The 55,831-nt window shown below is 70.6% G+C and carries 51 protein-coding genes and 3 tRNA genes (2 of these 54 running past the window's edge); 32 read left to right on the forward strand and 22 right to left on the reverse strand.

The window, feature by feature from the left end:
* Positions 1–233, reverse strand: partial view of an asparagine synthase (glutamine-hydrolyzing) gene (gene asnB, locus BM145_RS07400; RefSeq protein ID WP_245739161.1) — the start only. It extends 1,684 nt beyond the left edge of the window; 233 of the gene's 1,917 nt are visible here — the first part of the coding sequence; the start codon lies at positions 231–233; its stop codon lies beyond the left edge, outside the window.
* Positions 234–332: 99 nt separating this feature from the next.
* Here asnB and BM145_RS07405 point away from each other — a divergent pair, with 99 nt between their 5' ends.
* Genes BM145_RS07405 through BM145_RS07430 form a run of 6 tightly spaced genes read left to right on the forward strand, consistent with a single transcriptional unit; the run spans position 333 to position 8,274 of the window.
* Positions 333–1,649: a lipopolysaccharide biosynthesis protein gene (locus BM145_RS07405; RefSeq protein WP_093332947.1), complete on the forward strand. Its 1,317-nt coding sequence runs from the start codon at positions 333–335 to the stop codon at positions 1,647–1,649.
* Between the two features lie 54 nt (positions 1,650–1,703).
* Complete coding sequence (locus tag BM145_RS07410; RefSeq protein WP_093332948.1) at positions 1,704–2,159, forward strand: DUF2141 domain-containing protein; 456 nt, start codon at positions 1,704–1,706, stop codon at positions 2,157–2,159.
* A 55-nt stretch (positions 2,160–2,214) separates the two neighbouring features.
* A complete protein-coding gene (locus BM145_RS07415; protein ID WP_093332950.1) occupies positions 2,215–3,231 on the forward strand; it encodes a diacylglycerol/lipid kinase family protein in 1,017 nt (338 codons plus the stop codon).
* A 5-nt stretch (positions 3,232–3,236) separates the two neighbouring features.
* Entirely contained in the window at positions 3,237–4,127 is an 891-nt protein-coding gene (locus BM145_RS07420) for a hypothetical protein (protein ID WP_342741801.1), read from the forward strand.
* Positions 4,124–4,882: a nucleotidyltransferase family protein gene (locus tag BM145_RS07425; protein ID WP_093333186.1), complete on the forward strand. Its 759-nt coding sequence runs from the start codon at positions 4,124–4,126 to the stop codon at positions 4,880–4,882. The genes BM145_RS07420 and BM145_RS07425 overlap by 4 nt, the downstream gene beginning before the upstream one ends.
* A gap of 59 nt (positions 4,883–4,941) precedes the next feature.
* Positions 4,942–8,274: an amidohydrolase family protein gene (locus BM145_RS07430; RefSeq protein ID WP_093333188.1), complete on the forward strand. Its 3,333-nt coding sequence runs from the start codon at positions 4,942–4,944 to the stop codon at positions 8,272–8,274.
* Between the two features lie 184 nt (positions 8,275–8,458).
* Here the strand turns inward: BM145_RS07430 and BM145_RS07435 are convergent, their stop codons facing one another.
* Complete coding sequence (locus BM145_RS07435; RefSeq protein ID WP_093332952.1) at positions 8,459–8,737, reverse strand: hypothetical protein; 279 nt, start codon at positions 8,735–8,737, stop codon at positions 8,459–8,461.
* A 216-nt stretch (positions 8,738–8,953) separates the two neighbouring features.
* Between BM145_RS07435 and BM145_RS07440 the strand changes: the two genes are divergently transcribed.
* Positions 8,954–9,334, forward strand: coding sequence for a hypothetical protein (locus tag BM145_RS07440; protein ID WP_245739165.1), 381 nt, complete (start codon positions 8,954–8,956; stop codon positions 9,332–9,334).
* Positions 9,335–9,449: 115 nt separating this feature from the next.
* A complete protein-coding gene (locus BM145_RS07445) occupies positions 9,450–10,436 on the forward strand; it encodes an aldo/keto reductase (RefSeq protein ID WP_093332953.1) in 987 nt (328 codons plus the stop codon).
* 36 nt (positions 10,437–10,472) lie between these two features.
* Here BM145_RS07445 and BM145_RS07450 read toward each other — a convergent pair whose 3' ends face one another.
* Positions 10,473–10,832: a thiol-disulfide oxidoreductase DCC family protein gene (locus tag BM145_RS07450; RefSeq protein ID WP_093332955.1), complete on the reverse strand. Its 360-nt coding sequence runs from the start codon at positions 10,830–10,832 to the stop codon at positions 10,473–10,475.
* On the reverse strand, positions 10,829–12,565 hold the full coding sequence (locus BM145_RS07455; RefSeq protein WP_093332957.1) for a tryptophan-rich sensory protein: 1,737 nt from the start codon (positions 12,563–12,565) through the stop codon (positions 10,829–10,831). Before BM145_RS07455 ends, BM145_RS07450 begins: the two co-directional genes overlap by 4 nt.
* An 85-nt stretch (positions 12,566–12,650) precedes the next feature.
* Here BM145_RS07455 and BM145_RS07460 point away from each other — a divergent pair, with 85 nt between their 5' ends.
* Complete coding sequence (locus BM145_RS07460) at positions 12,651–13,748, forward strand: serine hydrolase domain-containing protein (RefSeq protein WP_093332959.1); 1,098 nt, start codon at positions 12,651–12,653, stop codon at positions 13,746–13,748.
* Here BM145_RS07460 and BM145_RS07465 read toward each other — a convergent pair.
* The gene (locus tag BM145_RS07465) at positions 13,745–14,479 is read right to left on the reverse strand and encodes a haloacid dehalogenase type II (RefSeq protein WP_093332960.1); all 735 of its coding nucleotides are present in this window, start codon (positions 14,477–14,479) and stop codon (positions 13,745–13,747) included. The two genes, BM145_RS07460 and BM145_RS07465, sit on opposite strands and share 4 nt — an antisense overlap.
* Positions 14,480–14,646: 167 nt before the next feature.
* Positions 14,647–14,723: transfer RNA gene (locus tag BM145_RS07470), tRNA-Pro, on the reverse strand.
* 167 nt (positions 14,724–14,890) lie between these two features.
* Between BM145_RS07470 and yajC the strand changes: the two genes are divergently transcribed.
* The 4 genes from yajC (at position 14,891) to BM145_RS07490 (ending at position 18,366) form a co-directional block, all read left to right on the forward strand.
* Complete coding sequence (gene yajC / locus BM145_RS07475; RefSeq protein WP_093332962.1) at positions 14,891–15,226, forward strand: preprotein translocase subunit YajC; 336 nt, start codon at positions 14,891–14,893, stop codon at positions 15,224–15,226.
* Positions 15,226–16,827 carry a protein translocase subunit SecD gene (secD, locus tag BM145_RS07480; protein WP_093332964.1) on the forward strand — a complete coding sequence of 534 codons (1,602 nt, stop codon included), beginning with the start codon at positions 15,226–15,228 and terminating at the stop codon, positions 16,825–16,827. Before yajC ends, secD begins: the two co-directional genes overlap by 1 nt.
* A gap of 165 nt (positions 16,828–16,992) precedes the next feature.
* The gene (gene secF, locus BM145_RS07485) at positions 16,993–17,976 is read left to right on the forward strand and encodes a protein translocase subunit SecF (RefSeq protein ID WP_093332966.1); all 984 of its coding nucleotides are present in this window, start codon (positions 16,993–16,995) and stop codon (positions 17,974–17,976) included.
* Between the two features lie 15 nt (positions 17,977–17,991).
* Positions 17,992–18,366, forward strand: a complete 375-nt coding sequence (locus tag BM145_RS07490) for an Mth938-like domain-containing protein (protein WP_093332967.1) — start codon at positions 17,992–17,994, stop codon at positions 18,364–18,366.
* A 288-nt stretch (positions 18,367–18,654) separates the two neighbouring features.
* On the opposite strand, the gene BM145_RS07495 is transcribed toward BM145_RS07490, so the two are convergent.
* The gene (locus BM145_RS07495) at positions 18,655–19,479 is read right to left on the reverse strand and encodes a class I mannose-6-phosphate isomerase (RefSeq protein WP_093332969.1); all 825 of its coding nucleotides are present in this window, start codon (positions 19,477–19,479) and stop codon (positions 18,655–18,657) included.
* A gap of 126 nt (positions 19,480–19,605) precedes the next feature.
* Here BM145_RS07495 and bamD point away from each other — a divergent pair, with 126 nt between their 5' ends.
* The 3 genes from bamD to ligA all read left to right on the forward strand — a co-directional run bounded on the left by bamD (position 19,606) and on the right by ligA (position 24,707).
* Positions 19,606–20,598: an outer membrane protein assembly factor BamD gene (gene bamD / locus BM145_RS07500; RefSeq protein ID WP_093332971.1), complete on the forward strand. Its 993-nt coding sequence runs from the start codon at positions 19,606–19,608 to the stop codon at positions 20,596–20,598.
* 183 nt (positions 20,599–20,781) lie between these two features.
* Positions 20,782–22,440, forward strand: a complete 1,659-nt coding sequence (gene recN / locus BM145_RS07505) for a DNA repair protein RecN (RefSeq protein ID WP_093332973.1) — start codon at positions 20,782–20,784, stop codon at positions 22,438–22,440.
* A 146-nt stretch (positions 22,441–22,586) separates the two neighbouring features.
* A complete protein-coding gene (gene ligA / locus BM145_RS07510) occupies positions 22,587–24,707 on the forward strand; it encodes an NAD-dependent DNA ligase LigA (protein ID WP_177200128.1) in 2,121 nt (706 codons plus the stop codon).
* Between the two features lie 63 nt (positions 24,708–24,770).
* Here the strand turns inward: ligA and BM145_RS16005 are convergent, their stop codons facing one another.
* From BM145_RS16005 to BM145_RS07520, 3 genes are all read right to left on the reverse strand, one after another.
* Positions 24,771–24,944: a hypothetical protein gene (locus tag BM145_RS16005; RefSeq protein WP_177200121.1), complete on the reverse strand. Its 174-nt coding sequence runs from the start codon at positions 24,942–24,944 to the stop codon at positions 24,771–24,773.
* A 108-nt stretch (positions 24,945–25,052) separates the two neighbouring features.
* The gene (gene typA, locus BM145_RS07515) at positions 25,053–26,894 is read right to left on the reverse strand and encodes a translational GTPase TypA (protein ID WP_093332976.1); all 1,842 of its coding nucleotides are present in this window, start codon (positions 26,892–26,894) and stop codon (positions 25,053–25,055) included.
* Positions 26,895–26,945: 51 nt separating this feature from the next.
* Positions 26,946–29,213 carry a TonB-dependent receptor gene (locus BM145_RS07520; RefSeq protein ID WP_093332978.1) on the reverse strand — a complete coding sequence of 756 codons (2,268 nt, stop codon included), beginning with the start codon at positions 29,211–29,213 and terminating at the stop codon, positions 26,946–26,948.
* Between the two features lie 152 nt (positions 29,214–29,365).
* Between BM145_RS07520 and BM145_RS07525 the strand changes: the two genes are divergently transcribed.
* A complete protein-coding gene (locus BM145_RS07525; RefSeq protein WP_093332979.1) occupies positions 29,366–30,571 on the forward strand; it encodes a toxic anion resistance protein in 1,206 nt (401 codons plus the stop codon).
* A 4-nt stretch (positions 30,572–30,575) separates the two neighbouring features.
* A complete protein-coding gene (locus tag BM145_RS07530) occupies positions 30,576–31,286 on the forward strand; it encodes a hypothetical protein (RefSeq protein ID WP_093332981.1) in 711 nt (236 codons plus the stop codon).
* Positions 31,287–31,303: 17 nt separating this feature from the next.
* On the opposite strand, the gene BM145_RS07535 is transcribed toward BM145_RS07530, so the two are convergent.
* From BM145_RS07535 to BM145_RS07555, 5 genes are all read right to left on the reverse strand, one after another.
* A complete protein-coding gene (locus BM145_RS07535) occupies positions 31,304–31,684 on the reverse strand; it encodes a response regulator (RefSeq protein WP_093333190.1) in 381 nt (126 codons plus the stop codon).
* Positions 31,685–31,707: 23 nt separating this feature from the next.
* Positions 31,708–33,708, reverse strand: coding sequence for a GAF domain-containing protein (locus BM145_RS07540; protein ID WP_177200122.1), 2,001 nt, complete (start codon positions 33,706–33,708; stop codon positions 31,708–31,710).
* A 103-nt stretch (positions 33,709–33,811) separates the two neighbouring features.
* On the reverse strand, positions 33,812–34,645 hold the full coding sequence (locus tag BM145_RS07545) for an oxygenase MpaB family protein (protein WP_093332984.1): 834 nt from the start codon (positions 34,643–34,645) through the stop codon (positions 33,812–33,814).
* A gap of 26 nt (positions 34,646–34,671) precedes the next feature.
* Entirely contained in the window at positions 34,672–35,637 is a 966-nt protein-coding gene (gene dapF, locus BM145_RS07550; protein ID WP_093332986.1) for a diaminopimelate epimerase, read from the reverse strand.
* 244 nt (positions 35,638–35,881) lie between these two features.
* On the reverse strand, positions 35,882–36,322 hold the full coding sequence (locus tag BM145_RS07555; protein WP_093332987.1) for a DUF6456 domain-containing protein: 441 nt from the start codon (positions 36,320–36,322) through the stop codon (positions 35,882–35,884).
* 86 nt (positions 36,323–36,408) lie between these two features.
* Here BM145_RS07555 and BM145_RS07560 point away from each other — a divergent pair, with 86 nt between their 5' ends.
* Positions 36,409–36,966, forward strand: a complete 558-nt coding sequence (locus BM145_RS07560; protein WP_093332988.1) for a helix-turn-helix domain-containing protein — start codon at positions 36,409–36,411, stop codon at positions 36,964–36,966.
* Here BM145_RS07560 and BM145_RS07565 read toward each other — a convergent pair.
* Positions 36,963–37,181: a hypothetical protein gene (locus tag BM145_RS07565; RefSeq protein WP_093332990.1), complete on the reverse strand. Its 219-nt coding sequence runs from the start codon at positions 37,179–37,181 to the stop codon at positions 36,963–36,965. The two genes, BM145_RS07560 and BM145_RS07565, sit on opposite strands and share 4 nt — an antisense overlap.
* A gap of 117 nt (positions 37,182–37,298) precedes the next feature.
* Between BM145_RS07565 and BM145_RS07570 the strand changes: the two genes are divergently transcribed.
* From BM145_RS07570 to BM145_RS07590, 5 genes are all read left to right on the forward strand, one after another.
* Positions 37,299–37,685: a hypothetical protein gene (locus tag BM145_RS07570; RefSeq protein WP_093332991.1), complete on the forward strand. Its 387-nt coding sequence runs from the start codon at positions 37,299–37,301 to the stop codon at positions 37,683–37,685.
* A 197-nt stretch (positions 37,686–37,882) separates the two neighbouring features.
* Positions 37,883–41,278, forward strand: a complete 3,396-nt coding sequence (locus BM145_RS07575; protein WP_093332993.1) for a TonB-dependent receptor — start codon at positions 37,883–37,885, stop codon at positions 41,276–41,278.
* Positions 41,279–41,386: 108 nt separating this feature from the next.
* Positions 41,387–42,499 carry a sensor histidine kinase gene (locus BM145_RS07580; RefSeq protein ID WP_093332994.1) on the forward strand — a complete coding sequence of 371 codons (1,113 nt, stop codon included), beginning with the start codon at positions 41,387–41,389 and terminating at the stop codon, positions 42,497–42,499.
* On the forward strand, positions 42,496–43,305 hold the full coding sequence (locus BM145_RS07585) for a LytR/AlgR family response regulator transcription factor (protein WP_093332996.1): 810 nt from the start codon (positions 42,496–42,498) through the stop codon (positions 43,303–43,305). Before BM145_RS07580 ends, BM145_RS07585 begins: the two co-directional genes overlap by 4 nt.
* 170 nt (positions 43,306–43,475) lie before the next feature.
* Entirely contained in the window at positions 43,476–45,470 is a 1,995-nt protein-coding gene (locus tag BM145_RS07590; protein ID WP_093332997.1) for a S9 family peptidase, read from the forward strand.
* A gap of 58 nt (positions 45,471–45,528) precedes the next feature.
* On the opposite strand, the gene BM145_RS07595 is transcribed toward BM145_RS07590, so the two are convergent.
* A complete protein-coding gene (locus BM145_RS07595; protein WP_093332999.1) occupies positions 45,529–46,473 on the reverse strand; it encodes a DMT family transporter in 945 nt (314 codons plus the stop codon).
* Between the two features lie 169 nt (positions 46,474–46,642).
* On the opposite strand from BM145_RS07595, the gene BM145_RS16520 reads away from it, so the two are divergent.
* On the forward strand, positions 46,643–47,395 hold the full coding sequence (locus BM145_RS16520; protein WP_093333000.1) for a methyl-accepting chemotaxis protein: 753 nt from the start codon (positions 46,643–46,645) through the stop codon (positions 47,393–47,395).
* Between the two features lie 66 nt (positions 47,396–47,461).
* Here the strand turns inward: BM145_RS16520 and BM145_RS07605 are convergent, their stop codons facing one another.
* Positions 47,462–48,208 carry a 16S rRNA (uracil(1498)-N(3))-methyltransferase gene (locus BM145_RS07605; protein WP_093333002.1) on the reverse strand — a complete coding sequence of 249 codons (747 nt, stop codon included), beginning with the start codon at positions 48,206–48,208 and terminating at the stop codon, positions 47,462–47,464.
* Complete coding sequence (locus BM145_RS16010) at positions 48,208–48,369, reverse strand: hypothetical protein (protein WP_177200123.1); 162 nt, start codon at positions 48,367–48,369, stop codon at positions 48,208–48,210. Before BM145_RS16010 ends, BM145_RS07605 begins: the two co-directional genes overlap by 1 nt.
* 98 nt (positions 48,370–48,467) lie before the next feature.
* Between BM145_RS16010 and ubiA the strand changes: the two genes are divergently transcribed.
* The 5 genes from ubiA to BM145_RS07630 all read left to right on the forward strand — a co-directional run bounded on the left by ubiA (position 48,468) and on the right by BM145_RS07630 (position 53,333).
* Positions 48,468–49,370, forward strand: coding sequence for a 4-hydroxybenzoate octaprenyltransferase (ubiA, locus tag BM145_RS07610; protein WP_093333004.1), 903 nt, complete (start codon positions 48,468–48,470; stop codon positions 49,368–49,370).
* A gap of 184 nt (positions 49,371–49,554) precedes the next feature.
* Positions 49,555–50,901, forward strand: coding sequence for a TldD/PmbA family protein (locus BM145_RS07615; RefSeq protein WP_093333006.1), 1,347 nt, complete (start codon positions 49,555–49,557; stop codon positions 50,899–50,901).
* Positions 50,894–51,670 carry a 3'(2'),5'-bisphosphate nucleotidase CysQ gene (locus tag BM145_RS07620; RefSeq protein ID WP_281244354.1) on the forward strand — a complete coding sequence of 259 codons (777 nt, stop codon included), beginning with the start codon at positions 50,894–50,896 and terminating at the stop codon, positions 51,668–51,670. The genes BM145_RS07615 and BM145_RS07620 overlap by 8 nt, the downstream gene beginning before the upstream one ends.
* A gap of 152 nt (positions 51,671–51,822) precedes the next feature.
* Entirely contained in the window at positions 51,823–53,208 is a 1,386-nt protein-coding gene (locus BM145_RS07625) for a glutamate--cysteine ligase (protein WP_093333007.1), read from the forward strand.
* Between the two features lie 51 nt (positions 53,209–53,259).
* A tRNA-Gly gene (locus tag BM145_RS07630) sits at positions 53,260–53,333 on the forward strand.
* Between the two features lie 102 nt (positions 53,334–53,435).
* On the opposite strand, the gene BM145_RS07635 is transcribed toward BM145_RS07630, so the two are convergent.
* Positions 53,436–53,834, reverse strand: coding sequence for an HIRAN domain-containing protein (locus BM145_RS07635; RefSeq protein WP_093333008.1), 399 nt, complete (start codon positions 53,832–53,834; stop codon positions 53,436–53,438).
* Positions 53,835–53,884: 50 nt separating this feature from the next.
* A tRNA-Tyr gene (locus BM145_RS07640) sits at positions 53,885–53,970 on the reverse strand.
* A 149-nt stretch (positions 53,971–54,119) separates the two neighbouring features.
* Between BM145_RS07640 and rlmB the strand changes: the two genes are divergently transcribed.
* Positions 54,120–54,869, forward strand: coding sequence for a 23S rRNA (guanosine(2251)-2'-O)-methyltransferase RlmB (rlmB, locus tag BM145_RS07645; protein ID WP_093333010.1), 750 nt, complete (start codon positions 54,120–54,122; stop codon positions 54,867–54,869).
* Between the two features lie 272 nt (positions 54,870–55,141).
* Here the strand turns inward: rlmB and BM145_RS07650 are convergent, their stop codons facing one another.
* A complete protein-coding gene (locus tag BM145_RS07650; RefSeq protein WP_093333012.1) occupies positions 55,142–55,459 on the reverse strand; it encodes a 2Fe-2S iron-sulfur cluster-binding protein in 318 nt (105 codons plus the stop codon).
* 69 nt (positions 55,460–55,528) lie between these two features.
* Here BM145_RS07650 and BM145_RS07655 point away from each other — a divergent pair, with 69 nt between their 5' ends.
* A protein-coding gene (locus BM145_RS07655; RefSeq protein ID WP_093333014.1) for a DNA-3-methyladenine glycosylase family protein crosses the window boundary here: on the forward strand, positions 55,529–55,831 show its start. Its footprint extends 327 nt past the window's final position; the window shows 303 of its 630 coding nt (coding positions 1–303); the start codon lies at positions 55,529–55,531; the stop codon falls past the right edge of the window.

A 55,831-nucleotide genomic window follows, 5' to 3' on the forward strand; every position in this document is an offset into this window, starting at 1 on the left:
CGGCCGTCGGGCGAGTGGAACGGCTGGTGCCCGCCCGCCACGTCGACGATCGACAGGCGACGCATCCCCATGCCGAGCGCGCCGTCGACCACGATCCCCTCGTCGTCGGGGCCGCGATGGACCAGATGCCCGCACTGGCGGGCGACGAGCCGCTCGATCGAGGGGCCGCGCGTTCCGCGCGCGAAGAGGCCGGCGATGCCGCAGATGATGCCATACTCCCGCCCAAGAACCACGCCGGTCCTGCGCCGGGCGCGATCTATCCGCCGCGGCGGGGGCTGTCACGCTTGGGATTGCTCGCTGCCCCCGTGCCTTATAGGCACGACGACGCCCGCATGACGACGCCCGCCCCCTCCCCCTCGCCCGGCATCATGCGCGCCGCCGCCCGCAATCTGGGCTGGCTGCTGGCGAGCCGCAGCGTGCTGGCGGTGCTGTCGCTGTTCTACCTGGGGATCATCACCCGCTCGCTGGGCGTGACCGGCTTCGGCCGCTTCGCGCTCATCACCGGCGCGTCGCAGACGCTGGCGACGCTGGTCGCGTTCCAGAGCTGGCAGGTGATCGTCCAGTACGGGGTCGCCCCGCAGGAGCGCGGCGACGATGCGGCGCTCGGCCGGCTGTTCCGCGCCTCGGCGCTGGTCGATGCGGGCGGTGCCGCGGTCGGCGCGCTGCTCGCCTGGGCGATCCTGGAGATCTGGGGCGAGGCGCTGGGCATCGGCGAGACGCTGAAGCGGGCGACGCTGATCTTCTCGATCGTGCAACTGGTCACCATCCGCTCCACCCCGCTCGGCATCCTGCGGCTGCGCGACAAATTCTCGCTGTCCGCGATCGCCGACAGCGTCACGCCGGTCGCGCGCTTCGTGGGCGCGATCGGGGTATGGCTGGTCCACCCGACGGTGCAGGGCTTCCTGGTCGCCTGGGGCGCGGCGGAGGTGCTGACTGCGGCGACCTACTGGGTGATGCTGTGGCGGCGCGGCGACCTGCGCCTGCTGCGACAGGGCAAGGGGATGCGCCGGCTGATCGAGGAGAACCCCGGCATCGTCCGCTTCGCCCTGTCGACCAACGCGTCGTCGACGCTGGGCCTGTCGGGCAAGCAGCTGCCGCTGCTGATCGTCGGCGCGGGCGTGGGCCCGGCGGCGGCGGGCGTGTTCCGGCTGGCGTCGCAGATCGCGCAGGCGCTGGCCAAGCTGTCACAGCTGATCTCGCGCGCGGCCTTTCCCGAGGTCGTGAAGATGGTGAAGGCGGCGAGCACGGCGCAGCTCGGCCGGATGCTGTCGCGACTGTTCATGGGCAGCGGCGTGGCGGCGGTGGCGATCATGGCGCTGGTCGCGGTCGCCGGGCGGCCGGTGCTCTCGCTGGTCGGCGGCCGCGAGTTCCGCGACGCCTGGCCGGTGCTGCTGTGGCTGGCGATCGCGGGCTGCCTGGACCTCGCCACGGTGGGCGTCGACACGGTGCTGACCGCGTTGCAGCGCGCCGGCACCGTGTTCGCGCTGCGCCTGGTCGGCATCGTGATCCTGTTCGCGGCGGCCGCGGCGCTGATCCCGCCCTACGGCACCGTGGGCGTGGCGATGGCGGTGGCGGCGGGATCGGCGGTGGTGGCGCTGCTGATGGGCGTGGCGGCCCTGCGCCTCGCGCGGCACGGCCTGCCACAGTAAAGCCGCGGTTCACGCGCAAGGCGCTACTCCCTTGCGCGGTAACGAGGTTTTCCCATGATCCGCATGCTTCTCCTCGCCGGCCTGGCGCTGGCCCCGACCGCCGTGGCGGCTGAGAACTGCACCGGCACGCCGGGGGGCGGCGCGGTGCGGCTGCTGGTGCAGGCGACCGGCGTCCACAGCGCGGACGGCGAGGTCGCGTTCACCGTCTACCCGGACGACAAGCGCCGCTTCCTGGCCAAGGGCGGCAAGCTGCTGCGGGTGCGGGTGCCCGCGCGCGGCGGCACCACCGCCGCCTGTTTCTGGCTGCGCCCCGGCGGCTACGCGATCGCGCAGTATCACGACGAGAATGGCGACCACGATTTCAACCGGACGCTCTGGGCGCCCAAGGAAGGGTTCGGCTTCTCCAACGACGCGCCGACCTCGATCGGGCTGCCGTCGTTCGCGGCGGCGCGATTCGTGCTGCCGGCGGGCGGCGCGACGGTGCGGATGCAGATGCGATACCGGCGATGAGTGGCGGTCCGTCACAAAGTTGTAGCGAAGCGCGGCGTCGGCGATTACCCTCGACATGGTGACCCTGTCCCGTTCCGCCTCGCTGCCATCGCCGTTCCCGCGCGTCACGCGGCCCGTGCCGATCAAGGTCGCGCCGGGCGCCACCGCCGCGGCGGGGCTGACGATCGGCATCGTCTGCAATCCCAAGGCGCACCGTAATCACGGCGCCGCGTACGAAGCGGGCGTGCCCGGGGCGGAGAGCGTCACCGTCGCCGCGCCCAGCACGCGCGAGGCGTTGCCCGCGGTGATGGACGATTTCGCGCGCCGCGGCATCGACCTGCTGGTGATCGACGGCGGCGACGGCACCGTGCGCGACGTGCTGACCGCGGCCGCCGACCGGTTCGGCGCGCGCTGGCCGCGGGTGATCGTGATCCCGTCGGGCAAGACCAACGCGCTGGCGATCGACCTGGGCCTGCCCAAGGGCTGGACGCTGGACGACGCACTGGCGGCGGCCAAGCGCGGGCAGACGGTCGAGCGGCGGCCGGTGGAGATCGGCCGCGCCGGCGACGACGCCCGGCTGCGCGGCTTCCTGTTCGGCGCGGGCGCCTTCGTCGACGCCACCGAGCTGGCACAGCATACGCACCGGATGGGCGCGTTCAACGGCGTCGCGGTCGGCCTGGCGCTCGGCTGGGCGATTCTGCAGACGCTGTTCGGGCCGCGCACCGGCGGCTGGCGCGCGGGCACGCCGATGCGGCTGCGCCTGGCCGGGCAGCGGCCGGAGCAGCGCCGGCGCTATCTGCTGCTCGCCTCCACGCTCCGGCGGCTGCCGGCGGGATTGAAGCCGTTCGGCCCGGCGAAGCGAGGGCTGAAGCTGCTGTCGGTCGATGCGCCACCCAAGCGGCTGTGGGCGGGTGCCCCCGCCGTGGTGGCGGGGTCGGAGGCGGCGTGGCTCGACCGGGCGGGCTATCACCGGCTGGAGACGACGGGCTTCGACCTGGAACTGGACAAGGGCTTCATCCTGGACGGCGAGCTCTATCCGGGCGGCGACCTGTCGGTGCGCCAGGGGCCGAAGCTCTCCTTCATCGTTCCTTGACCCGCGTGCCGGTGACCGCGCTGGCCGACTATGTCGCGCGCGCGCTCGCCGCGCCGGTGCCGCCGGGCGTGCGCGCGGTGGCGGCGACGCTGGCGGAGCCGGGCGAGGTCGAGGCGGTGCTGTTCTACGGATCGAATCTGCGCACCGGCGCGCTCGACGGGGTGCTCGATTTCTACGTGCTGACCGCGGGCCCGCGCGAGCGGGGGATGTGGCCGACCGTCAGCTACCGCGAGGTGCCGGTCGGCGAGCACCTGCTGCGCGCCAAGATCGCGACGGTGCGGATCGACACCTTCGCCGAGGCCGCGCGCGGCACGCTGATCGACACCACGATCTGGACGCGCTTCGTGCAGCCGGCGGCGCTGGTGTTCGCGCGCGGCCCCGCGGCCGAGCAGGCGGTGGCGGGCGCCGTCGCCGCCGCCGCGATCACCGCGGGCCGGTTCGCGGCGGCGCTGGGGCCGGCGAGCGGCTCGGCGGCCGATTACTGGCGCGCGCTGTTCCGCCAGACCTACGCCGCCGAGCTGCGCGTGGAGAAGCCGGGGCGCGAGGAGCAGATCCTGGTCCACGGCGCCGGCCGGTACGAGGCGCTGCTGCCGCTCGCCTGGGACGCCGGCGGAATCGACCATGCGGCGGACGGCGCGCTGCTGACGCCGCGGCTCTCCCCGGCCGAGCGGCGCCGCGCGCTATCCGCCTGGGCGCGGCGGCGGCGCTGGGGCAAGCCGCTCAACGTCGCGCGGCTGGTGCGCGCGGCCTTCACCTTCGAGGGCGCGGGCGCCTACGGCGCGTGGAAGGTGGAGCGGCACACCGGCGTGAAGGTGCCGCTGACGCCGTTCCGGGAGAAGCATCCGGTGCTCGCGGCGCCGGGCGTGCTGTGGCGGGTGTGGCGGGAGCGGGGATGAACGCGCTGATCCTCGCCGGATCGCGGCCGGGGGCGCCCGATCCGCTCGCCGCCTATGCCGGGGTCGCGCACAAGGCGCTGATCCTACTGGCCGGCGAGACGCTGCTCGCCCGCGTCGCGGCGGCGGTGCGCGCGAGCGGGGCGACGCGGATCGCCGTGTCGGCGAACGACGCAGCCGTATGCGCGGAGGCGGCACGGCTGGGGCTGGAGGTGATCGCGCCCGCCGCCGGGCCGAGCGGCAGCGTCGCAGCCGGGCTCGCCGTGCTGGGCGCGCCGCTGCTCGTCACGACCGCCGATCATGCGCTGCTGACGCCCGAGTGGGTGCAACGGTTCGTGGCGGACACACCGGCGGACGCCGACGTGGCGGTGCTGCTGGCGCGATCGGACGTGGTCGAGGCGGCGGCGACGGGGACGAAGCGGACCTATCTGCGCTTCGCCGACGGCGCATGGTCGGGGTGCAACCTGTTCCTGCTGCGCACGCCCCGTGCCGCGGACGCGATCGGGCTGTGGGCCCGCGTCGAGGCGGATCGCAAGCGGCCCTGGCGGATCGTGCGGCGGCTGGGGCCGGGGCTGCTGGCGCGCTACCTGCTCGGGCGACTGCGGCTGGCGGACGCGGTGGCGCATCTCGGGCGCCGTGCAGGGATCGAGGCGGCGGCGGTGGCGAGCCCGTTCGGGCTGGCGGCCGTCGACGTCGACAAGCCGGCGGACCTGGACTTGGTAAGGGCGATCACCGGCTTCCCGACCGGACCATCGTAGCGGCGCTTGCGCACCCTTCCCGCGCCCGCGATAGTCGGGGCGACAGGGAGAGAATGGATATGCATCGCACTCGTCTGGCGTTCGCGTCGCTGATCGCGCTCGCCGCGCATCAGGCCTTCGCGCAGGTTCCGCCGCAGCAGCAGCCCGACCGCGTCGAGCCGACCCAGGCGCCCGAGGATCAGTCGATCCGGCCGATCGCCGTGGCCACACCGGTGGCGAGCACCATCGCCGCCCCGGCCCCCGCCGCGACGCCGACGCCGACCCCCGCCAAATGGGACGTCAACGCACCGCAGGGCGCCACCATCCGCCAAGTGCCGATCCGCACCAGCGAGGGCAGCTGGATGGACCTGGACGTGCATCCCGACGGTCGCCTGGTCGCCTTCGCGCTGCTCGGCGACCTCTACACCATGCCGATCACCGGCGGCACGCCGACGCGGATCGCCGAGGGGCTGGCCTGGGAGGTGCAGCCGCGCTTCTCGCCGGACGGGCGGCGGATCGCCTTCACGTCGGACCGCGGCGGCGGCGACAATATCTGGATCATGAACGTCGACGGCAGCGACAAGCGGCAGGTGACGACGGAGGAGTTCCGCCTGCTCAACCAGCCGTCGTGGAGCCCCGACGGCCGCTTCATCGTCGCCAAGAAGCATTTCACCACCGGCCGCAGCCTCGGCACGGGCGAGGTGTGGATGTACCATGTATCGGGCGGCGCGGGCGTGCAGCTGGTCAAGCGGCCGAACGAGCAGCACCAGAAGGAACTGGGCGAGCCGATCTACGCCGCCGACGGCAAGTCGGTATTCTTCACCCGCAACGTGACGCCCGGACCAGTGTTCGAGTACGCACAGGACTCGAATACCGAGCTGTTCGACATCGAACGCTACGACCTCGACACCGGCGAGACGACCAAGGCGGTGACGGGCGCGGGCGGATCGGTGCGGCCGACGCCGTCGCCCGACGGCCGGCACATCGCCTTCGTCCGGCGCGAGGCGACGCGGTCGAAGCTCTACGTGAAGGATCTGGCGAGCGGCGAGGAGCGCAAGGTCTACGACGACCTCGACCAGGACGTGCAGGAGACCTGGGCGGTGACCGGCGTCTATCCCAACATGGCGTGGACGCCGGACAACCGCTCGATCGTCTTCTGGGCGGGCGGCAAGATCCGGCGGGTGAACGCCGACGGGTCGGGCGCGGCGGAGATCCCGTTCGCGGTAAACGACACGCGCGGGGTGATCGACGCGCCGCACCCGACCGTCGAGGTCGCGCCCGCGCGCTTCACCACCGCGATGCCGCGCTTCGCCGCCGTCTCGCCCGACGGGCGCCAGGTCGTGTGGGAGAGCCTGGGCAAGCTGTGGATCAAGCCGATGGCGGGCGGTGCGCCGCGGCGGCTGACGCGAGGGGGCGACGGTCTGGAGCTGTTCCCGACCTGGTCGCGCGACGGGCGGACGATCGCCTTCGTCGGCTGGACCGATTCGGGGCTGGGCCACATCCGCACGGTCGCAGGCAGTGGCGGCACGGCCAAGGACGTGACGGCGCAGCCGGGCCATTACGCGCGCCCCCGCTTCTCGCCTGACGGTAAGACCATCGTGTTCGAGCGCGGGCGCGGCGGTGGCCTCACCAGCCCGCGCTGGGGTGAGAATGCCGGTGTGTACCGCGTCGCCACGGCGGGCGGCACGCCGGTGCTGATCGCGCGCGACCTCGCCGCGCCGCAGTTCGGCAGCGGCAACGACCGCGTGTTCATGATCGGCGAGGAGAAGGGCAAGCGCCAGCTCGTCTCCACCGACCTGTCGGGCAGCGCCAAGCGTGTCCACGCGTCGGGCGACCTAGTCAGCGATTACATCGTGTCGCCAACCGGCGAGTACGTCGCCTTCCGCCAGAATTACGAGGCGTTCGTGGTGCCGCTGATGCCGGGCGCGCAGGCCGTGGAGCTGGCGGGCGATGCCAAGGCGCTGCCGGTGACGCGCGTCAGCCGCAACGGCGCCGATTACATCAACTGGTCGAACGACGGGCAGCGGCTGCACTGGAGCCTGGGGCCGACCGTCTACACGGTGGAGACCGCCAACGCCTTCGCGGCCGGGCCGCGGCCCAAGGACGCGGCGAAGTTCGCTGCTCCCACGACCGGCGTGTCGCTCGCCACCGAACAGGTCGCGGCCAAGCCGACCGCCACCGTCGCGCTGACCGGCGCGCGCGTGGTGACGATGGCGGCGGCGGACGGCGGCGTCGTCGACGGCGCGACGATCCTGATCCGCGGCGACCGCATCGTCGCGGTCGGCCGCGACGTGGCGGTGCCCGCCGGTGCGACCGTGGTCGACATGGCCGGCAAGACGATCATCCCCGGCCTGGTCGACGCGCACGCGCACGGGCCGGCGGGCGAGGACGAGGTGGTGCCGCAGGCGAACTGGTCGATGATCCAGAACCTGGCGCTCGGCACCACCACCATCCACGATCCGTCCAACCGATCGGCGGAGATCTTCGCGGCCAAGGAGATGCAGGCCGCCGGTCTGATCCTCGCGCCGCGCATCTTCTCCACCGGCGAGATCGTCTACGGCGCCAAGAACGCCGACGTGTACGCGCAGATCGACTCGCTGGACGACGCGCTCCAGCACGTCCGCCGCCTGAAGGCGCAGGGTGCGCGCTCCGTGAAGAACTACAACCAGCCGCGCCGCGAGCAGCGCCAGCAGGTGGTGGAGGCCGCCCGGCGCGAGAACATGCAGGTGGTGGCGGAGGGCGGCTCGCTGTTCGGCCAGGACATGAACCTGATCGCCGACGGCAATTCGACGCTGGAGCACAATATCCCGCTGTCGCGCTTCTACGACGACGTGCTCCAGTTCGTGCCGCAGACCAGGACCAATTACACGCCGACGCTGATCGTCACCTTCGGCGGCCTCGCCGGCGATCCCTATTGGCGCGCGCATACCGACGTGTTCGCGCAACCGCTGCTCAAGGCGCACACGCCGCCGGCCAAGCTCCTCGCCGACAACGCCCGCCGCCAGATCGCGCCAGAAAGCGATTACGTCGACGACGACAACGCGCGCGAGGCGGCGAAGCTGGCCAAGCGCGGCGTGCTCGTCTCGATCGGCGCGCACGGCCAACAGGCGGGGATCGGCGCGCACTGGGAACTGTGGAGCTTCGTGCGCGGCGGCATGACGCCCGTGGAGGCGCTGGCGGCGGGAACGATCGTGCCGGCGCGGTCGCTTGGCATGGCCAAGGACATCGGCTCGATCGAGCCGGGCAAGCTCGCCGACCTGGTGGTGCTCGACGCCGATCCGACCGCCGACATCAGGAACAGCGAGAAGGTGAGCCAAGTGATGCAGGGCGGCCGACTGTACGACGCGCGAACGATGAACGAGGTGGCGACGGGCAACGCCGTGCGGCCGGCTTACTGGTGGGAGGGGAAATAGAGTCCGCGAACACGCAACGGCATCGATCCTCCCCTGCAAGGGGAGGTGGCATGCCACAGGCATGACGAAGGGGTGTCGCCGGCGGCGATGGAGCGCATCAACGCCAGCGGCGACACCCCTCCACCGCCCTTCAGGCGGTCCCCCTCCCCTTCCAGGGGAAGATCAGGTCGCCGTCCGCGTCCCCTTACCCCCGCCGGTGTTTGCCGCCGTAGCGCTGGCCGATATACGCGTTGATCGCGCTCATCTCGCTCGCCGCGGCCACCGCATCGCCGGCGCGGCACGGCATCGGATCGCGGGCGCAGTTGGCGGCGCGCGTGGCTACCTTCTCGCTCAGCTCCTCGATATCGGCGCGGGTCAGCAGGTTCTTCTCGCGCAACAGGCAGAGCAGGCTCTGGAGGATCACCAGGCTCTTGTCGCCATTGTCGACGCCGGGTTCCGCCGACAACGCGCCCGGGGGAGCCATGGGGGAACCGGTCGCGGGTGCCGTCGCCTGGGCCATCGTCTCTCTCCTGTTTGTTTGGGTGCAGGATATGCCGATGCGCCGCACGCGCAAGCGGCGAAGCGGGATCCACCGCCGCCACCCACTTGATCTATGATAATGCATGCAAAAACGCGGACATAACGGCCGCCCGCGTCGTTCTCGCCCCGCCGCACCCGCGGCAACCGGAGGACCCAGAACATGGCCGTCAAATTCGCAGGCACGATGAACGCGATCAACCGGGGGCTCGACGCCACCAAGCCCGCCAAGGGCGCCGACATGGTCGAGGATTGGGAAGCCGCGCTGGCCGACCTGGACGTGACCGGGGCCAAGGGCATCCTGCGCGACCTGGCGTCGCTCCGCAAGCAGCTGGAAAAGGACTCGCCCGACGCCGACCGCGTCCACGCGCTGCTCCACCGGCTCGGTGCCGCCACCACCAAGATCGCCGACAAGGCCGAGACGAATCAGGAGAAGCTGAAGGCGCTGGGCGAGGCGCTGACCGAGGCGGGTGAGGACCAGCCCGACGAGGAGGAGGACGCCGAGGCCGCCGCCGCGCCGAAGCGCGCGCGCAAGAAGGCGTAAAAGACCGGCCGCGGGGGCGGATCGCCGTCCCCGCGCCACCGCCCGACCGATCGCGGGGAACGCGACCTGCCGATCGTCCGCTATGCGCCCGGCAACAGTCACAGGAAGCATCGACATGGAAATGCGCAAGCTCGGCTCCCAGGGGCTCGAAGTCTCGGCCCTCGGCCTCGGCTGCATGGGCATGTCCGAATTCTACGAAGGGCGCGACGACGCCGAGTCGACGGCGACGATCAATCGCGCGCTCGACCTGGGCGTGACCTTTCTCGACACCGCCGACATGTACGGCGTGGGCCGCAACGAGGAACTGGTCGGCCGCGTCGTGCGGGAACGGCGCGAATGGGTGGTGGTGGCCACCAAGTTCGGCAACGTGCGGGGGCAGGACGGCAGCTTCCAGGGGATCAACGGCCGGCCCGACTATGTCCGCCAGGCCTGCGACGCGAGCCTGCGGCGCACGGGCCTCGACATGTTCGATCTCTACTACCAGCACCGCGTCGATCCCGACGTGCCGATCGAGGAGACGGTCGGCGCCATGGCGGAGCTGGTGACGGCGGGCAAGGTCCGGTATCTCGGCCTGTCGGAAGCCGCACCGGAGACGATCCGCCGCGCGCACGCGGTACACCCGATCACCGCGCTCCAGACCGAATATTCGCTGTGGAGCCGCGATCCGGAGGACGGGCTGCTGGCGACGGTACGCGAGCTCGGCATCGGCTTCGTGCCCTACAGCCCGCTCGGCCGCGGCTTCCTGACCGGGCAGTTCCGTACGCCCGACGACATCCCCGCCGACGATTACCGCCGCAACAACCCGCGCTTCCAGGGCGAGGCGTTCGCCAGGAACCTGGACCTGGTCAAGGAGATCGAGGCGATCGCGCGCGACAAGGGCTGCACGCCCGCGCAGCTCGCGCTCGCCTGGGTACTGGCGCAAGGGAGCGACATCGTGCCGATCCCCGGCACCAAGCGTCGCCGCTACCTGGAGGAGAATCTGGGCGCGCTGGACGTGACGCTGACGGACGAGGACCGCGCCCGGATCGACCGGATCATGCCCGCGGGCGCCGCGACGGGCACGCGCTACGCCGCGCCGCAGATGGCGGCGCTCGGCCGGTAAACGCGTTCGGCGGATCGAGGTCGCGGCGGTCGCCGACTAGCCGCGATCGAGCCATCGGGCGGCGCGTTGCAGCATCGGCCGCAGCCGCAGGAACCGGCCGTATCCCGCCTCCAGCACCGCCAGCACGACGCGGTTGCGCGCCGCCAGGCCAAGCGGGCGGAGCAGCGGGATTTCCCGCCACATCGCGGCGAAGGCGGCGGCACCGACCAGCATGCGGCCGTCCTCCCGCGCGTGAAACCGTGCCAGCAGGTCGCGCCGGTCGATCGGACAGGCGCCGCCGCCGGTGGTCGCGTCGACGAACGCGATCCGCCCGGCACGGTCCAGCCGCTGCATCAGGCCGATCTCGCGTCGGCACAGCGGGCAGGCGCCGTCGTGCCACACGGTCAGCCGGCTCACCGGCCGCCGTCCGGATTGTCGCGCCGGATGCGCTCGGCCAGCAGCGTCGCGAAGCCGAGCCAGGCGACGAGTGGGACGGCCGTCGCCGCCGCCGGCCGGTCCACCCGGGCGGCGGTGGCGACGTAGGCGGCGCTCGACGCGACCATCGCGCCCGACGCCGCCGCGCTCGCGCCCAGCTGCTTGCGGCGAAAGAACAGAGCGGTCCAGCCGCCGATCATCGCCGTGTTCGCCAGCCACAGGCCGACCGCGGTGTTGCGCGCCGCGCCAGAGGGCCGGCGCAGCAGCCGGTAGCCGCCGACCGCGAGCCCCGTCTCCAGCACCGGCCACACCGCGCCGAACACCGCGTCCGGCGGCGTGAAGCCGGGCTTGTCGAGCCGCCGGTACCAGCGGCGGATGCCCGGATGCGACGGATCGGGCGCGTTGCGCCGGCCGACCAGCGCGCTGACGCCCAGGACCAGCGCCACCACGCCGAGCGCCACCGGCCGCGACAGTGCGCCGGGCGCCCCGCTCGCCGGCCGGGGATCGGGCCGCGGATCGGGCCGCGCGGCCTCGTCGTAGCGCGACAGGTCGGGCTCCTTCGCCCCGCCCCCGAACAGCTTGGCCGATAGGCCGCGCACCGCCGGCCGGCTCGCGACGGCGAGCGCGCCGTGCAGCAGGCGGATGCCGGTGCGGCTATGCGGGTTCATCAACCGCGGCGCGATCTTGGGCACGCCCTGTGCGTCCTCCACCATCGGCCGCATCGCCCGGTCGTACGCGGCGAACGCCGCCGAAAGGTCGGCCGTGCGCGCCATCTCCGCCGCCAGGACATAGGCGCCGGTGACGGCCAGCGTCGTGCCCAGCCCCGCGACCGGCGTCGCGCACCAGGCCGCGTCGCCGGTCAGCACCACCCTGCCGTTCGACCAGCGGTCCATCCGAATTTGACGCAGCACGTCGAGGTAGAAGTCGTCGGTCGCGTCCATGCCGGCCAGCACACGCGCCGACTGCCAGCCCGCATCGGCGAACCGCTCGCGCAGCCACGCCTTCTGCCGGTCGACGTCCCAGTCCGGCTCGCCGCCGGGCGGCTGCTGAACCGAGAGCATCGCCCGCGTCGTGCCGTGCCGGTCCGGTCGCAGCGACACGCTGCGCCCGCCCGGCGCGTGGAACCAGCGCCATGTCCGGTCGTCGTCGGGCGCGCGCGGAATGGTGAAATAGGCCATCGTCAGGTCCATCCAGCGGTCCGCGTTCTCACCGGGAAAGACGAGCTGCCGCGTGGTCGAGCCGACACCCTCGGCCACGATCACCGCCGCGTACCGTTCGGTCGCACCGCCGGCGAAGGTCACCGACACGCCCTCCCCGTCCTGCTCCACCGCCGCGACATGGTCGCCGAAGCGATAGGTGGCGTGCTCGCGTGCGGGTTCGTAGAGCAGCCGCGCGAGGTCGCCGCGTAGGATCTCCATCTCGGCGGTGGGGCCGTCCGCTTGGCCCTCAGCGGTGAGGAAACTGGCCATCGCCCGGCCCTCGGCGTCGACCCACACCGTCCCCTCCTCCCCGGTGCCCCGGTCGAGCGCCGCGCGTTCCAGCCCCATGCGGCGCAGCACCTCGCGCCCCGCACCGCGCACGTCGATGTTCTGACCGCCGTCGCGGAACGCGGGCGCGCGCTCGACCACGGTGACGTCGAAGCCGGACTGGCCGAGCCACCAGGCGGCGGTGTTGCCGGCGACGCTGGCACCGGTGACGAGGATGCGGGGGCGCATGAACGATCTCCTTCGCGCGCCCAACGATCGAAACGGCGGAAATCGCCCATCTTGCAGGCCGCGCGCGAAGGACGACATCGGAGCCATGCGTCGCCTCCTCCCGCTGCTGCTCCTGCTCACCGCCTCGTGCGAGGTGCCCGCGTCCGCGCCGGATCGCTCCGTCGCCCGCGCCGCGACGCGCGGGCTGGACGCGGCGACGATGCGCGGCACGGTGGCGACCGCCGCCCGCCTGCCCCGGCTGCGCGCGCTGCTGGTGCTGCGCGACGGCGAGACGCTCGCCGGTCACGTCTTCAACGGCGGCGCGGCGCTCGACCGGCCGGTCAACATCAAGTCGGCGTCCAAGTCGGTGATGTCGGCCCTGATCGGCATCGCGATCGCGCGCGGCGTGTTCGCCAGCGTCGACCAGCCGATCCTGCCGCTGCTCCGCGCCGACGCGCCCGCCGACCCCGATCCACGCCTAGCGCGGGTGACGATCGGCAACCTCCTGTCGATGCAGGCGGGGCTGGAGCGCACCTCCGGCGAATATTACGGCCGCTGGGTGTCGACTCCCCATTGGGTCCGATACGCGCTGTCGCGGCCGTTCGTCGCCGATCCGGGCACGGCGATGCTCTACTCGACCGGGTCGACCCACCTGCTGTCGGCGGCGCTGACGCGGGCGAGCGGCCGCAGCACGCTGGCCAACGCGCGCGCCTGGCTGGGCGAGCCGCTCGGCATCGCGATCCCGTCCTGGCCCGCGGACCCGCAGGGCATCTTTTTCGGCGGCAACGAGATGCGCCTGTCGCCGCGCGCGCTCGCCCGGTTCGGCGAGCTGTACCGGCTGGACGGCGTGGTGGACGGTCGGCGGGTGCTACCCGCGGGATGGGTGGAGGCCAGCTGGACGCCGCGCGCGGTGTCGCCGTGGAGCGGCCAGCCCTACGGCTATGGCTGGTTCCTGACGGAGGTGCGCGGCCATCCCGTGCGCTTCGCCTGGGGATATGGCGGGCAGATGGTGTACGTCGTCCCCGACCTGCGGCTGACTGTGGTGATGACGTCCGACCCCAACGGTGCGCGCGACACCGGCCATATCGATGCGCTGCACCGCCTGCTCGCCGACGGCGTGATCCGCGCGGCGGAGATCGGCGCGCCGTCCGCGTCAGGTCATCCGCCGGCGCGTCGGTCGCCGGCATCGATCCGTCGGGGTTAGCCGTGAAGCTGCTCGGCCAGGTCGATCAGGCTCGTCACCTGCCACTCCCATGACTGGCGCAGGTGGCGGTCGGGCGCCGGGGCGCCGCCGCGCTCCATCGGCCGATCGACATAGGCGGTCAGCAAGCCCGCATCGCGCGCCGCGGCCAGGTCGCTGTGGTGCGCGGCGACCAGGCACAATTCGTGCGGCGCCACGCCCAGAATGGCGGCGGTCGCCGTATAGGCCTCGGGCAGCGGCTTGTAGCGTTGCGTGACCTCGGCGCCCAGGATCGCGTCCCACACCAGCCCGCCGCGCCGCGCGATCGCCAACATCAGCGCCACGTTGCCGTTCGACAGCGTCACCACCGGCACATGCGCCCGCAGACGCGCCAACCCCTCGACCGCGTCCGGCCACGGATCGAGCCGGTGCCACGCGCGCGCCCAATCGTCGAGCAACGCACCGTCGAGGCTGCCGGGATCGACGTCGTACGCGCGCAGAACGTCGACCAGCATCTCGCGGTGGAGGACGTCCAGGACGACGAAATCGCGCGCGCCGTCGCGCACCGCCGCCATTGCCGGCTGGTAGCGCGCGCGCCAATCGTCGGCGAAGACGGCGGCGTCCACCTCCGCCCGTCCGATCGCGCGGAGGAATTGCCCCGATTCGCGTGCCACACCCGCGCGCCAATCGACCACGGTCCCGAACACGTCGAAGGCGAGCGCGCGCGGCACGGCCACGCCGGGGCTATCGCGCATCGCCCCGCTCCGACGCACTCGTGACCAACACGATGATCCTCGACATGACGGCCTCCTCGACGAGGGTCCATCCGTGCCGCGGTCGGCGGCGGCGAGCAAGGTCGATTGAGTCGCAGCGGTCGCCGCGTGCGGGCTTCGCCCTTGGCCCAGGCCCCGATGTCGTGAATTGGTCGGGACGACAGGATTCGAACCTGCGACCCCCACACCCCCAGTGTGATGCGCTACCAGGCTGCGCTACGTCCCGACCGGGGAACCAGGCCGAGCGGCCCGGTTCCGAGCGCGGGCCTCTACGCGGGGTCGCCGCGCGATGCAACCCGGCATATCGGCGGCGCGATTGCCATGCGCGCCCACCGGTGATAGCGGGCAGCCCCACGTGCGGCGCCTCGGCCGCTACAGTCACGTCGGGACCACATGTTCATTTCATCCGCCTACGCCCAGACCGCGGGCGCCGCCGAGACGGGCGGGGCCGCGGGCTTTCTCAGCCTCGCGCCGCTGCTCCTCGTCTTCGTCGTCTTCTATTTCCTGATGATCCGGCCGCAGCAGCGTCGGATGAAGGCGCTCCAGGCCTCGATCGAGGCGGTGAAGAAGGGTGACCAGGTCGTCACCGCCGGCGGCATCGTCGGCCGCGTCACCAAGGTCGAGGACGCGTACGTGGAGGTCGAGATCGCGGCCAACACCCGCGTCCGCGTCGTCAAGGCGACGCTGACCGAGGTGGTCAACCCGACCGCCAAGCCGGCGAACGACTGATGCTCGACTTCCCTCGCTGGAAGGTCTGGTCGATCTGGGCGCTGCTCGCGGCGCTCGTCGCGCTGTCGGTGCCGAGCTTCGTTCCGGAGGGCCGGGGGCCTGCGTGGCTGCAACGCGCGCCCAAGATCAATTTCGGCCTCGACCTCGCCGGCGGCAGCTACCTGCTGCTGGAGGCGGACGTGAACGACCTCGCCGCGACCCGGCTGGAGGCGATGCGCGACCAGATCCAGGCGGAGATGCGCCGCGGCACGCCGCGCATCGGCATCGGCGACATCTCGACGCGCGGTGGTCAGATCAGCTTCCTGCTGCGCGATCCCAGCCAGGTCGACGCCGCGCGCGAGAAGCTGCTCAGCATCACCGGCGGCGGCGCCGGCATGTCGGGCCAGCGCGAGTGGGACATCCAGGTCGTCGATTCGAGCCGCTTCGTGCTCAAGCAGACGCAGGCCGGGCTCGCTCAGGCGATCGAGACCGCGATGGGTGACGCGACCGAGGTCGTGCGCCGCCGCATCGACGCGCTCGGCACGCGCGAGCCGACGATCATCCGGCAAGGGTCGAACCGCATCGTCGTGCAGGTGCCGGGTCTGAAGGACCCCGCCGGCCTCAAGGCGCTGATCGGCAAGACCGCCAAGCTCGATTTCAAGCTGGTCGACGACACCGCGACGATCCAGCAGCTCCAACAGCGCCAGGCGCCGGCCGGCAGCATCATCCTGCCCTACCCGACCAATCCGCAAGGCGTGCCGTTCATCGCGCTCAAGCGCCAGACGATCCTCACCGGTGACCAGATCACCGACGCGCAGCAGACCTTCGACCAGCAGACCAACGCGCCGCAGGTCGCGCTGACCTTCAACGGGCCCGGCGGCACCCGTTTCGCGCGGGTGACGCAGGAGAATGCGGGCAAGCAGTTCGCCATCATCCTCGACAACCAGGTGATCTCGGCCCCCTCGATCAACGAGCCGATCCTGGGTGGGCGCGCGTCGATCTTCGGCAACTTCACCGTCGAATCGGCCAACGAGCTCGCCATCGCGCTGCGCTCGGGCAAGCTGCCGGTCGACCTCAAGATCGTCGAGGAATCGACCGTCGGCCCCGATCTCGGCGCCGATTCGATCCGCGCCGGCATCCTCGCCTCGGCGGTCGCGGTCGTGCTGGTGGTCGCGTTCATGCTGGTGACCTACGGCCGCTTCGGCGCCTATGCGAACCTGGCGGTGGTCATCAACGTGTTCGTGATTGTCGGCGTGCTGGCGCTCATCAACGGCACGCTGACGCTGCCCGGCATCGCCGGCTTCGTGCTGACGATCGGCACCGCGGTCGACGCCAACGTCCTCATCAACGAACGTATCCGGGAGGAGCGACGCCGCGGGCGATCGGTCGTCCAGGCGGTCGAGCTCGGCTACAAGGAGGCGAGCCGCACGATCTTCGAGGCGAACGTCACCCACGCGATCTCGGGCATCATCATGTTCGTGCTGGGCTCCGGCCCGGTGAAGGGCTTCGCGGTCGTTCTGCTGATCGGCATCGCGACGTCGGTGTTCACCGCGGTCACCTTCACCCGGATGCTGGTCGCGCTGTGGGTTCGCCGCACCAAGCCCAAGACGATCAACATATGATCGGCAGCCGATCCACCCTCGCCGTTCGTCCTGAGGAGCCGCTGGGCGAAGTCGAAGCGGCGTCTCGAAGGACATCTGGCTCGAGACGGGCTTTCGCCTTGGCTCAATTCCTCCTCACCACGAACGGAGAAACGGCAAGTCGCTCCGGCGTGACGGATTTTTGATATGAAACTCCTGAAGCTCGTCCCCGACGACACCAACATCGATTTCGTCCGCCTGCGCGGCTGGGCGTTCGGACTGACGCTCGCGCTGTCGCTCCTCGCGGTGGGGCTCGTCTTCGCCAAGGGCCTGAACTTCGGCGTCGACTTTGAGGGCGGCCTGATGATCGAGGAGCGGTTCGCCACCGTGCCCGATCTCGACCGCGTCCGCTCCACCGTCGACGGGCTCGGCGTTGGCGAGGCGTCGCTCCAGCAGTTCGGCGACCCGCGCACGATCACCATCCGCCTGCCCGTGCAGTCGGAGGGCGACGAGGGCGCGACCAACGCCGCGGTGCGCAAGGTGGAGACCGCGCTTGGCCAGGCGTTCCCCGGCGCCGAGTTCCGCCGCTACTCGACCGTATCGGGCAAGGTATCCAACGAGCTGATCCGCAACGGCCTGCTCGCGGTGGTGCTGGCGGTGCTCGGCATCGGCCTGTTCGCAATCTTCCGCTTCGAATGGCAGTTCGGCGTGTCGACCATCGTCGCGATCGTCCACGACCTGCTGATGACGCTCGGCTTCTTCGCGCTGACCCAGTTCGAGGTCGACCTGAACATTGTCGCCGCGTTCCTCACCATCATCGGCTACTCGATCAACGACAAGATCGTGATCGACGACCGTATCCGCGAGAACATGCGCCGATACCGCAAGATGGAGATGCGCGAGATCATCAACCTGTCGGTCAACGAGACGCTGCCGCGCACGGTGATGACCTCGCTCACCATCCTGCTCGCGCTCCTGGCGCTGCTGCTGCTCGGCGGCCACGTGCTGCGCGGCTTCACCGCGGCGATGATCCTGGGCATCTTCGTGGGCACCTACTCGTCGATCTACGTGTCGTCGTCGCTGCTGATTTCGCTGGGCCTGCGCGCCGAGCCGAATCGCGAGAAGCCGGGCACGACCGACAAGACGCGGATCAGCGACGCCGAGCGCGTCGTTCCCCGGCAGCAGCGTTGAGGCGGGGCTGATCCGATGCGCGTCGAGCGCGGCCAGCCGCTGACCGGTCCGGAGATCCGGGGTTTCACCGCCGCGGGGTATCGGCTCGACGACGTGACGGTGGCGCCGTCGCTGCTGCTGACGGAGGCGCGCGCGATGGACTGGGCACCGCCGGCGATGGAGGCGATCACCGTCGACTCGGTCGAGCCGGCGCTCGATCCGCATCCGGAGTTCCTGTTGCTCGGCACCGGCGCGACGCTGCGCCGTCCACCCGCCGCCTTCGTGCGGGCGATGGAGGCGCGCGGGATCGGCGTCGAGCCGATGGACAGCCGCGCCGCCGCGCGCGCCTGGGGCGTCCTGCGCGCCGAGGGCCGGCGGATCGCCGCGGCGCTCTATCCGCTCGACGTGTGAGCCGGATCAGACAGAGGGTACCGACCGCCCCTCCTTCGTCACTTTTAGCTCGATCCGCAGTGTGCTCGCAGCACTACTACGCCGGGTCGAGTGCGGGTCCACGGCAATAGGTTAAGACCGGCCCACTTCCAGCTTGGTTGCACCCCGGCGAAGGCCGGGGCCCAGTTGGGAGACGCTCATGGCGGGTCGCCGCGCTTCGTCCCATAGGTCCGCCCACCTGGGCCCCGGCCTTCGCCGGGGTGCAAGATCACGAAGTCCCGACAGATAATCCGACCTAAACAAACCACCCTACAGCCGCGTCTTGCCCGCATAGGCGAGCAGGTAATCCGCCCCTTCCGCCGCCGCGATCGTCTCGCTGCCCGTCACCGTCACGCACTCGCCCGCCGCGAACGACAGCCCTGCGACCTCGCCGCCGCCGGTGATCGGCACCACCCAGGCGGTGGTGCCCTCCGGCAACGCGACGCGGCGGTCGCCGCCCTTGCACCGCTCCAGCACGAATTTCGGCCCCTCGACCATGATGGTGCGCGTGTCGGACACCGTCTCCGGCGGCGCGACGGGCACGTAGGGCACCGGGTTCGCCACCTCCACCCCATCGTCCAGGTGCAGTTCCCGGTCGCTGCCGTAATCGTAGAGGCGGTAGGTCGTTTCCGAATTCTGCTGCACCTCGATGCACGTCAGGCCGCCGCCGATCGCGTGGATGGTGCCGCTGGCGCAGTACATGAAGTCGCCGGCGTGCACCGGCTGCCAGTGCAGGTCCTGCTCGATCGATCCGTCCAGCGCGGCCGTCCGCAGCGCCTCCTTGCTCATCGGCGCCTTCGTGCCGACGGCGATCGCCGCGTCGTCGGTCGCCTGCAGGATTGTCCAGCACTCGTCCTTGCCGCGCGGCAGGCCACGGGCATGCGCCTGCTCGTCGTCGGGATGGACCTGCACCGACAGTTTCTGGCCGGGGAACAGGTATTTGATGAGCAGGTCGGGCTTAGTGTCGCCGGGCTGCTGGAACCACACCTCGCCGATCGGGTCACGGTCGGCGGGCTGATCCGGGAAGCCGGGAAACAGGTCGTGCCGCCCCCAGGGCTTCTCGACGCGGGTGGTCTTCAACTTGGTCGCGGGCATGGAACGGCGAACTCCGGGAACGGTTTTCGAGGCAGCGAACGCTTGTCCTGCCGCATCCGTTTCACACCGGCAACGACCGCGCACGCTATTGTTCGCGGCCCACGCCTTACGCTACAGGCAGCGACGATGCGTATCCTCCGGTCCCGCCCGCTTCACCTCGCCCTGATCGCCGCCGCCGCGCTGCCGGTCGCCGGTTGCGCCCGCCGGGGCAGCCAGGCCGACATCCCCTATGTCGCGCGCGACGTCGGCACGCTCTACACCACCGCCAAGCGGCGGCTGGACCAGGGCCGCTACAAGGAAGCCGCCCAGCTGTTCGACGAGGTCGAGCGCCAGCATCCCTACTCGATCTGGGCGCGGCGCGCGCAGCTGATGAGCGCGTTCAGCTATTACCTCGCCAAGGATTACACCCAGTCGATACAGTCGGCGCAACGCTTCATCTCGGTCCACCCCGGCAACCGCGACGCGCCCTACGCCTATTACCTGGTCGCGCTCGGTTACTACGAGCAAATCCAGGACGTGACACGCGACCAGAAGATCACCCGCCAGGCGCTCGACGCGCTCGGCGAGCTCAACCGCCGCTATCCCAACACCCGCTACGCGTCGGACGCGCGGCTGAAGATCGACCTGGTCAACGACCATCTCGCCGGCAAGGAGATGGAGATCGGCCGCTTCTACGAGGCGCGGGGCCAGTGGCTGGCGGCCAACATGCGCTTCCGCACCGTGATCGACCAGTATCAGACGACGACGCACGCGCCCGAGGCGCTGCTGCGCCAGACCGAGACCTATCTCCAGCTGGGCCTGCGCGGCGAGGCGCAGAAATCAGCGGCGGTGCTCGGCCGCAACTATCCGGGCAGCGACTGGTACCAGCGCGCCTACAAGATCATGAGCGACAATCCGGTGAAGCCGATCGCGCCCGTCCCCGCCGGCACGCCGATCGTTCCCGACGGCACCCCCGCCGCGCTGCCCAAGTCGCTGCCCGGCGAGAGCAGCGACGAGCCGCGCGCGGCGCAGCCGGCCGGCACGCCCGCCCCGGTCGCGGCCGATCCCGCCACCTCGGCCACGACAGTCGGCCCCAACCCGGTCGCCGGCACCCCGGCATCGACCGCGCCGCAACCCTGAAGCATATCCGATCACTTCTCCCTCCGTTTGTGCCGGGCGACGTCGAAGCACGGCCAGCCGGACCTGGCCTTCGACGGCGCTCAGGCTGAACGAAGGGGAAAGCTTCTCCGTGAAAAGGTTGGGCGGCCCACCGGAACAAAGCCGGTTCAAATCGCGCGCGACCCGCTCTACATCAGGCCGGACATGCTGACCGCGCTATCCATCCGCGACGTGGTGCTGATCGAGGCGCTCGACCTCGATTTCGGCACGGGACTGGGCGTGCTGACCGGAGAGACCGGCGCGGGCAAGTCGATCCTGCTCGACGCGCTCGGCCTGGCGCTGGGCGGGCGCGGCGATAGCGGGCTGGTCCGCCACGGCGCGACGCAGGCGGTCGTCACCGCCAGCTTCGAGGCGCCCGCCCCCGCGCTCGCCGCGCTGCTCGACGACAATGGCGTCGAGGTGGAGCCGGGCGAGCCGCTGCTCGTCCGCCGCGTCGTCAAGGCGGACGGCGGCAGCCGCGCCTTCGTCAACAACCAGCCGGCCTCCGCGACGCTGCTGCGCGAGATCGCGCCGCAGCTGGTCGAAATCCACGGCCAGCACGATGATCGCGGGCTGCTCAATGCGCGCGGCCACCGGGCACTGCTCGACAGCTTCGGCCGGATCGACACCAGCCCCGCCGCGCGCGCCTGGGCCGCGCACCGCGACGCGGAAGGTGCGCTCGCCGCCGCCCGCGCGGAGATCGAGACGGCAGCGCGCGATCGCGACTGGCTGGAACACGCGGTCGCCGAACTGACCGCGCTCGCCGCGCAGCCCGGCGAGGAGGAAACGCTCGCCGACCAGCGCCGCACCATGCAGCGCGCCGAGAAGATCGCCGACGACCTCGGCGCGATCGACGATTATCTGGAGGGCTCCGACGGCGGCCTCGCTCGCTTGCGCCAGGCGGCGCGCGTGCTGGAGCGGGTGGCGGCGGACCACCCTGCGCTCGCCGACGCGCTCGCCGCCGTGGATCGTGCCGTGATCGAGGGCGCGGTGGCCGAGGAGCGGCTGCGCGAGGCGCGGGCCGCGCTCGCCTACGATCCCCGCGTGTTGGAGGACGACGAGGCGCGCCTGTTCGAGCTGCGCGCGATGGCGCGCAAGCACCGCGTCCAGCCCGACGACCTCGCCGCCCTCGCCGACGAGCTGGCCGGGCGTCTCGCGCGGCTGGAGGCGGGCGAGGGCGGCATCGCCGCGCTGGAGGCGACGCTCGCCGCCACGCGGGCGGCCTACGACGCGGCGGCCGACGCGCTGACGGCCGCCCGCACCGATGCGGCGGCCAGGCTCGACGCGGCGGTGGCCGGCGAGCTGGCGCCGCTCAAGCTCGACGCCGCGCGCTTCCGCACCGTGGTCGCGCCCGCCTCCGTCGACAACTGGTCGGGTGCGGGCAAGGACCGGGTCGAGTTCGAGATCGCCACCAATCCCGGCGCACCCTTCGCGCCGCTCATCAAGATCGCGTCCGGCGGCGAGTTGTCGCGCTTCATCCTGGCGCTCAAGGTCGCGCTGGCCGAGCGTGGCGGTGCCGCCACCATGGTCTTCGACGAGATCGACCGCGGCGTCGGCGGCGCCGTCGCCTCCGCGATCGGCGAGCGGCTGCACCGGCTGGCGGGCGGCACCCAGTTGCTGGTCGTCACCCACAGCCCGCAGGTCGCCGCCCGCGGCGCCGCACACCTGCTGATCGCCAAATCCTCCGACGGCACCGTGACGCGTACCGGCGTCCGCCAACTCTCCGACGCCGAACGCCGCGAGGAGATCGCCCGCATGCTCTCCGGCGCCACCGTCACCGACGAGGCGCGTGCGCAGGCGGATCGGTTGCTGGAGACGGCGTAGCCTCTCCGTCACGCCGGGCTCGTCCTGGCGTCCAGGGTCCACCAGCGCACCGTCCGCGGCTCCGGATACCGGCACGAGCTTGGCATGACGATGGTAGCGGCTTGCCCTGGTCGGTGGTGACCTCCTAACCCGCTACCATGAACGACCTGCCGCCAGAAGCCGACGCCGCCGAGGAACTGCGGCATCTCGCCGCCGAGATCGGCCGCCACAACCGCCTCTACCATACCGACGACGCGCCCGAAATCAGCGACGCCGCCTACGACGCGCTGGTCCGCCGCAACGCGGTGCTGGAAAAAGCCTACCCCCATCTCGTCCGCGCCGACTCGCCGAACCGACAGGTCGGCGCCGCCCCCGCGGGCCACCTCGCCAAGGTCGCGCACGCGAAGCCGATGACCAGCCTCGACAACGCCTTCGCGGACGAGGACGTGGCCGAGTTCATCGCCCGCGTCCGCCGCTTCCTGCGCCTGCCCGACGACGAGCCCGTGGCGCTCACCGCCGAGCCCAAGATTGACGGGCTGTCCTGCTCGCTCCGCTACGAGAACGGCGTGCTGGTGCAGGCGCTCACCCGCGGCGACGGCACGGTGGGCGAGGACGTCACCGAGAACGTCCGCCACGTCCGCGGCATCCCGCAACGGCTCCACGGTGACGCACCCGCGATCTTCGAGGTACGCGGCGAGGTGTACATGGCGAAGACGGATTTCGCCGCCCTCAACGCCCGCCTGCTCGCCGAGGCGGAGGCGGCGGGCAAGGAAGCGCGCCAGTTCGCCAACCCGCGCAACGCGGCTGCCGGTTCGCTCCGCCAGAAGGACCCGGGCGTCACCGCCGGCCGCCCCCTCGCCTTCCTGGCCCATGGCTGGGGCGAGGCGAGCGACGTGCCGTTCGACACGCAGGAGCGGCTGGTCGCCGGCTTTCGCGCCTGGGGCTTTCCCGTCGCCGACGCCTTCGCGCGCTGCGACACGCTGACGCAAGCGTTGGCCGTGTACCGCGAGATCGAGCGACATCGCGCCGACCTGCCGTTCGACATCGACGGCGTCGTCTACAAGCTCGACCGGCTCGACTGGCAGGCGCGGCTCGGCATCGTCGGACGCACGCCGCGCTGGGCGATCGCGCACAAATTCCCGGCCGAGCGCGCGCAGACGACGCTTCAGCGGATCGACATCCAGGTCGGCCGCACCGGCGCGCTCACCCCCGTCGCGCGGCTGGAGCCGGTAACGGTCGGCGGCGTCGTCGTCACCAACGCGACGCTTCACAATGCCGACGAGATCGCGCGCCTCGGCGTGCGCGAGGGCGACCGCGTCGTCCTCCAGCGCGCCGGCGACGTGATCCCGCAGATCGTCGAGAACCTCTCGGCGGCCGAGGATCGCCCGGCCTTCGTCTTCCCCATCCACTGCCCCGAATGCGGATCGCTGGCGACGCGCGGGGAGGACGAGGTGGTGATCCGCTGCACCGGCGGCCTGATCTGCCCCGCGCAGCGCGTCGAGCGGCTGATCCACTTCGTCTCGCGCCACGCGTTCGACATCACCGGTCTGGGCGAGACGCTGGTCGCCGCCTTCTTCCGCGACGGCCTGATCGCCTCGCCCGCCGACATCTTCCGGCTGCACCGGCACCGCGACGCGCTGATCGCGCGCGAGCGAATGAGCGAGCTCGTGGTCGACAAGCTGCTCGCCGCGATCGAGGAGCGGCGGACGGTCCCGCTCGACCGCTTCCTCTTCGCGCTCGGCATCCGTCATATCGGCCAGATCACCGCCCGCGACCTGGCGCGGCGCTTCGTCAGCCTCGCCGGCTTCGAGGCGATGATCGACTCGGGGCTGACCGTCCGCGCCGACACGGTGCCCGCGATCGGCGAGACCGAGCGCAAGTTCGACCTCCGCCGCCAGCGCGCCCTCACCGCGGCGATCGACACCGCGCAGGTCGGGCCGGAGGTGGCGGAGGCGCTGCTCGACTTCTTCGCCGAGAGCCATAATTGCGCGGTGGTCGACGACCTGGCGCGCGAGCTGACCGTCGCCGACGTGGTGCACGAAACGCGCGCGTCGGCGGTGTCGGGCAAGACGGTGGTGTTCACCGGCAAATTGGAAACGCTGTCGCGCGACGAGGCCAAGGCGCAGGCGGAGGCGCTCGGCGCCCGCGTGTCGGGATCGGTATCGGCGAAGACCGGTTTGGTGGTCGCGGGCGCGGATGCGGGATCGAAGCTGAAAAAGGCGGCCGACCTGGCAGTTCAGGTGGTGACCGAGGCGGAGTGGGCGGCGATCGTCGCGGCGGCGGGGTAAGCTAGCTCGTAAGCATCGTCATGCACCGGCAGCAGCGAACATCATCAAAGCTGACTGGCAACTTTAATCGCGTGCATCGCAAGCCGGGCATAGGCTGAAGTCGTCGCTCACCATGCCTTCGCTGCCGACAAACGGGTTGCTGCAATGAGAGCAAATCTGGTCAGGCTTACGCTGGGCAATCGGCGATCCCCAAAGATGAAGCTTCCGATCAATCGATTCATTGGTGTCATGATCCATTCTCCCGCAATACGTCAACTCAGCTAACGAGTGACTAATTCCAGGTGATGGATGCTGAAACAAAAAGAGGCGCTCGTTTCAGAGCGCCTCTTCCCGATCATCGCTTAATCAAGCAGCCTGCTTCGCGCGGCTCGCCTTCTTGCGCTCGTGCGGGTCGAGGTGGCGCTTGCGCAGGCGGATCGACTTGGGCGTCACCTCCACCATCTCGTCGTCGTCGATATAGGCGATCGCCTGCTCCAGCGTCATCCGCTTAGGCGGCGTCAGCCGGATCGCGTCGTCTTTGCCGCCGGACGCGCGGAAGTTGGTCAGCTGCTTGGCCTTCATCGGATTGACCTCGAGGTCGTCCGTCTTGGCGTTCTCGCCGATCACCATGCCTTCGTACAGCGCCTCGCCGTGCGCCACGAACAGGATGCCGCGCTCCTCGAGCGGGCCGAGGGCGTAGCTGTTCGCCTCACCGGCGCCGTTCGAGATCAGCACGCCGTTCTTGCGCCCCTCGATGTTGCCCTTGTGCGGCCCGTACTTCTCGAACAGCCGGTTCATGATGCCCGTGCCGCGCGTGTCCGACAGGAATTCGCCGTGATAGCCGATCATGCCGCGGCTGGGTGCGGAGAAGGTGATGCGCGTCTTGCCGCCCGTCGACGGGCGCATGTCGGTCAGCTCGGCCTTGCGCAGGTTCATCTTCTCGACGACCGTGCCCGAATGCTCGTCGTCCACGTCGATGATGACGGTCTCGTACGGCTCGGTCTTCTTGCCGTCCTCGTCCTCGCCGAACAGCACGCGCGGGCGGCTGATGCCGAGCTCGAAGCCCTCGCGGCGCATCGTCTCGATCAGCACGCCGAGCTGGAGTTCGCCGCGACCCGCCACCTCGAAACTGTCGCGGTCGGCCGCCTCGGTCACCTTGACCGCGACGTTCGACTCCGCCTCGCGGAACAGGCGGTCGCGGATCATGCGGCTGGTCACCTTCGACCCCTCGCGGCCCGCCATCGGCGAATCGTTGACCGCGAAGCGCATCGACAGCGTTGGCGGGTCGATCGGCTGCGCGTGAAGCGCCTCGGTGACGCTGGGATCGGCGATCGTGTTGGCGACGGTGGCGACGGTGAGGCCGGCCAGCGAAATGATGTCTCCCGCCTGCGCCTCATCGACGGGCACGCGGTCGAGGCCGCGGAACGACAGGATCTTCGACGCGCGGCCGGTCTCGATCACGTTGCCGTCATTGTCGAGCGCGTGGATCGGCTGGTTGGTCTTGACCGTGCCCGAATTGACCCGGCCGGTCAGGATGCGGCCGAGGAAATTGTCGCGATCGAGCAGCGTGACGAGGAAGGTGAACGGCGCATCCTGGTCCAGGCTCGGCGGCGGGACGTGGGCGACGATCGTCTCGAACATCGGCTGCAACGTGCCCTCGCGCGCGTCCATGTCGGTCGAGGCGTAGCCGTTGCGGCCCGACGCGTAGAGCACGGGGAAGTCGAGCTGGTCGTCGTTCGCGTCGAGCGACACGAACAGGTCGAACACCTCGTCCAGCACCTCCTGGATGCGCGCGTCGGCGCGGTCGACCTTGTTGACGACGACGATGGGCCGCAGGCCGAGCGCCAGCGCCTTGCCGGTGACGAACTTCGTCTGGGGCATCGCGCCCTCCGACGAATCGACCAGCAGGACGACGCCGTCGACCATCGACAGGATGCGCTCCACCTCGCCGCCGAAATCGGCGTGGCCGGGCGTGTCGACGATGTTGATCCGCACCGCCTCGCCACCCGCGGGCGGCGTCCACTCGACCGAGGTGGGCTTGGCCAGGATGGTGATCCCGCGCTCCTTCTCCAGGTCGTTCGAGTCCATCGCGCGCTCCTCGACGCGCTGGTTGTCGCGGAACGTGCCCGACTGGCGGAACAGCTGGTCGACGAGGGTGGTCTTGCCGTGATCGACGTGCGCGATGATGGCGATATTGCGGAGGTTCATCGAAAATCCTGGGGTTGGGCCGCGGTCAGCGCGGCACCGTCGCGCGCGCCCTTAGCGTAAATGGTCGACTGCGGGAAGAGCGGGGTCCGGAACGTCCGGCGTCGGCTCACCCGCCGATCGGTACGCGCAGCGACAGCGCCACGGTGCGGCCCAGCGGATCGAGCAGCCAGGGATTGAGGATGGTCGATCCCGTCCGGTTGAACGTGCGGATGCGCGGATGCGCGGACGCGCGTTGGTGAGGTTGCGGATCGACAGTTCCAGGCGGTATCCGCCCCACCTGCCGCCGCGGCCGCCGCCGCCGCCGGCCGCGCCGGGCGATTGCAGCGTCATCAGCAGATTGCCGTCCACCCGCACCAGCGGCGCGACATCGACCCCGTTGGTCGGATCGGCGACCGAGGTGGAACGTATCCCGCCGCTGCGCGATACCGAGACGTTGCCGCCGAACCGGCGCGTGCGCAGCCCCAGCTGCCCGCTCCATCGCTGACGCCCTTGTACGCCGGTGGAGATGCTGAGCGGATTGGTCAGCGTGTCGATCACGGGAATGTCCGGCCCCAGCCGCAGCGAGCGCCGCAGCTGTCGCTGGCCCTGGATACCGATGTTCCAGTTGAGCGTGCTCTCCCCCCGCCCCCCGCCCGACAGGTTGAGGGCGGTCGTCACGCTCTCCTCCACCTGCCGCACGGCGTTGAACGGGCGGACGTCGACGCTGACGAGCCGGCCCGCCGCGTCGCGCCGGAACCGGTCGGGGAAATAGCGTTCCGCGAACGCCGATGGCTCGGTCAGGCTGACCGTCGGCCGCTCGACCGCGTCGCGCGAGAAGCCGAGATTGCCGTTCAGCTGGACCTTGCCGATCGTGCGATCGTAATTGGCCGAGACATTGATGCCCAGGCTCGCCTGCGGGGCGAGCGGCGCGCCGCCGGTGATCTGCTCGATCGGCACCAGCGCACCGGCGCGGTAATCGTACACGGTGAACCCGATCAGCGTCTGCACGGGGGCGTTGATCTGCTCGTTCGAGGGCAGCGATCCCCGTCGGCTGATCGAGGCGTTGACGAACAGAGCGGACGACGGCCGCCAGCTCAGCGACACGTTGGTGCCGATCACGTGGCCCCGGCCGTCGATCGCGTTGTAGTCGATCGACGGCATCAGCTCGACCGTTCCCAGGAAACCCAGCACGGGGGTCGAGCCGGCGACGATCGGCAGCGACACGTTGGCCTGCGCGCTGGTCGTGGCATAGCCGGTACGCAGGACCGTGTCGTTCAGCCGGTCGGTCGCGGTGGTGCGGGCCCGGTTGCGCTGCGCCGACAGGTCGATCCGCATCTCGCCCGCCGGCAAGGTCGCGACGGTGCCGCCGGCCCGCGCGGTCAGGCCGGCATTGATCGTCGCGGTGCGAAGGTCCTGGGCAAGGCGGCACTGCGTGCAGCCCGCCGCGGCATCCCCGGCCAGGATGCGCGACCGGCTGTCGCTGCGTCCGACGTCGGCGATCGCGGTGACCTGGAAGCCGGCCACGGTGTTGTTGTAGCTCGCATTGATGCTCGACGATCCGCCAAGGCTCTCCTGCTGCGTCGTGCCGTTCGTCTGCCGCAAATTCTGCGTCCGCGCACCCCGGAGGCCGAGATCGAGGTTACCGGCGCCGAGCGGCCGCCCCGCGCCCAGCGTCGCGTAATAGGATTGCCGCCGCGGCAGCAGGCTCTGCCCGGGCGGCACCGGCTGGTCGCCGTTCGCGGCGCCCGGCCGCTGACGGGCGAGCAGCCCTTCGTCCGCCTGCGCCCTGGCGAACCCGTTCAGACGACGGTCGCCGTTCAGGACGACGCCGCGCAATTCGCCCTGTACCACGGTGCCCGCGCCCTCGGTCGCCGCGCGGACCTCGTCCTCCAGCGACAGCGAGCGGAAATCGCGCTTCAGCGTCAGGTTGAGCAGTCGCTTGTCGGCCGAGAAGCCGAACCGCTTGGCATCGGCGGGCGTGTAGATCTCGATCCCCTTCAATGCCTCGGCCGGCAGTTCGCCAAGATCGGCCAGCGATCCGATCCGGCGACCGTTGACGATGATGGAGAACTCGCGCCCGCCCTGCTGCTGCTGCAGCCGCTCGATCACCTCGTTGATCGATCCCGCGCCGTAGGTGGAGATGCGCCCTTCCGACAATTCGTCCAGCGCCTGCGCGCCCTCCAGCGACTTCGGGCGCCGCGATCCGGTGACCACGACCTCCGGCAACACCGCCGGCGCATCCGGGGCGGTGGCCGGCCCCTGGCCGATCGGCGGGGTCTGGCCGGTCGCGGGGGCGGCTTGCACGATCGAGGGCTGGGCAAGGGCGTCGATGGCGAGCATGGTGAAACCTCGAAAAGCATCGGCAGCATCGGCGCGCAAGCTTGCACGGGCCTGCCCCGACCTCGTCGACGTTGCACAGCGTATTAGTTGAACGATACACTTGAACGGCGGAGCGACACCCGTCACATTGCCCGGCCTGCTGGAGGACGATCATGGCGACCACTGCCGAGACGATTGCCGAACCTGGTCTGACGCTCACCCCGCCCGATCCGGTGCCCACCGTCGCGCCCGGGAAGGCGGCGGGGCTGGTGCCGGTCGACGAGACCAAGAAGACCGAGCTGGACACCCGCGTCGACGGCTTCGTCGCCGAGCTGGTCGCGCAGGACGTCAACAGCCCCGAATTCGGCCGCCGCGTCGACGCGATCACCGCGATGGGCGCCAAGGAGATCCGCGAGGCGGCGGGCCAGTCGAACCGTTTCCTCGACCGGCCGGTCAAGGCGATGAACCAGGACACGGGCGTCGGCAAGGACCTGGCCGAGCTGCGCCGCGTCGTCGAGGATCTCGATCCGGGCCGGAAAGGCGCTTTGTCGGCGCCCAGGAAGCTGTTCGGGATCATCCCGTTCGGCAACAAGATGCGCGACTATTTCGACGGCTACAAATCGTCGCAGACGCACATCAGCTCGATCCTGAAGAGCCTCGCGAGCGGCAAGGACGAACTGTTGATGGACAATGCCGCCATCGACACCGAGCGCGCCAACCTGTGGACCGCGATGGGCCGGCTGGAGCAGATGATCCACCTGTCGCGCACCATGGACGCGCGGCTGGAGGACAAGGCCAACGACCTAGACCATTCGGACCCGGCCAAGGCCAAGGCGATCCGCGAGACCGCGCTGTTCTACACCCGCCAGCGCACGCAGGACCTGCTGACCCAGATGGCGGTGACGGTGCAGGGCTATCTCGCGCTCGACCTGGTCAAGAAGAACAATGTCGAGCTGGTGAAGGGCGTCGACCGCGCGTCGACCACCACCGTCTCGGCACTGCGCACCGCGGTTACCGTGGCGCAGGCGCTGACCAACCAGAAGCTGGTGCTGGAGCAGATCACCCAGCTCAACACCACCACCGCCAACATCATCGATTCGACCGGCAAGTTGCTGGCGCAGAACACCGCCCGCATTCACGAGCAGGCGGCGTCCGCCACCATCCCGCTGGAGACGTTGCAGCGCGCGTTCCAGAACATCTACGACACGATGGACGCGATCGACACGTTCAAGATGAAGGCGCTCGACTCGATGAAGACCACCGTCAACACGCTGGGCAGCGAGGTGGAGAAGTCGCGCGGCTACATCGCCCGCGCGGAGGGCGCGGCGCAGGGCCAGCTGAAGGGCCCGGCCGACAGCTACCGGCTGGAGTCGCTGTGACGTCATGAGCGAGGTCGATGACGCCATCGCCGCCGCACGCGCCTCCTGGTCGCGGATCGCGGGCGACGCGGAGCCCGTGCCCGCCCGCCGCGCGGCGCGCCGCAATCAACCGCTCGGCCGCCGGCTGAAGCGGATCGCGATCGCCGACGCCGCCATCCTCGCCGCCGCGATGGTAATCGGCATGATCCTGCCGACCGGCATCGGCATCATGGGCGCGGTGGCGGTGATGGCGCTGCTGATCGCCGCCACCGTCGTCTTCGCCGTCTGGCCAGCCGAGAACGCCGCCCCGCCCCGCCCCGAGAAACTGCGCGAGGTGGACCTGCGCGCGCTGCCCGCGCAGACCGAGCGCTGGCTCCAGGCGCAGCGCCGCGCGCTGCCCGCGCCCGCGCAGCATCTGGTCGACCGGATCGGCGACCGGCTCGACACGCTGTCGCCGCAGCTCGGCCGGATCGAGCCGGAAGGGGAGCAGGCGCTGGAGATCCGCCGGCTGGTGGGCGAGCAACTGCCCGCCTTCGTCGCCGACTATGCCCGCGTGCCCGAGCCGCTGCGCCGGGTGGAGCGCAACGGCCGCACCCCCGACGGTGCGCTGGTCGACGGGCTGGGCGTGATCGAGCGCGAGATCGCCGGCATGACCGAGCGGCTGGCGCAGGGCGACCTGGACAGCCTGCAGACGCGTGGCCGGTTCCTGGAGATGAAATACCAGAACGACCGGTGATCCGGCCGCCCGGCTGGTCAGACCGCGGCCATCCGGCGGAGTGTGTGGGTCAGCTGCTCGTGCCGGTACGGTTTGGCGAAGAACACGCTGCGCGCGGGCAGTTGGGCAGGGCTCGGCCGCATCTTGTCGCAGGTGACGATGATCTCGATCGGCGGCCAGCGATCGCGGATGCACGCGGCCAGCATGATCCCGTCCATCGTGCCGGGCATGTCGATATCGGTGAACACCAGCCCGATATCGGTCCGTTCCTCCAGGATCGCGATCGCGGCGGCGGCGTTGGCCGCTTCCACCACCACGAACCCGGCATCCTCGCCCAAATCCACCGCCATGATGCGCAGCAGCGGCTCATCTTCGACGACCAGCAGGACGGGCAAGGGCAGCGCTCGGGAATGGGGCATGTACGCGAACTGACCTTCTGACATCAGGCTTGCTGCAACTCCGTCAGAGGAGCGAACATCGTCGCCGAGAAGCCGGTGCCTTCGTAACGGACCGTCACACCGCCCGTTCCTACCAAACCCAGATTAATTAATCGCGACCCGAAACCGTGGCTTCTCGGCACTTCTGCGGGCGGTCCTCCAGCTTCCCGCCAGTCCAGACGAAGCACGCCGTCGTTGACCACCCACGTCACCGCGACGCTGCCGGCATCGACCGACAACGCGCCGTACTTGACCGCGTTGGTGCCCAGCTCGTGCAGCAGCAGGGAGGTCGACAGCGCCGCCCGCGACCCCAGCTCGATCGGCGGCCCGTCGATCCGGAATCGATCGCGGCCGTCGAGCACCTCCAGCACGCGCGCCGCCACCGTGGCCAGGTCGGCCGCCTCCCAGCCCTTGCCCAGCAGCACGTCATGGGCACTGGCGAGCGCGCCGAGCCGCTGCTCGAAACTCGCCACCGCGTCGCGCTCGGTCACCCGCTTCAACGTCTGCCCCGCGATCGCCTGCACCATCGCCAGCGTGTTCTTCAGCCGATGCGACAGCTCGCCGTTGAGCATCCGCTGCCGCTCCTCGCCGTGCAGCCGGGCGACGCCGACTTCCACGCGATCGGCGACGTTGCGCAGGAAATCCAGTTCCTCGCGGGTCCAGTGGCGGGGCTCGCTGTCGTGGACCAGGAAAGCGGCGACGGTGCGCCCACGCTCGCGCACGGGCATGTTGAGCAGCGCGCCGATGCCGATCGCCAGCATCGGCGCCGGATCGGCGGCGGAACGCGGATCGGTGCGGACGTCGTCGATCACCAGCGGATCGCCGCTCAGCAGCGGCGGCAGCAGGTCGCCGTAATCGGCGAAGCGATGTACCCCCTCGATGCTGGCCATGCCCTTATCGGTCCAATCCCGCTCGATCGCCATCGTCTCGGCGACGTCGTCGATCCGGCCGAATCCGGCGCGCGTGGCGCTCAGCGTCTCGCCGACGATGCGCGCGGCGGTGAACGTCATCTCGGCGACGCTGCTCGCCTCGCGCAGCCGATCGCCCAGCGTCAGCAGCGCCTCCAGCCGGCGCTCGGCCTGCAACCGGTCGGTCACCTCGACGAAGATGATCGCGAACCGATCGCCGTCGAGCTGGAACGCATGCGCTTCGTAATCGCGCCGCAACCGGCCGATACGCCGCACCATGGTGCGCGGCAGCCCGGTGTCGCAGACGCTGGCGACCTGGTCGATCCACCACTGTTCCGCATCCGGCAGCACCTGCCGGACGGTGCGGCCGATCGCCTCGTCCGCCGACAGGTTCATCAGCCCGGACCAGGCATCGTTGACGTCGAGATAGCGCCAATCGACGGTGCGGCCGTCCGCGTCGCGGATCAGTTCGCCGACGACGAACCCTTCGCTCAGCTTCTCGAACAGCTCGCGCCAGTGCCGCTCGCTGATCGACAGCACGTCGTGCATCGGCGGCGGCGCCTGGTGCGCGCCGCCGCGGCGCGCGACACCGCCGTCGCGCTCGTCGATCATCCGGCGCAGCTCGAGCTGGGCGGTGACTTGGCGTGCCAGCCGACGCATGCCGTCCGCCTCGCGCGCGCTCAGCCCGTGCGGACGCGGCACCGTGTCGAGCACGATCAGCGTGCCCAGCAGCTCGCCCGCCGGGTCGCGCATCGGCATGCCGGCGTAGAAGCGTGCACCCTCGTCGCGCGCGACCAGCAGATTGCCCACCGTACGCGGATCGGCGGCCAGGTCGGGGATGACGAACAGGTCGGGCGCGTCCACCGCCAGCGCGCAGATCGACTCCGCGATCGGCAGCTCGCGCTCCGCCAGCCCGATCCGCGCCTTGAACCATTGCCGGTCGGTGGCGAACAGCCCGACCGCGGCGATCGGCGCGGCGCAGCATTGCGAGGCGAGCACGACGAGATCGTCGAACCCCGCCTCTGCCGGCGTGTCGAGAATGGCGTAGCGATCGATCGCCGATCGCCCCGCGTCCGGACCTGTTGCAACCCCCGTCATGGATCGTTTCCGATCACCCCCACCCCGCGCGACCATCCACGCCAAGTCATTCCAATGCAAGCGGCAATTGGTCGGGTCCGGTTCTACCGGCCGGCAACGGCGATCAGTGCAGCGCCCACCGCATCAGCCCGCCCACGCCGAGCGCGCCGAGCCGGATCGCCGGCCGCGCCGGGCCGGGCGTCGCCAGCCCGTGCATCCGCGCCGCCCAGCCCGGCAGCAGTTCCACGCCCGCACGCATCATCAGCGCGTTGGCCGGCGCGTTGAGCAGGCTAGGCGACGGCCGCCGGACGAGCAGCCGCACCACCTCACGCGTGCGCGCGTCGACACGCAGCGCCGGCCGCATCGCCGTCAGGTAAGCGGACAGCGCGGCGCGCGTCACCGGCACGTCCTGCGCGCCGAGCGCGGTCGCGATCTGCGCCATCTCCGCGACATAGGCGTCCTGCCGCGCCATCGGCATGGCGGGATCGCGGTAGCGCAGGTGCGCGCGCAGAAAGCTGTCCACCTCGGCGGCGTGCACCCAGAGCAGCAGCGCGGGATCGTCGGCGGCGTAGGGCGTGCCGTCGGGCAGCGTGCCGGTGACGTGGCGGTGGATGCGCGCGACGCGGGCGATCAGCGCCTCCGCCGCCGCCGTCGAGCCATAGGTGGTGACGGTGACGAACTGCGCCGTCCGCTTCAGCCGGCCGAGCATGTCGCGGCGAAAGTCCGAATGGTCCCACACTCCCGCCAGCGCGGCCGGGTGGAGCATCTGCATCAGCAGCGAGCAGATGCCGCCGATCATCATGCTGGTAAAATCGCCGTGCACCGCCCAGGTCGCCGAGCCGGGGCCGAACAGGCCGGGGTCGCCGTCCGGCCGGGAAAGGTCGAGCTCGGTCGAGCCGACCAGCCCGCGCACCCGCCCACCGATCGCATCCTTCAATGTCGCTGCGCCCTGGGCCATGACAGCGATATGGGAAGCCTGGCGGCCTAGCGATAGGTGCGCGCGCGCTCCACCACGGTCGCCCAGGCCGTCGCCTCCTCGTCGCAGCGACGGGTGACCACCAGCCCGCTCGCCGTGGCGGTGGCGAGATCGACCGACACCTCGCCTGCCCACTCGAACGTGGCGTTGCCCGAGATCGTCACGCTGTTGTCCACGCGCGCGACCGCGCGGACCAGGCCGCCACGATTGAGCACGGTTGCCGTCTCGCCATGGCGCAACCGGCCGGTCAGGCAGGCGGCGATCGTCGAGGCGCCCATCGCGCTGCCGCAACTGTTGGTCAGGCCGACGCCGCGCTCGAACGTGCGGACGAACAGCGTCGGCTCCTCCGGCGTCCCACCGGCGACAACGAAGCTGACGTTGGCGCGGCGCGGCAGCCAGTCGGGTGCGCTCTCGCAGATGTCGCCGATCGCCACCAGTTCGGCCTCGTCCACCGCGTCCACGAAGGAGACGAGGTGCGGGTTGGGCATCGCCACCGCGGTGAAGCGCCGGGCACCGAGCGGCGGCACGACCGCGTCGACGATCCGCGCCGGCTGGTCGGGCAGGCGCATCGGCCAAGCGCGCGCGTCCAACCCCGCCGGTCCCGCCGTCTCGGCAATGGTATAGACGCCCGCCGCCACGTCCGCGTCGCGCGCCACGCCCGCGTCCGACCCGACGAGCGACACGTCGGCGACGTCGACCGCCAGCGCCTCGAACCCCATCCGCGCGACGCAGCGCAGCCCGTTGAGACAGGTCTCCGCCTCCGACCCGTCGGGGTTGAACATGCGGAAACCGAAGCGCGCTCCCCCGCGCGGCCGGGTGAGCAACAGCAACCCGTCGCCGCCGACCGGCCCCGCCCGATCCGCCAGCGCGCGCGCCACCGCCGACCAGTCGCCATCGGCCAGGTCGATGGCGCGCGCGTCGATCATCGGAAAATCATTGCCCGACCCATGGCATTTGGTGATCGCGAACCGCATGGCGCCGGTTCTTAGAGCGCGATCGTGTTCGCGGATAGCGGGGTTACCCGTTGGCGGCCCCAACCTCCTGTTCCCCGGCGAAGGCCGGGGCCCAGCGGGGAAGGCTTCTGCATCGGCCGAAACGCTTCTCACCCGCGTCCTCCACCTGAGCCCCGACCTTCGCCGGGGAATAAAAGCGGTATTCTGGAGAGAGCGCTTACGAGTCTCGGGGCGGAGAAGCATAAAGCCCTCCTCCACGCTTCCCCTACGAGAGCCGGTAATGGTCCGCCAACCGATCGAGCGCGAGCGTCAGCACCACCCGCCCGCTGCGCGCCGGCCAGCCGAGCGCCTTCTCCGCGCCCGGCAGCGCCTCGCCCGCGCAGACCACGCGCCACAGGATGTCGCATAGGCCGCGGCCGACCGCCGCCACGGCGGCGTCGAAGCGCCGCTTGGCGGAGAGCTGCGCGGTTGCCGGGCCTTCCCCTACCCCGCCGCCGTCGACGCGCGGCGCCCAGCGCATCGTCACGCTGGGCGCCAGGCCCGCGCGCTCCCAGTCGGCGCGCAGCCGCTCGCCCGCCTCGAACTGGCGCGGCTCGACCAGCCCGCGCGCGCGCAGCCAGCCGAGCGGCGACTCGGCCGCGTTCACCGTCACCCGCCGGCCTCTGCCCGCCGCACCGGGCAGCGTCCGTTCCACCAACTCCTGCATTCGATCCTCCACCGACAACCTACACACCCTTGCCACAGTGGATTGTTTGTAGGAAAGCAGATAACCGCTACGGTTAGGAGCATGCGATGATTACCGCCATCCGTGAAGTGCGCCGCGCGCGCGGGCTGACGCTGGAGGAGGTCGCGCTCGCCTGCGTGCCACCCACCACCGCGCAGACGATCGGCCGGCTGGAAACCGGCACGCGCACCGTGTCGGTGGCGTGGCTTAATCGCATCGCCGCCGCGCTGGGCGTCGCTGCCGCCGACCTGGTCCGCCTGCCCGAGCGGGCCGAGCTGCCCGTCGCCGCGCTGCTCGACGAACGGGGCGCGCAGGCGCCGCGCGCCGCCGCCACGGTGACGCCGCCCGTGCCCACCGCCGGAATGGTCGCGGTCGCGGTGCGCGCGGCGACCGGCGACTATCGGCCAGGCGACGAACTGTGGTGCGAGATGCTGGCGCCCGACCGCTTCGTGGCTGCGCTCGGCCGCGACGTGCTCGCCCCTGTCGCCGCGGGCCGCTTCGCCTTCGGGCGGCTGGCGGCGGTGCGCGACGACGCGGTCGACCTGCTGCCGCCCGCGGGGGCGCCGGTCACCGTCGCCGCCCCCGCCTGGCTGGCGCGCGCGGTGCGACTGGTGCGCGCGCTCTAGCCGAAGCGGAAACCGGCGCCGCCCTGCTCGCCGTCGTCGCCGCGCTCGCGCCCGGCCAGGACGTTCTCCAGTTCGCCCAGCGTATGCGGCACGTCCAGATGCTGTGCGCCGAGGAACAGCCGCGTGCCCTCCGCCTGCGGCACGGCGTGGGTCAGCTTGTCGATGTCGACCAGCGCGGTGCCGGTGGGAAGGGTCTCGATCTGGACGAAGCGCATGGAATTCTCCTGGCAGGGACGGCATCGCACCCTGCCCTGCGATGCTCAACGCACGGCGCGCGTCGTCGGCGGCGTCACGGTACTGACGACCCGCCGCGGCGGTGCTAGGCGGCGGCGATGACCCGGCTCGCCCTCATCCTCCTGCTCCTCCTCGCCGCCTGCTCGCGCGGGGCGGAGGAGGCGCCGCCCGCGCGCACCGACGGCAACGACCAGGCGGCGATGCAGCGCTCGCTCGACGAACTGACCCTGTCGGTCCGGCTCAAGGCGGCCGAGGCGCGGATCGAGCAGCTGGAACGCCAGGTCGGCGCGTTGGAGGCGACACCCGCCAAGCTGGAGAACCAGCTGCTGCAGCAACGCCTGGAGCAGGTAGAGGCGCGCGCCTATGCCCTTCCCCCGAGCGATGCCGCCTCGACGCCGCCGCGCGCGACCGCCAAGCGCGGCGAACCGACGCCGGCGGCGTCGCCCAGCCCGGCCGCGGGTCGCTTCAACCCCTTCGGGCTCTGAAAGGCACCGCTAGCGCAGTTTCAGGGGGCCGGACACGATCGCCACCGTGGTTTTTCTGCAACGCAGCACGACCGATCGCACACAACGACGGAACCAACTCGATCTTGTCACCGAAGCGACATAATCGGGGAGCAGGGGCGCGAGCATCCGGCACACGGAAGCCGAGAATCGGACAAGCGTCCAAAGGGGAATTTTCGATGCGGAACAATCTGTTCGTCGGCGTGGCCGCGATCGCGATGGTCATGCCCGCGACCGCAATGGCGCAGGAGACGACCACCGTTATCCGGGGCACCGTCACCGCCAACAACGCGCCGGTCGTCGGCGCCGCCGTCACCGTCGTCAACGTGCCGTCGGGCACCACCGTCAACCTCACGACCGACGCGGACGGATCGTTCAACGCCAGCGGCCTGCGCGTCGGCGGCCCCTTCACCGTCACGATCAACGCGCCGGGCTATCCGCAGCGCCAGATCACCGACATCTTCACCGTGACGACGCAGCCCTTCGATCTGCCCGTCGACCTGACCGCCCCCGCCGCCGAAGGCGCCGACGTGGCCGAGGGCGAGGAAATCGTCGTCACCGCGTCGTCGATCGCGGGTGCCGGCACGCGCGGCCTCGGGCCGGCGACCGTGTTGACCGCCGCCGACATCGCCAACGTCGCCTCCGTCAACCGCGACGTGCGCGACCTGATGCGTCGCGATCCGTTCGCCCGCCTCGACTATGCCGAAGGCTCGGGCCGCGCGGTATCGTTCGCCGGCCAGAACGCGCGCTTCAACCGCTTCTCGGTCGACGGCGTGCCGATCACCGACAATTTCGGCCTCAACCCGGACGGCCTGCCGACCCGCCGCAGCCCCGTGCCGCTCGATGCCATCGGCCAGTTCCAGACCAAGGTCGCGCCCTACGACGTGCGCGAGGGCAATTTCCAGGGCGGCGCGATCAACGCCATCCTGAAGTCGGGCACCAACGAATTCCACGGTACCGGCTTCTACTCGCAGACCAACGACGACCTGACCGGCAAGCGCACCAAGGCGGGTCCGGGCGTGCCGACCGGCCGCGTCAATCAGCCGAACTTCAAGATCGAGAATTACGGCGTCGAGCTCGCCGGCCCGATCATCAAGGACAAGCTCTTCTTCATGGTCGCGGGCGAGCGCATCCGCGCCGGCACGCCGATCCCCGAGGGCACGCTGGAAAACAATGCCGGCGGCGCGGTGATCGCGCGCGACATCGGCACCGGCTTCCTCAACGACGCGACGGTCAACCAGATCCGCGCAATCGCGCAGTCGCGCTACGGGTATGAGACGGGCGGCATCGTCAACAACTCGCAGGATCGCGACGACCGCGTCGCCGCGCGCTTGGATGCCAACCTGTCGGACACGCAGCGCGCCTCGCTGACGTACCTCTACACCAAGGATTCGATCCAGTTTAACCAGAACTCGTCGGTGACGGGCAGCACGCTGGGTCTGGAGTCGAACGGCTACGTCGCGTCGAACCGACTGCACACCGGCGTGTTCCAGTTGAACAGCGACTGGACCGACGAGTTCTCGACCGAGGTCCGCGCCTTCTACAAGGACTATAAGCGCGGTCAGGACCCGATCCTGGGTCGCGGCTTCGCGCAGTTCCAGGTCTGCACCGCGCCCACCTCCGACCGTAGCAATCCGGGATCGCAGGGCGCCAATGCGTCGACCGCCTGCATCCCTGGCCAGGCGACCGTGTCGTTCGGCCCGGATATCTCGCGCCAGTCGAACGCGCTGACCAGCCGTACCTATGGCGGCCTGTTCCAGGCGCGCCTGACGCGTGACAACCACGACCTGCGCGTGTTCGCCGATTACCAGGACACCAAGATCTTCAACGAGTTCCTGCAGCGTTCGGCCGGCGATTATTATTTCGACTCGATCGCCGATTTCGCTGCCGGCAACGCGCAGCGTCTGCGTTACCAGAACTCGGTCGTCCGCGATGCCAACGGCACGCAGCAGTTCAACCCGACCGATGCCGCCGCGCAGTTCCGTTATCAGTCCTACGCCTTCGGCATCCAGGACAATTGGCGGATCGCGGACTGGTTCACGCTCGATTACGGCGTACGCTACGACATGTATGGCGGTGACAGCCGCCCGGCGCTTAACCAGAACTTCATCAACCGCGTCGGCTTCCCCAACACCGCCTACATTAGCGGTCGCGGCATCATCCAGCCGCGCGTCGGCTTCGAGTTCAAGCCGGTCAACGACCTGTCGGTCCGTGGCGGTGTTGGCATCTTCTCCGGCGGCTCACCGGACGTGTACGTGTCCAACAGCTTCTCCAACACCGGCGTGTTGTCGAACACGGTTGACATCCGCCAGAACAACAACGGCACCTTCAACGTGCCCGGTCAGACCGGCGCTGCGGCGACCACCATCGGTCAGACCGCACTGACCAACGTCAACGGCACGACGATCCCGACGGCCGTCAACAGCTACCTTGGCGGCTCCACCGTTTCGAGCCTTGGCATCGTCAATGCGCTGGACCCGAACTTCAAACTTCCGTCGCAGTGGCGCAGCACATTGTCGTTCGACTATGCACCGGATGCGCTGGGTGGCGTTAACTTCGGCGCCGATTTCTTCTACTCGTCGGTCCGCAATGCGGTGTTCTTCACCGATCGTCGCGTGGTGCCCAACGGTACTTTGACGCCGGACGGTCGCACCCGCTACAACTCGGTGACGGAGTTCGGCGATACCAACTACGACCTGCTGCTGACCAACACGAAGAAGGGCCGCAGCTACATCGCGGTCGCGCGCGTCGATAAGACGTTCGACATCGGCGTGAACGTCGGCGCCAGCTACACCTATCAGGACATCAAGGATCAGACGCCGGCGACCTCGTCGACCGCCAACTCCAACTACGGCAATGGCGCGTTCCTCGATGCCAACGGCGCCGCCTACGGCATCTCCAACGATCAGGTGAAGCACAACATCAAGTACAACCTGACGATCAACCCGCGACTGTTTGGCGACAACAAGTCGACGATCGCGCTGTTCGGCGAGACGCGGATCGGCCGTCCGTACAGCTACACCATGCAGGACGCTTCCAATCAGCGCAGCCCGGTGTTCGGCACCGTCCTGTCGTCGGCGCGTTACCTGCTCTACGTGCCGACCGTGAACGACACGCGCGTCTCGTACGATAGCCCTGCCACGCGCGACGCGTTCGAAGCGCTCATCAACTCGACCAAGCTGAACAAGTATCGCGGCCAGATCGCGCCGCGCAACGTGTTCAACTCGCGTTGGTTCACCAAGGTCGACCTGCACGTCGCGCAGGAACTGCCGACAGGTATCGGTAACTCGAAGGTGGAAGTGTTCGCCGACATCGAGAACATCGGCAACCTGCTCGACAAGGATTGGGGTCAGCTGCGCCAGTACAGCTTCCCCTACACGATCGCCGCGGTGCGCGTGCAGTGCCTCGCGGCCCCGGTCGCGACCGGCACGGCGGCAGGCGGCGTGGTGGTCAACAACTCGAACCAGCCCTGCGCACAGTATCGCTACCTGGCGCCGAACACCGCGCCGACCGACTCGATCTCGTCGCAGCAGTCGCTGTACCAGATCCGCATCGGCGCGCGCTTCAGCTTCTAAGCCGAAGTCCCACGCCACGCCGAACGGCCGTCGCTCCCACGCGGGGGCGGCGGCCTTCGTGCGTTTTGCGCCCGCCCTCCCGCGCGTGTAGAGACGCCTCCCGAACCGATGGCCACGCTCTCCCCCGCCCGCGCGCCGTTCACCGTGCGCCCCTTTTTCGAGAACAAGGCGCGCGCCTTCTGGGCGTTGCAGGCGGTCGGCTGGGGCGGATACCTGCTGCTGCGCGGCGTCGTCGCCATCTCCAACGGCTTCTCGCTCGAGGTCATCATCCCGATCATCGTCGAGGCGATCGTCGGCTACTGCATCACGCTGCTGCTGTCGGCACTCTACGGCTACTGCCGCACGCTCGCCTCGGTCCCCGGCACGCTGCTGGCGATGGCGATGCTGACGCTCTCGACGATCCTCTACGCGACGATCAACGCCTTCTCCTTCTCCTTCATCCAGACGGACGTGCCCGGCATCACGCTGACCGGCGTGATCGGTTTCCTGTTCATCAACTTCGTGGTGCTCGCCGGCTGGTCGGCGCTCTACTATGGCATCAACTTCTTCATCGTGGTCGAGAACCAGATCGACGAGATGCGCGCGCTGGAGCTCCAAGCGTCGTCGGCGCAACTCGCCATGCTGCGTTATCAGCTCAACCCGCATTTCCTGTTCAACACGCTCAACTCGATCTCGACGCTGGTCCTGCTGAAGGAGACGCAGCGCGCCAACGCGATGCTCAGCCGCCTGTCCTCCTTCCTCCGCTACACGCTGGCCAACGAGCCGACCGCGCACGTCACCGTGCTGCAGGAGGTGGAGACGCTGAAGCTGTACCTGGAGATCGAGAAGATGCGCTTCGAGGATCGCCTGCGCCCGGTGTGGGACATCGATCCGCGCGCGGAGAAGGCGCGTCTCCCCTCGCTGCTGCTCCAGCCCCTGGTGGAGAACGCGATCAAATACGCCGTCACCCCGCAGGAGGAAGGGGCCGAGATCTGCGTGCGCGTGCGGCTCGCCGGGGAACGGGTGCAGATCGCCGTATCCGACACCGGCCCGGGCTTGCACGAGGCGCGGCAAAGCGTGAGCCTTTCAACGGGCGTCGGGCTCACCAATATCAGGGAGCGGCTGGCGCAGTCCTTCGGACCCGACCAGCGGTTCGAGACGCGCTCGACGCCTGCTGGCGGTTTCTCGGTCGAGATCGAGATCCCCTTCCAGCTCGAAGACGTGAACAGAGAGGTTCCATGACCATTCGCACCATCCTCGTCGACGACGAGTCGCTCGCCATCCAGGGGCTCGAGCTTCGTCTCCAGGCGCACGAGGACATCGAGATCGTCGATCGCTGCCAGAACGGCCGCGAGGCGATCCGGTCGATCAAGACGCACAAGCCGGACCTGGTCTTTCTCGACATCCAGATGCCCGGCTTCGACGGCTTCTCCGTGGTATCCGGTCTGATGGAGGTGGAGCCGCCGTTGTTCGTGTTCGTCACCGCCTATTCCGACCACGCGCTACGCGCGATCCAGGCCGACGCGGTGAATTACCTGATGAAGCCGGTGGACGAGAGCCAGCTCGCCGACACGGTGGACCGCGTCCGCCAGCGCCTGGCCGAGAAGCGCGCCGTCGAGGAGGCGGATCGGCTGAAGGAGGCGCTGGCCGAGCACGCGCCCGATGCCGCCGCCGACATGGGCGTCGACGCCGCCGCGGGCGGCGACGTCCAGTCGAGCCGGTTCGAGAAGCTCATCAACATCAAGGATCGCGGGCAGATCTTCCGCGTCGACGTCGACACGATCGAGCGGATCGACGCGGCCGGCGATTACATGTGCATCTATACCGGCGACAACACGCTGATCCTGCGCGAGACGATGAAGGATCTGGAGAAGCGCCTCGATCCCCGCCGCTTCCAGCGCATCCACCGTTCGACCATCGTCAACCTCGACCTGGTCAAGCAGGTCAAGCCGCACACCAACGGCGAGTGTTTCCTGGTGCTCGGCTCGGGCGCGCAGGTAAAGGTCAGCCGGTCGTACCGCGACGTGGTGGCGCGCTTCGTCCACTGATCCTCTCGCGTCACCCCGGGCTTGACCCGGGGTCCATGGTTCCGCGAGCGCGCGGGCGGCGGCTCCTGCGGAGGGATGGACCCCGGATCAAGTCCGGGGTGACGATCAAGAGAGCGCTTGCCCACCCGCCCGCCGTGTGCTGTTCTCCTAATACACAGGGGAGAACGAGCATGCGCAAGGCAATCTGGTTGGCCGCCGCGACGGGAGCAGCATTGATGACGACGAACGCGGCGGCACAGGCGGTGTCTTCCGTCCCCCTGATCGAGCGGACCAAATTGTTCGGCAACCCGACGCGCGCGGGCGGGCAGCTGTCGCCCGACGGCAAGTGGCTGGGCTTCATCGCGCCGCGCGACGGGGTGATGAACGTCTGGGTCGCGCCGGTCGACCGGCCGGGCGAGGCACGCCCGCTGACCGCGGAGAAGACGCGGCCGATCCGCTCCTATTTCTGGTCGCCCGACTCGCGCCAGGTGCTGTTCGTCAACGACAAGGGCGGCGACGAGAATTTCCTCCTCTACGGCGTCGACCTCGCCACCGGCACGCAGAAGGCGCTGACCCCGTTCGAGAAGACACGCGTGCAGCTGATCGGCAGTTCCGAGACGATCAAGGACCGCATCCTGGTCGGCGTCAACAACCGCGACCCGCGCTGGCACGACGTGCAGGAGCTGAACCTCGCCACCGGCCAGCTCACACCCGTGTTCCAGAACGACGGCTATGCCGGCTTCGTCGCCGACGACCAGCTGAAGCTCCGCATCGCGGTAAAGAGCCGTCCCGACAGTGGCGTCGATTACTACCGCATCGTCGACGGCAAGGTGGAGGCGCAGCCCTTCACCCGCGTTGATTACGAGGACGCAGGCACCACGTCGCCGCTCGGCTTCACCACCGACGGGCGCACGCTCTACTGGACCGACGCGCGCGGGCGGGACACCGCCGCGCTGCTGGCTCAGGATATGGCGACGGCCAAGTTCACCACGGTCGGCGCCAGCGACCGGGCCGATGTCGGCGGCGGCCTCACCAATCCCCGCTCGGGCAAGGTGGAGGCCTATTCCGTCAATTTCCACCGCAACGAGTACATCCCCGTCGGCGACGCGGTGAAGGCCGACCTCGCCTTCCTGAAGGCGCAGAACAAGGGCGAGTTCTTCGTCGGCACGCGCACCGACGCGGACGACAAGTGGCTGGTCACCTTCGATCCCGTCACCGCGCCCGCCTCCACCTGGCTGTACGACCGTCCCGCGAAGAAGCTGACCGAACTCTACACCAGCCGGCCCGAACTGGTCGGCGCGCCGCTGGTCGCGATGGAGGCGGTCGACATCCCGACGCGCGACGGGCTGTCGATGGTCAGCTACCTGACCAGGCCCAAGGGTGCGACCGGGCCGGTGCCGATGGTGCTGCTGGTCCATGGCGGGCCGTGGGGGCGCGACGGCTACGGCTACAACTCGCTGCACCAGTGGCTCGCCAATCGTGGCTACGCGGTGCTCAGCGCCAATTTCCGCGCCTCGACCGGCTTCGGCAAGAAATTCGTCCAGGCCGGCGACCAGCAATGGGGCCGCAAGATGCACGACGACCTGCTCGACGCGGTCGACTGGGCGGTGAAGCGCGGCGTGACGACCAGGGACAAGGTCGCGATCATGGGCGGCAGCTACGGCGGCTACGCGACGCTCGCCGGGCTGACGATGACGCCGGACGCCTTCGCCTGCGGCGTCGACATCGTCGGCCCGTCGAACCTGTTCACCTTGCTCAAGACGATCCCGCCCTATTGGGAGGCGGGCAAGCAGCAGATGTACCGCCGCATGGGCGATCCCGGTACGGCCGAGGGGCAGGCGCTGCTGAAGGAGCGCAGCCCGCTCACCTATGCCGACAGGATCACCAAACCGCTGCTGATCGGCCAGGGCGCCAACGATCCGCGCGTCAACGTGGCGGAGAGCGACCAGATCGTGGCGGCGATGCAGGCCAAGAACATCCCCGTCACCTACGTCGTCTTCCCCGACGAGGGTCACGGCTTCGCGCGCCCCGCCAACAACATCGCGTTCAACGCGGTGACGGAGAATTTCCTGGCGAAATGCCTGGGCGGCCGCGCCGAGCCGGTCGGCGACGCCCTCGCCGCCTCCACCGCGCAGGTGAAGGCGGGCGAGGTCGCCGGCGGCGCGGCGGAAGCGACCGGCAACTAGGCGGCGCTTTCCTGGAATGCGCGTTCCTGCCGTGCGGAACCTCGCCCTTCCCCGTCCGCTACTCCACCGGCAGCGCCGCGCGCGTCTCCTCGCGGCGGCGGACATGCTCGCGCCAGACGATGTAAAGCCCGCTGGCGACGATCACCGGCGCGCCGATCCAGGTGCTGCTTCCCGGCAGCGACCCGAACAGCCACCAGCCGAACGCCGTCGCCCACAGCAGCGCGGAATAGTCGAACGGCACCACCAGCGACACCGCGCCGCGGCGCAGCGAGGCGGTCATCGCCAACTGCGCCGCCCCGCCGAACAGCCCGATGCCGACCAGCAGCGCCCAGGTCGCCGGCGCGTGTCCCTGCGCGGAAAAGGCGTAACCGATCCCCAGCGGCACCAGCGACAGGACGGAGAACCACCACACCGTGGTCTGCGCCCGCTCCGTTCGGCCGATCTGGCGCAGCAGGATGAACACCACGGAGGTCAGCAGCGCCGCCGCGATCCCGTAGGCGGCGCCGCGCGCGGGAATGGCGTGGCCGCCCGGCTGCACCACGATCAGCACGCCGACGAAGCCCAGCGCCACCGCCGACCAGCGACGCGCGCCGGTCGGCTCGCCCAGCACCAGCGCACCGAGCACGGTGGCGAAGATCGGCGTGGTGAACGCGATCGTCGTCGCCTCCGCCAGCGGCAGCGCGAGCAGCGCGGCGAAGGTCAGCGCCATGCTGGTCACGCCGACCACCGCGCGGCTGATATGCGCGCCGATCCGCGCGGTACGGATGGTGGCGAGCCCCGGCCCGGCCGCGATCACCGCCGTCACCAGCACCGCCGCCCCCGCCTGGCGGAAGAACAGCAACTCGCCGAATGCGGCGCCCCGCGCCTCCGCCAGCTTGATCCCGGCGTTCATGCACGCGAACAGCACCACCGAGAGCAGGCGCAGCCCGATGGCGGGCAAGAGGCGGTCGTTGGTCACGCCGGACGCCCTAGCGATCCCACGCCGCCCCGCCCAGCCGCGCATGACCGCCTTTGATCGCAGGTTCTTAACCCTAAACGAAGACAATCGGTGCGACTGGGGTCCGTCATGCCGATCCACCGATACCGCGCGAATGATAGCAATGACTCGTGATGCGTACCCCTCGCCCAGCGGCCGAGCCGGTCCACCATCCGACCAGCGGGGAGTGGGGTCGATGATCCGCCACGGCGTCCCCGCGGGTGTCGGACCTCGACCTGGAGCGATCGATCGAGCGGACAGCCTGGCCGCGTTCGACGACAGCTACTGCCGCGCCGCCTGGATCGCGGTCTGCCGGTCGCAGGCGGTGGTCGAGTTCGACATGACCGGCGTCATCAGCTGGGCGAACGACGGTTTCCTGTCGCTGGTCGGCTACCGGCTCGACGAGATCGTCGGCCGGCACCATCAAATCCTCTGCCACCGCGACTACGTCGCCACGCCCGCCTATCAGGCGTTCTGGCGCAAGCTGGCCGCGGGCGAGTTCGACGCCGGCGAGTATCCCCGCCGCCGCGCCGACGGCAGCGAGATCTGGCTGCAGGCGACCTACAACCCGATCTTCGACGCGGACGGCGTCGCCCGCCGCGTGCTGAAGGTGGCGACCGACGTCACCCGCCAGGTCCAGCTGGAGCGGCAGGTCAAGCTCCACCTGGAGGAGGCGACCTCCTATCAGGCGACGCTGCAGGATCGCGGCGCCGCGCTGCACCGCTCCGTGCAGGCGCTGGCCGAGATCGTCGGCTACATCTCGCGCATCGCCGACGAGAGCAAGCTGCTCGCCCTCAACGCCAGCATCGAGGCGGCGCGATCGGGCGAGGCGGGGCGCGGCTTCGCGGTGGTCGCGGGCGAGGTGCGCAAGCTCGCCGACGACACCCGCGCCGCGACCCGCCGGGCAAGCGAGCTGATCCTCGCCGAGGGCACCGATCTGGCGGCTTAGGCCAGGACGGTCGAACGCGGGCCGGTGCCGCCGAAATGCGCCTTCGGCGCATTTCCAAACCGACTTTCAGCCTCGCCAGTCCCCCGCGGCTGCCATCCACAGCGCCACTGCGGCGGCAGCGGCCGTATCGGCGCGCAGGATGCGGGGGCCGAGCGACACGCCGACCGCGCTCGCATGGGCGCGAACCAGATCGCGCTCCTCCGCGTCGAAGCCGCCTTCCGGCCCGATCAGGATCGCCGCCGGGCCGGGCGCTCCCGCCATCGCCCCCAGCGCGGGCGCGCCGCCGGCCTCGTCGGCGAAGAACAGCGTCCGCTCCGCCGGCCAGTCGCGCAGCAGCGCCGGCAGCTTCACCGGATCGGCGAGTTGGGGCAGCGCGGTGCGGTCGCACTGTTCGGCCGCCTCGATCATGTGCGCGCGCAGCCGGTCGGTGTTCGGCTTGTCGACCACCGTGCGGCGGGTGACGACGGGGACCAGGCGATCGACCCCCAGCTCGCACGCCTTCTCCGCCAGCCAGTCGACCCGGCCTTTCTTCAGCGGCGCCGCGCACAGCCACAGGTCGGGAACGGCCTCGCGCGGGCGCAGCAGGCCGGTCACCTCCACCGTCAGGTCGCGCTTGCCGGCGGCGGCGACCGTGGCGAGCCACTCGCCCGTGCGATCGTCGAACAGCTTCACCGGATCGCCGGGCTTCAGCCGCATGACCTGGAGCAGATAGTGCGCCGGCGGCCCGTCGATCCGGCGCGCGCCGGGCCCCAGCGGCTCGTCGACGAACAGCCGCGGCGTCGATTGCGGCGGCCAGGCGGGGGTCGCCGCCATCAGCGACGCCGCCGGCGCAGCACCGCGCGCGCGAGATAGACGACGAGCACCAGCGCCGCCGCCGCGAACAGCGCCATTCCCGCCACCGCGCCGACCACGCGCGCGATCGCCCAGAACAGCGCCTCGACGAAGCGGCCGACCGCGACGGAAAGGCCGATCATGAGGGGGAGACTTCGCGCATTCCCGCAGCGATACCGCGAGTGGCTTCCCGCGCCAAACGTGGTTTTGTAGGGCGGCCGCGCGACCCTCAGGAACAAGCATGACCGTCATCACTCCCGACAGCGAGCATCGCGGCCTCGTCCGGCACCTGCCCGCGCGCGTCCGCGGCCTGGCGCTGCTCGCCCGGTTCGACCGGCCGATCGGCTGGTGGCTGCTGTTCTGGCCCGGCGCCTGGGCGGTCGCGCTCGCCGGTCAGGCGGTGGAGCGGTGGAGCCTGATTCTGTGGCTGCTGCTCGGCGCGGTCGCGATGCGCGGCGCCGGCTGCGTCTACAACGACATCGTCGACCGCGACCTCGATGCCAGGGTCGCGCGCACGGCGGCGCGGCCGATCCCCGCCGGGCTGGTGTCGGTCCGGGCCGCCTGGATCTGGCTCGTCTGCCTCAGCCTGGTCGGCCTGGTCGTGCTCGTTCAACTGGCGCCGCTCGCCGCGATCGTCTCGCTGGCCAGCCTGGCGCTGGTCGCCGCCTACCCGTTCATGAAGCGGATCACCTGGTGGCCGCAGGCGTGGCTCGGCCTCGTCTTCTCCTGGGCGGCGCCGGTCGGCTGGGCGGAGGCGACGGGCACGCTGTCGGCGCCTTTGTGGTGGCTCTACGCCGGCTCGGTTGCCTGGGTGATCGGCTACGACACGATCTACGCCTGCCAGGATCGCGAGGACGATGCGCTGATCGGCGTCCGCTCCTCGGCCCTGCGCATGGGGTCGCACGTCCGCGCCGGCGTCGCCGCGCTCTACGCACTGGCGCTGGCGCTATGGGCCGCCGCCGTCTGGACCGTCCGCCCCGACCCGCTCGCCCTCGCCGCGCTCCTCCCCGCCGCGCTCCACCTCGGCTGGCAAGCGGCGACGCTCCACCCGGACGACGGCGCCGGCACCCTCCGCCGCTTCCGCGCCAACCGCTTCACCGGCCTCCTCCTCTTCCTCGGCTTCCTCGTCGTTGGCGCGAGTTAGATTTTCGCGCGAAGACGCGAAGACGCGAAGAGGTCGCTCCCGCCGCGCAGCGGCCCTCGTCACTTACCGGCCGATCGGGCCACGCGTCCGGCCGAGCACCCGACCTCTTCGCGCCTTCGCGTCTTCGCGTGAACCATCCGTCCGCTCGGTTGCGCGCACCCCCCGCCCCACCTACGTGCCACCCATGCTGAACACCGACCAAGCCCGCACCCGCGCCGCCGACATCGTGGCGCGTGCGATGGCGGCGGGGGCCGACGCGGCGGACGCGGTGTTCGCCGCCGACGCGTCGCTGGAGGTGTCCGTGCGCCTCGGCAAGCTGGAGGATGTCGGCCGTTCCGAAGGATCGGACCTCGGCCTGCGCGTCTTCGTCGGCCGCCGCTCGGCCAGCGTGTCGACCTCCGACCCGTCCGACGCCGCGCTCGCCACGCTGGTCGAGCGCGCGGTGGCGATGGCGCGCGAGGCGCCGGAGGACGAGTGGGCCGGCCTCGCCCCCGCCGATCGCCTGCTGCGCGGCGACCCGCCGCTGCTCAACCTGGCCGACCACGACGATCCCGCCCCGCAGGCGCTGCGCGACGCCGCCCTCGCCGCCGAGGATGCCGCGCTCGCCGTGCCCGGCGTCAGCAACAGCGAGGGCGCCGGTGCCAGCGCGTCGCGCTCGGTCTGGGCGCTCGCCACCTCCACGGGCTTCGCCGGCGCCTACGAGGCGACCGGCTTTGGCCTGTCGGCGAGCGTGCTGGCCGGCGGCGAGGGCGCGATGCAGCGCGACTATGCCCACCACGCCACGCGGCTGCGCCGCTTGCTCGACGATCCCGCCATGATCGGCCGGCTGGCGGGCGAGCGCGCCGTCGCCCGCGTCAACCCCGGCCGTCTGCCGAGCGGCCCCATGCCCGTCGTCTTCGACCCGCGCGTCGGCGCCTCCCTCCTCGGTCACCTGATCGGCGCGATCGGCGGCGGCGCGATCGCGCGGCGGACGAGCTTCCTGCTCGACGCGCTCGGCACCCCCATCCTGCCGCCCGGCCTGTCGGTACGCGACGATCCGCACCGCCCGCACGGCCTGCGCTCGCGCCCCTTCGACGGCGAGGGCCTGCCCGTCTCCGCCACTGCCATCGTCGAGGAGGGCGTGTTGCAGACATGGCTGCTCGATTCCGCCGCCGCCCGCCAGCTCGGCCTCTCGCCCACCGGCCACGCCGCGCGCGGTGTCGGCGGCGCTCCCGGCGTCTCCACCGCCAACCTCCATCTCGACGGCGGCCACGTGGCCGTAGAAACGCTCCTCGCCGAGGCGGAGGGCGGCGTCTACGTCACCGAACTCATGGGCCAGGGCGTCAACGGCATCACCGGCGACTACAGCCGCGGCGCCGCCGGTTTCCGCATCCAGGACGGCCGCCTCGGCGCCCCCGTCGCCGAGTTCACGATCGCCGGCAATTTGCGCGACATGCTGCTGAACCTGACCGCCGCCGACGATCTGCAATTCCGCCAGGGCACCAACGTCCCCACCCTCCGCGTCGACGGCATGACGGTCGCGAGTGGCTGACGCTTCCCTGCTGGAGCCGCCCCTCCTTCAAGCGGTCGCGGGCGTCGCACGCGAGGCGGGGCAGATGGCGCTCGCCCGCTGGCGCACCGACTTCCGCCGCTGGGAGAAGGAGGAGGGCAGCCCGGTGTGCGAGGTCGACCTGGACGTCGACCGCATGCTCCACGCCCGCCTCACCGCGCTCCTCCCCGATGCCGGCTGGCTGTCGGAGGAGACCGCCGACGCGCCCGAACGCCTGTCCCGCGCGCGCGTCTGGGTGGTCGACCCGATCGACGGCACGCGCGACTATATCCGCGGCCGGGAAGGCTGGTGCGTGTCGGTCGCCCTGGTCGAGCACGGCCGCCCCATCCTCGCCGTGCTCGACGCCCCCGCCCGGCGCGAGGCATGGATCGCCGTCGCCGGTCGCGGCGCCTGCCGCAACGGCGTCCCCCTCGCCGCCGGCTCCCGCACCGACCTGGTCGGCGCCCGCGTCCCCGCCGACACCCTCCCCAAGGCGGAGCGCGACGTCGTCGCCGTCGCCAAGCCCAACTCCATCGCGCTGCGCATCGCCATGGTCGCCGCCGACGAGGCCGACCTCGTCGCGACCCGCCGCTGGGGCAACGAGTGGGACATCGCCGCCGCCGTCCTGATCGCCAGCGAGGCGGGCGCCGGCGTCACTGACGCGCTGGGGGCACCCCTCGCCTTCAACCAGCCCGATCCCAAAGCCTTCGGCCTCCTCGTCGCCGCCCCCGGCATCCACGCGGCGGCGATGGCGCGACTGGGTGGCCGGTAGCACCACCGCCCGCCGCTGCCCTACAAGCCCCGGCTCCGATACGACCCACCACCTTGCAACTTGCTGATGGAAGTTAGCCTGAACTTCATCGCTTGCAGCGCCGTGCGCGAGGCCCCTATCCCGCCTCATCGGCCGCGCGTAAGGCGCCGCACATGACGACCAAGACCGACTCCCCCATGAGCTCGCCGATCATCGAGTCGCGCGACCAGCTGATCGAGAGCTTCGCGCGCGGCGAAAAGCCCGCCGACCGCTGGCGCATCGGCACCGAGCACGAGAAGTTCGTCTACTCCACCGCCGATCACCACGCCCCCTCCTACGAGGAGGCGGGCGGCATTCGCGACCTGCTCGCCGACCTCACCCGCCACGGCTGGCGCCCGGTCGAGGAAACCACCGATCGCGGCACCAACGTCATCGCCCTGACCGGCGCCGATGGCAGCGTCAGCCTGGAGCCCGCCGGCCAGTTCGAGCTGTCGGGCGCCCCGCTCGACAACCTCCACCAGACCTGCGCCGAGACCGGCCGCCACCTCGCCCAGGTCAAGGAAGCGGGCGACCGCCTCGGCCTCGGCTTCCTCGGCCTCGGCATGTGGCCCGACAAGACGCGCGCCGAGCTGCCGATCATGCCCAAGGGCCGCTACGACATCATGCGCCGCCACATGCCGCGCGTCGGGTCGATGGGCCTCGACATGATGCTGCGCACCTGCACCATCCAGGTGAACCTCGACTATGCGAGCGAGGCGGACATGGCGCAGAAGTTCCGCGTCGGCCTGGCGCTGCAACCGCTCGCCACCGCGCTCTTCGCCAACTCACCGTTCACGGAAGGCAAGCCTAACGGCATGCTCTCCTATCGCAGCCATATCTGGTCGGACACCGATCCGGCGCGCACCGGCATGCTGCCCTTCGTGTTCGAGGACGGCTTCGGCTACGAGCGCTACGCCGACTACATGCTCGATGTGCCGATGTACTTCGTCTACCGCAATGGCCGCTATGTTGACGCCGCGGGCCACTCCTTCCGGGACTTCCTACGCGGCGACCTGTCCGTCCTGCCCGGCGAGAAGCCGACGCTCGACGACTGGACCGACCATCTCTCCACCGCCTTCCCCGAGGTGCGGCTCAAGACGTTCCTGGAGATGCGCGGCGCCGACGGCGGTCCGTGGAGTCGCATCTGCGCGCTGCCCGCGCTCTGGGTCGGCCTCCTCTACGACCAGGCCGCGCTCGACGCCGCCTGGGATCTCGTCAAGGACTGGTCGATCGAGGACCGCCAGGCCCTGCGCGATCAGGTGCCCGCCCGCGGCCTCGACGCACCGCTCCCCGGCGGCGGGCGTTTACGCGACATCGCGCCCCAAGTGCTCGACATCGCCCATGCCGGCCTCGCGGCGCGCGCCCGCCTCAACGGCGCCGGCGAGAACGAGACCGGCTTCCTCGATCCCCTGCGCGAGGTCGTTCGCCGCGGCACCACGCCAGCGGAGGTGCTGCTGGCCGAATATCACGGCGCATGGGCGGGCGACGTGTCCCGCGTCTACGCCGAGGCGAGCTTCTGATCGCCTGAACCATTGCGCGCTGCCCCGTGTCCCGCTACCCAGAGGGCACACGCGGGTGTAGCTCAATGGTAGAGCAGAAGCCTTCCAAGCTTACGACGAGGGTTCGATTCCCTTCACCCGCTCCAGCTTTCGCAGCGGATCAGCGAGGCTGATCCGTAAAAAGCGAAAGCGCGGCCGGCGCCGCAATGCGGCGACCGACAGCGTGGCTTCGCCACGACGCCCCTTCTTCAAGCCCCCCACTCAGACCCCTCCGGATCAGGATAAAAGTCCTCGTCCATGGGCTTCGACGCCTCCCGCCCCACCGGCAACGTCGGCACCCCGCCCCCGAAGCGCACCCGCACGTACGCGGCCGTGTCTCCCATTCCCTGGAACACCGCCGCCACCTCCTCGCCCGCGCGCAACCGCGCCCCGATCCACGGCGCCCGCTCGGCGGTAAGATACCCCAGCTGCACCCCGCGGATCGAGAACACCGCCACCGCGTGGGGATCGTGCGGATTTTTCGGCTCCGGCACCAGCGACACCGCCTCGCCCGGCACGCAGAGCAGCAGCTCGTACCGCCGATTGCTCCGGCTGCGATCGGGATTGGGGAAATCGATCCCGACGACGGCGAGGGTCAGCTCCTGCACCCCCGTCTTCTAGCGAAGATCGAGGTCGGCGGCTGCATCGGTCGAAGGGATGGTGGACAGGGCTGGATTCGAACCAGCGTACGCTTGCACGGGCAGATTTACAGTCTGCTGCCTTTAACCACTCGGCCACCTGTCCAGATGGTCGCTGTTGGGCGAGGCGGCTCCATGGCGAAGCCGTCCGCCCCTGTCAACGCCGCTGTCAACGCCGCTTGCATGAAGAGGGTGCGGCGCATAGCAGCCGCCCATGCGCATCATCCTCTCCCTCTCCGCGCCGGCGGCCCGCTGATGGCGCGCCGCGGCCATCGTCCGTCGAGCGGCGGCACCGCGCAGCGCCCGCGCTTCTGGGGCCGCCACGCCGTCGCCGCCGCGCTCGCCAATCCCGAGCGGGTCGTGCGCAAGATGTGGCTGACGCGCGAGGCGGCGGCGCAGCTCGACGTGCCCGCGACCATGCAGGTCACCTACGCCGACGCCGCCGACCTCGGGAAACTCGTCCCCGCCGACGCGCCCCACCAGGGCGCGATCGCCGAGGTCGAGCCGCTGGAGGACATGTGGCTCGCCGACCTGCTGGCCCAGGGCAAGGAGGACACGCGCCCGCTGATCGTCCTCGACCAGGTCACAGATCCGCACAATGTCGGCGCGATTCTGCGCTCCGCCGCCGCGTTCGACGCGCTCGGCATCGTCACGCAGGACCGCCACGCACCGCCTGAATCGGGCACGGTCGCGCGCGCCGCGAGCGGAGCGCTGGAGACCGTACCGTGGATTCGCGTCGTCAATCTCGCCCGCGCACTGGAGGAGATCGCCGAAGCGGGCTTCTGGCGCATCGGCCTGACCGGCCACGCGGAGAAGACGCTGGCGGAGACGATGGGCAGCCAGCGCGTCTGCATCGTGCTCGGCGCCGAGGGCGAGGGGATGCGCCAGAACACGGAGGCGCACTGCGACGAACTCGCACGCCTGCCGATCTCCGACAAGGTGGAGAGCCTCAACGTTTCCAACGCCGCCGCGGTGGCGCTCTACGCGGCCGCGGCGCGGGGCTGAAGACGCCGACCACCACTGTCACCCCGGCCTCGTGCCGGGGTCCAGGGTCAAGCAGCGCCGCCGCTCGTCGCGCTGGATGCCAGGACGAGACTCTCCTGAGCTTCGCCGAAGGGTCCGGCATGACGATGGAGAGGGTGGCGTTGGCGGACCATGTGCTGAACGCCGCCGGCAAAGCCGTCGTCGGACGGGTTCGGCCGGGGCCGACTCGCCGGCCGTGCCGGGCGCTCGCTGGCGCGACCGGCGCCGTCGCTGCGCCGACGCGCCTCCGCCGGTCAGTCCTCCGCCGCGATCCTCACCCGCATGCCGTCCAGCGCCGGCCCGAACGGCACCTGGCACGACAACCGCGAGGTCGCGTCGCGATCGGCGGTGGAGTCGAGCAGGTCGTCCTCGTCCGGTCCCATCGGCGGCAGCAGCCCAACGAACGCCGGATCGACGTGGACGTGGCAGGTCGCGCAGCTGCAACAGCCGCCGCACAGCGCCAGCAGCTCGTCGATGCCGCCGTCGCGGATCACCTCCATCACCGACAGCCCGGCCTCGCCGGTGAGCTGGCGTTCTTCCCCTTCGCGCGTGGTGACGATAAGCGTAGGCATGGTGCAATCTCCTGATCCTGCGCGCCGCCATGGCGACCGCGCCGCGGCGGATCAAGCCGGTGGCCATGCATGGGCCTGAGCGCCGAGCGCCTCCGCGCCGATCTCGACGCGCTCGCCGCGATCGAGCCCGCCTTCGCCGCCGCGATCGACCGCGTCGGCTACCCCGCGCCGCGCATCCGTGAAACCGGCTACGCCACGCTGCTGCGCACCATCCTCGGCCAACAGGTCAGCGTCGCCTCCGCCGACGCCGTCTGGCGCCGGCTCGACGCCACGATCGGCGGTGCCGCGAACCCCGCCGCGATGGAGGCCGCTACCGACGACCAGCTCCGCGCCGCCGGCCTGTCGCGCCAGAAGGCGGGCTACGCGCGCAGC

The organism is Sphingomonas rubra (genome assembly GCF_900115745.1).
GTDB lineage: Bacteria > Pseudomonadota > Alphaproteobacteria > Sphingomonadales > Sphingomonadaceae > Sphingomonas > Sphingomonas rubra.

Bases quoted from the DNA above. Each gene is read 5' to 3' on its own strand.
- BM145_RS07405 (WP_093332947.1), top strand. From the start codon at position 333: ATGACGACGCCCGCCCCCTCCCCCTCGCCCGGCATCATGCGCGCCGCC.
- BM145_RS07410 (WP_093332948.1), top strand. From the start codon at position 1,704: ATGATCCGCATGCTTCTCCTCGCCGGCCTGGCGCTGGCCCCGACCGCC.
- BM145_RS07415 (WP_093332950.1), top strand. From the start codon at position 2,215: ATGGTGACCCTGTCCCGTTCCGCCTCGCTGCCATCGCCGTTCCCGCGC.
- BM145_RS07425 (WP_093333186.1), top strand. From the start codon at position 4,124: ATGAACGCGCTGATCCTCGCCGGATCGCGGCCGGGGGCGCCCGATCCG.
- BM145_RS07430 (WP_093333188.1), top strand. From the start codon at position 4,942: ATGCATCGCACTCGTCTGGCGTTCGCGTCGCTGATCGCGCTCGCCGCG.
- BM145_RS07435 (WP_093332952.1), bottom strand. From the start codon at position 8,737: ATGGCTCCCCCGGGCGCGTTGTCGGCGGAACCCGGCGTCGACAATGGC.
- BM145_RS07440 (WP_245739165.1), top strand. From the start codon at position 8,954: ATGGCCGTCAAATTCGCAGGCACGATGAACGCGATCAACCGGGGGCTC.
- BM145_RS07445 (WP_093332953.1), top strand. From the start codon at position 9,450: ATGGAAATGCGCAAGCTCGGCTCCCAGGGGCTCGAAGTCTCGGCCCTC.
- BM145_RS07455 (WP_093332957.1), bottom strand. From the start codon at position 12,565: ATGCGCCCCCGCATCCTCGTCACCGGTGCCAGCGTCGCCGGCAACACC.
- BM145_RS07460 (WP_093332959.1), top strand. From the start codon at position 12,651: ATGCGTCGCCTCCTCCCGCTGCTGCTCCTGCTCACCGCCTCGTGCGAG.
- BM145_RS07465 (WP_093332960.1), bottom strand. From the start codon at position 14,479: ATGCGCGATAGCCCCGGCGTGGCCGTGCCGCGCGCGCTCGCCTTCGAC.
- yajC (WP_093332962.1), top strand. From the start codon at position 14,891: ATGTTCATTTCATCCGCCTACGCCCAGACCGCGGGCGCCGCCGAGACG.
- secD (WP_093332964.1), top strand. From the start codon at position 15,226: ATGCTCGACTTCCCTCGCTGGAAGGTCTGGTCGATCTGGGCGCTGCTC.
- secF (WP_093332966.1), top strand. From the start codon at position 16,993: ATGAAACTCCTGAAGCTCGTCCCCGACGACACCAACATCGATTTCGTC.
- BM145_RS07490 (WP_093332967.1), top strand. From the start codon at position 17,992: ATGCGCGTCGAGCGCGGCCAGCCGCTGACCGGTCCGGAGATCCGGGGT.
- BM145_RS07495 (WP_093332969.1), bottom strand. From the start codon at position 19,479: ATGCCCGCGACCAAGTTGAAGACCACCCGCGTCGAGAAGCCCTGGGGG.
- bamD (WP_093332971.1), top strand. From the start codon at position 19,606: ATGCGTATCCTCCGGTCCCGCCCGCTTCACCTCGCCCTGATCGCCGCC.
- recN (WP_093332973.1), top strand. From the start codon at position 20,782: ATGCTGACCGCGCTATCCATCCGCGACGTGGTGCTGATCGAGGCGCTC.
- BM145_RS16005 (WP_177200121.1), bottom strand. From the start codon at position 24,944: ATGGATCATGACACCAATGAATCGATTGATCGGAAGCTTCATCTTTGG.
- typA (WP_093332976.1), bottom strand. From the start codon at position 26,894: ATGAACCTCCGCAATATCGCCATCATCGCGCACGTCGATCACGGCAAG.
- BM145_RS07520 (WP_093332978.1), bottom strand. From the start codon at position 29,213: ATGCTCGCCATCGACGCCCTTGCCCAGCCCTCGATCGTGCAAGCCGCC.
- BM145_RS07525 (WP_093332979.1), top strand. From the start codon at position 29,366: ATGGCGACCACTGCCGAGACGATTGCCGAACCTGGTCTGACGCTCACC.
- BM145_RS07530 (WP_093332981.1), top strand. From the start codon at position 30,576: ATGAGCGAGGTCGATGACGCCATCGCCGCCGCACGCGCCTCCTGGTCG.
- BM145_RS07535 (WP_093333190.1), bottom strand. From the start codon at position 31,684: ATGCCCCATTCCCGAGCGCTGCCCTTGCCCGTCCTGCTGGTCGTCGAA.
- BM145_RS07540 (WP_177200122.1), bottom strand. From the start codon at position 33,708: ATGACGGGGGTTGCAACAGGTCCGGACGCGGGGCGATCGGCGATCGAT.
- BM145_RS07545 (WP_093332984.1), bottom strand. From the start codon at position 34,645: ATGGCCCAGGGCGCAGCGACATTGAAGGATGCGATCGGTGGGCGGGTG.
- dapF (WP_093332986.1), bottom strand. From the start codon at position 35,637: ATGCGGTTCGCGATCACCAAATGCCATGGGTCGGGCAATGATTTTCCG.
- BM145_RS07555 (WP_093332987.1), bottom strand. From the start codon at position 36,322: ATGCAGGAGTTGGTGGAACGGACGCTGCCCGGTGCGGCGGGCAGAGGC.
- BM145_RS07560 (WP_093332988.1), top strand. From the start codon at position 36,409: ATGATTACCGCCATCCGTGAAGTGCGCCGCGCGCGCGGGCTGACGCTG.
- BM145_RS07565 (WP_093332990.1), bottom strand. From the start codon at position 37,181: ATGCGCTTCGTCCAGATCGAGACCCTTCCCACCGGCACCGCGCTGGTC.
- BM145_RS07570 (WP_093332991.1), top strand. From the start codon at position 37,299: ATGACCCGGCTCGCCCTCATCCTCCTGCTCCTCCTCGCCGCCTGCTCG.
- BM145_RS07575 (WP_093332993.1), top strand. From the start codon at position 37,883: ATGCGGAACAATCTGTTCGTCGGCGTGGCCGCGATCGCGATGGTCATG.
- BM145_RS07580 (WP_093332994.1), top strand. From the start codon at position 41,387: ATGGCCACGCTCTCCCCCGCCCGCGCGCCGTTCACCGTGCGCCCCTTT.
- BM145_RS07585 (WP_093332996.1), top strand. From the start codon at position 42,496: ATGACCATTCGCACCATCCTCGTCGACGACGAGTCGCTCGCCATCCAG.
- BM145_RS07590 (WP_093332997.1), top strand. From the start codon at position 43,476: ATGCGCAAGGCAATCTGGTTGGCCGCCGCGACGGGAGCAGCATTGATG.
- BM145_RS07595 (WP_093332999.1), bottom strand. From the start codon at position 46,473: ATGCGCGGCTGGGCGGGGCGGCGTGGGATCGCTAGGGCGTCCGGCGTG.
- BM145_RS16520 (WP_093333000.1), top strand. From the start codon at position 46,643: ATGATCCGCCACGGCGTCCCCGCGGGTGTCGGACCTCGACCTGGAGCG.
- BM145_RS07605 (WP_093333002.1), bottom strand. From the start codon at position 48,208: ATGGCGGCGACCCCCGCCTGGCCGCCGCAATCGACGCCGCGGCTGTTC.
- BM145_RS16010 (WP_177200123.1), bottom strand. From the start codon at position 48,369: ATGATCGGCCTTTCCGTCGCGGTCGGCCGCTTCGTCGAGGCGCTGTTC.
- ubiA (WP_093333004.1), top strand. From the start codon at position 48,468: ATGACCGTCATCACTCCCGACAGCGAGCATCGCGGCCTCGTCCGGCAC.
- BM145_RS07615 (WP_093333006.1), top strand. From the start codon at position 49,555: ATGCTGAACACCGACCAAGCCCGCACCCGCGCCGCCGACATCGTGGCG.
- BM145_RS07625 (WP_093333007.1), top strand. From the start codon at position 51,823: ATGACGACCAAGACCGACTCCCCCATGAGCTCGCCGATCATCGAGTCG.
- rlmB (WP_093333010.1), top strand. From the start codon at position 54,120: ATGGCGCGCCGCGGCCATCGTCCGTCGAGCGGCGGCACCGCGCAGCGC.
- BM145_RS07650 (WP_093333012.1), bottom strand. From the start codon at position 55,459: ATGCCTACGCTTATCGTCACCACGCGCGAAGGGGAAGAACGCCAGCTC.